Annotated in this window: 54 protein-coding genes and 2 rRNA genes (1 of these 56 running past the window's edge); 27 read left to right on the top strand and 29 right to left on the bottom strand. The window is 48.6% G+C overall.

What is annotated here, in order from left to right:
- Together QNM19_RS11065 and QNM19_RS11060 are read left to right on the top strand one after the other, a co-directional pair.
- Positions 1-1,305, top strand: partial view of a DegQ family serine endoprotease gene (locus QNM19_RS11065; protein WP_010386607.1) — the 3' portion only. It extends 48 nt beyond the left edge of the window; the window shows 1,305 of its 1,353 coding nt (coding positions 49-1,353); its start codon lies beyond the left edge, outside the window; the stop codon is at positions 1,303-1,305.
- Positions 1,306-1,577: 272 nt separating this feature from the next.
- The gene (locus tag QNM19_RS11060) at positions 1,578-2,660 is read left to right on the top strand and encodes a trypsin-like peptidase domain-containing protein (RefSeq protein ID WP_049862866.1); all 1,083 of its coding nucleotides are present in this window, start codon (positions 1,578-1,580) and stop codon (positions 2,658-2,660) included.
- Positions 2,661-2,728: 68 nt separating this feature from the next.
- Here QNM19_RS11060 and murA read toward each other — a convergent pair whose 3' ends face one another.
- Genes murA through QNM19_RS11025 form a run of 7 tightly spaced genes read right to left on the bottom strand, consistent with a single transcriptional unit; the run spans position 2,729 to position 7,387 of the window.
- The gene (gene murA, locus QNM19_RS11055) at positions 2,729-3,994 is read right to left on the bottom strand and encodes a UDP-N-acetylglucosamine 1-carboxyvinyltransferase (RefSeq protein ID WP_049862867.1); all 1,266 of its coding nucleotides are present in this window, start codon (positions 3,992-3,994) and stop codon (positions 2,729-2,731) included.
- A gap of 12 nt (positions 3,995-4,006) precedes the next feature.
- Positions 4,007-4,264 (bottom strand): BolA family protein, encoded by a 258-nt coding sequence (locus QNM19_RS11050; protein WP_010386610.1) that lies wholly within the window; start codon positions 4,262-4,264, stop codon positions 4,007-4,009.
- A 5-nt stretch (positions 4,265-4,269) separates the two neighbouring features.
- A complete protein-coding gene (locus QNM19_RS11045; protein WP_010386611.1) occupies positions 4,270-4,563 on the bottom strand; it encodes an STAS domain-containing protein in 294 nt (97 codons plus the stop codon).
- A complete protein-coding gene (locus QNM19_RS11040) occupies positions 4,556-5,239 on the bottom strand; it encodes an MlaC/ttg2D family ABC transporter substrate-binding protein (RefSeq protein WP_197094208.1) in 684 nt (227 codons plus the stop codon). Before QNM19_RS11040 ends, QNM19_RS11045 begins: the two co-directional genes overlap by 8 nt.
- 5 nt (positions 5,240-5,244) lie before the next feature.
- Entirely contained in the window at positions 5,245-5,790 is a 546-nt protein-coding gene (gene mlaD / locus QNM19_RS11035; protein ID WP_010386613.1) for an outer membrane lipid asymmetry maintenance protein MlaD, read from the bottom strand.
- 14 nt (positions 5,791-5,804) lie between these two features.
- Entirely contained in the window at positions 5,805-6,584 is a 780-nt protein-coding gene (gene mlaE, locus QNM19_RS11030) for a lipid asymmetry maintenance ABC transporter permease subunit MlaE (protein WP_049862868.1), read from the bottom strand.
- Positions 6,581-7,387, bottom strand: a complete 807-nt coding sequence (locus QNM19_RS11025; protein ID WP_081694300.1) for an ATP-binding cassette domain-containing protein — start codon at positions 7,385-7,387, stop codon at positions 6,581-6,583. Before QNM19_RS11025 ends, mlaE begins: the two co-directional genes overlap by 4 nt.
- A 229-nt stretch (positions 7,388-7,616) precedes the next feature.
- Between QNM19_RS11025 and QNM19_RS11020 the strand changes: the two genes are divergently transcribed.
- The 12 genes from QNM19_RS11020 to mgtE all read left to right on the top strand — a co-directional run bounded on the left by QNM19_RS11020 (position 7,617) and on the right by mgtE (position 16,905).
- Positions 7,617-8,576, top strand: a complete 960-nt coding sequence (locus QNM19_RS11020) for a calcium/sodium antiporter (RefSeq protein ID WP_049862869.1) — start codon at positions 7,617-7,619, stop codon at positions 8,574-8,576.
- Positions 8,577-8,585: 9 nt separating this feature from the next.
- Positions 8,586-9,557 carry a KpsF/GutQ family sugar-phosphate isomerase gene (locus QNM19_RS11015; protein ID WP_049862870.1) on the top strand — a complete coding sequence of 324 codons (972 nt, stop codon included), beginning with the start codon at positions 8,586-8,588 and terminating at the stop codon, positions 9,555-9,557.
- Positions 9,558-10,109 (top strand): 3-deoxy-manno-octulosonate-8-phosphatase KdsC, encoded by a 552-nt coding sequence (gene kdsC, locus QNM19_RS11010; RefSeq protein WP_049862871.1) that lies wholly within the window; start codon positions 9,558-9,560, stop codon positions 10,107-10,109.
- Positions 10,106-10,660, top strand: coding sequence for an LPS export ABC transporter periplasmic protein LptC (gene lptC, locus QNM19_RS11005; protein ID WP_049862872.1), 555 nt, complete (start codon positions 10,106-10,108; stop codon positions 10,658-10,660). Before kdsC ends, lptC begins: the two co-directional genes overlap by 4 nt.
- Complete coding sequence (gene lptA / locus QNM19_RS11000; protein WP_049862873.1) at positions 10,650-11,189, top strand: lipopolysaccharide transport periplasmic protein LptA; 540 nt, start codon at positions 10,650-10,652, stop codon at positions 11,187-11,189. Before lptC ends, lptA begins: the two co-directional genes overlap by 11 nt.
- Positions 11,186-11,911 carry an LPS export ABC transporter ATP-binding protein gene (gene lptB, locus QNM19_RS10995; RefSeq protein WP_010386628.1) on the top strand — a complete coding sequence of 242 codons (726 nt, stop codon included), beginning with the start codon at positions 11,186-11,188 and terminating at the stop codon, positions 11,909-11,911. Before lptA ends, lptB begins: the two co-directional genes overlap by 4 nt.
- A gap of 44 nt (positions 11,912-11,955) precedes the next feature.
- A complete protein-coding gene (locus QNM19_RS10990) occupies positions 11,956-13,464 on the top strand; it encodes an RNA polymerase factor sigma-54 (protein WP_049862874.1) in 1,509 nt (502 codons plus the stop codon).
- A gap of 25 nt (positions 13,465-13,489) precedes the next feature.
- Positions 13,490-13,777 (top strand): ribosome hibernation promoting factor, encoded by a 288-nt coding sequence (gene hpf, locus QNM19_RS10985; protein WP_010386630.1) that lies wholly within the window; start codon positions 13,490-13,492, stop codon positions 13,775-13,777.
- A 2-nt stretch (positions 13,778-13,779) separates the two neighbouring features.
- A complete protein-coding gene (locus tag QNM19_RS10980; protein ID WP_010386631.1) occupies positions 13,780-14,235 on the top strand; it encodes a PTS sugar transporter subunit IIA in 456 nt (151 codons plus the stop codon).
- 12 nt (positions 14,236-14,247) lie between these two features.
- Positions 14,248-15,093, top strand: a complete 846-nt coding sequence (rapZ, locus tag QNM19_RS10975; RefSeq protein WP_010386634.1) for an RNase adapter RapZ — start codon at positions 14,248-14,250, stop codon at positions 15,091-15,093.
- Positions 15,090-15,368: an HPr family phosphocarrier protein gene (locus QNM19_RS10970; protein WP_049862875.1), complete on the top strand. Its 279-nt coding sequence runs from the start codon at positions 15,090-15,092 to the stop codon at positions 15,366-15,368. Before rapZ ends, QNM19_RS10970 begins: the two co-directional genes overlap by 4 nt.
- A 178-nt stretch (positions 15,369-15,546) precedes the next feature.
- Positions 15,547-16,905, top strand: coding sequence for a magnesium transporter (gene mgtE / locus QNM19_RS10965; protein ID WP_010386636.1), 1,359 nt, complete (start codon positions 15,547-15,549; stop codon positions 16,903-16,905).
- A gap of 25 nt (positions 16,906-16,930) precedes the next feature.
- Here the strand turns inward: mgtE and pmbA are convergent, their stop codons facing one another.
- On the bottom strand, positions 16,931-18,277 hold the full coding sequence (gene pmbA, locus QNM19_RS10960) for a metalloprotease PmbA (protein WP_284026700.1): 1,347 nt from the start codon (positions 18,275-18,277) through the stop codon (positions 16,931-16,933).
- A 180-nt stretch (positions 18,278-18,457) separates the two neighbouring features.
- On the opposite strand from pmbA, the gene yjgA reads away from it, so the two are divergent.
- Positions 18,458-18,979 (top strand): ribosome biogenesis factor YjgA, encoded by a 522-nt coding sequence (gene yjgA / locus QNM19_RS10955; RefSeq protein ID WP_049862876.1) that lies wholly within the window; start codon positions 18,458-18,460, stop codon positions 18,977-18,979.
- 62 nt (positions 18,980-19,041) lie between these two features.
- Here the strand turns inward: yjgA and tldD are convergent, their stop codons facing one another.
- The 9 genes from tldD to QNM19_RS10910 all read right to left on the bottom strand — a co-directional run bounded on the left by tldD (position 19,042) and on the right by QNM19_RS10910 (position 31,894).
- Positions 19,042-20,496: a metalloprotease TldD gene (gene tldD / locus QNM19_RS10950; protein WP_284026699.1), complete on the bottom strand. Its 1,455-nt coding sequence runs from the start codon at positions 20,494-20,496 to the stop codon at positions 19,042-19,044.
- Positions 20,489-21,313, bottom strand: coding sequence for a carbon-nitrogen hydrolase family protein (locus QNM19_RS10945; protein ID WP_049862877.1), 825 nt, complete (start codon positions 21,311-21,313; stop codon positions 20,489-20,491). Before QNM19_RS10945 ends, tldD begins: the two co-directional genes overlap by 8 nt.
- Positions 21,310-25,317 carry a YhdP family protein gene (locus QNM19_RS10940; RefSeq protein ID WP_082225296.1) on the bottom strand — a complete coding sequence of 1,336 codons (4,008 nt, stop codon included), beginning with the start codon at positions 25,315-25,317 and terminating at the stop codon, positions 21,310-21,312. Before QNM19_RS10940 ends, QNM19_RS10945 begins: the two co-directional genes overlap by 4 nt.
- 7 nt (positions 25,318-25,324) lie before the next feature.
- A complete protein-coding gene (rng, locus tag QNM19_RS10935; RefSeq protein ID WP_010386650.1) occupies positions 25,325-26,797 on the bottom strand; it encodes a ribonuclease G in 1,473 nt (490 codons plus the stop codon).
- Positions 26,790-27,368: a Maf family protein gene (locus QNM19_RS10930; RefSeq protein ID WP_284026698.1), complete on the bottom strand. Its 579-nt coding sequence runs from the start codon at positions 27,366-27,368 to the stop codon at positions 26,790-26,792. Before QNM19_RS10930 ends, rng begins: the two co-directional genes overlap by 8 nt.
- On the bottom strand, positions 27,368-27,844 hold the full coding sequence (gene mreD / locus QNM19_RS10925) for a rod shape-determining protein MreD (RefSeq protein WP_010386653.1): 477 nt from the start codon (positions 27,842-27,844) through the stop codon (positions 27,368-27,370). Before mreD ends, QNM19_RS10930 begins: the two co-directional genes overlap by 1 nt.
- Positions 27,841-28,680, bottom strand: a complete 840-nt coding sequence (gene mreC, locus QNM19_RS10920) for a rod shape-determining protein MreC (RefSeq protein WP_010386655.1) — start codon at positions 28,678-28,680, stop codon at positions 27,841-27,843. The genes mreD and mreC overlap by 4 nt, the downstream gene beginning before the upstream one ends.
- On the bottom strand, positions 28,680-29,723 hold the full coding sequence (locus QNM19_RS10915) for a rod shape-determining protein (RefSeq protein ID WP_010386656.1): 1,044 nt from the start codon (positions 29,721-29,723) through the stop codon (positions 28,680-28,682). Before QNM19_RS10915 ends, mreC begins: the two co-directional genes overlap by 1 nt.
- Before the next feature lie 140 nt (positions 29,724-29,863).
- Positions 29,864-31,894 (bottom strand): SUMF1/EgtB/PvdO family nonheme iron enzyme, encoded by a 2,031-nt coding sequence (locus tag QNM19_RS10910; protein ID WP_049862879.1) that lies wholly within the window; start codon positions 31,892-31,894, stop codon positions 29,864-29,866.
- 211 nt (positions 31,895-32,105) lie between these two features.
- On the opposite strand from QNM19_RS10910, the gene QNM19_RS10905 reads away from it, so the two are divergent.
- Entirely contained in the window at positions 32,106-33,008 is a 903-nt protein-coding gene (locus tag QNM19_RS10905) for a 1-aminocyclopropane-1-carboxylate deaminase/D-cysteine desulfhydrase (protein WP_049862880.1), read from the top strand.
- 22 nt (positions 33,009-33,030) lie between these two features.
- On the opposite strand, the gene QNM19_RS10900 is transcribed toward QNM19_RS10905, so the two are convergent.
- A complete protein-coding gene (locus QNM19_RS10900) occupies positions 33,031-34,668 on the bottom strand; it encodes an EAL domain-containing protein (protein WP_049862881.1) in 1,638 nt (545 codons plus the stop codon).
- Positions 34,669-35,007: 339 nt separating this feature from the next.
- On the opposite strand from QNM19_RS10900, the gene QNM19_RS10895 reads away from it, so the two are divergent.
- The 3 genes from QNM19_RS10895 to QNM19_RS10885 are packed head-to-tail and all read left to right on the top strand — an operon-like array spanning position 35,008 to position 37,350.
- Positions 35,008-35,358, top strand: coding sequence for a PadR family transcriptional regulator (locus tag QNM19_RS10895; RefSeq protein WP_049862882.1), 351 nt, complete (start codon positions 35,008-35,010; stop codon positions 35,356-35,358).
- The gene (locus QNM19_RS10890; RefSeq protein WP_049862883.1) at positions 35,355-36,089 is read left to right on the top strand and encodes a hypothetical protein; all 735 of its coding nucleotides are present in this window, start codon (positions 35,355-35,357) and stop codon (positions 36,087-36,089) included. The genes QNM19_RS10895 and QNM19_RS10890 overlap by 4 nt, the downstream gene beginning before the upstream one ends.
- Before the next feature lie 22 nt (positions 36,090-36,111).
- Positions 36,112-37,350 carry a serine hydrolase domain-containing protein gene (locus tag QNM19_RS10885; RefSeq protein ID WP_049862884.1) on the top strand — a complete coding sequence of 413 codons (1,239 nt, stop codon included), beginning with the start codon at positions 36,112-36,114 and terminating at the stop codon, positions 37,348-37,350.
- 98 nt (positions 37,351-37,448) lie between these two features.
- Here QNM19_RS10885 and ssb read toward each other — a convergent pair whose 3' ends face one another.
- The 3 genes from ssb to QNM19_RS10870 all read right to left on the bottom strand — a co-directional run bounded on the left by ssb (position 37,449) and on the right by QNM19_RS10870 (position 40,389).
- Positions 37,449-38,144, bottom strand: coding sequence for a single-stranded DNA-binding protein (ssb, locus tag QNM19_RS10880; protein ID WP_049862885.1), 696 nt, complete (start codon positions 38,142-38,144; stop codon positions 37,449-37,451).
- A 27-nt stretch (positions 38,145-38,171) separates the two neighbouring features.
- The gene (locus QNM19_RS10875; protein ID WP_284026697.1) at positions 38,172-39,539 is read right to left on the bottom strand and encodes an MFS transporter; all 1,368 of its coding nucleotides are present in this window, start codon (positions 39,537-39,539) and stop codon (positions 38,172-38,174) included.
- Between the two features lie 97 nt (positions 39,540-39,636).
- On the bottom strand, positions 39,637-40,389 hold the full coding sequence (locus QNM19_RS10870) for a substrate-binding periplasmic protein (RefSeq protein ID WP_049862886.1): 753 nt from the start codon (positions 40,387-40,389) through the stop codon (positions 39,637-39,639).
- Between the two features lie 124 nt (positions 40,390-40,513).
- On the opposite strand from QNM19_RS10870, the gene uvrA reads away from it, so the two are divergent.
- Complete coding sequence (gene uvrA / locus QNM19_RS10865) at positions 40,514-43,333, top strand: excinuclease ABC subunit UvrA (protein WP_049862887.1); 2,820 nt, start codon at positions 40,514-40,516, stop codon at positions 43,331-43,333.
- Between the two features lie 64 nt (positions 43,334-43,397).
- Positions 43,398-44,480: a hypothetical protein gene (locus QNM19_RS10860; RefSeq protein ID WP_284026696.1), complete on the top strand. Its 1,083-nt coding sequence runs from the start codon at positions 43,398-43,400 to the stop codon at positions 44,478-44,480.
- A 21-nt stretch (positions 44,481-44,501) separates the two neighbouring features.
- Here the strand turns inward: QNM19_RS10860 and QNM19_RS10855 are convergent, their stop codons facing one another.
- The gene (locus QNM19_RS10855; RefSeq protein WP_049866090.1) at positions 44,502-44,891 is read right to left on the bottom strand and encodes an acyl-CoA thioesterase; all 390 of its coding nucleotides are present in this window, start codon (positions 44,889-44,891) and stop codon (positions 44,502-44,504) included.
- 29 nt (positions 44,892-44,920) lie between these two features.
- Here QNM19_RS10855 and QNM19_RS10850 point away from each other — a divergent pair, with 29 nt between their 5' ends.
- A complete protein-coding gene (locus QNM19_RS10850) occupies positions 44,921-45,625 on the top strand; it encodes a 2OG-Fe(II) oxygenase (RefSeq protein WP_049866089.1) in 705 nt (234 codons plus the stop codon).
- 8 nt (positions 45,626-45,633) lie between these two features.
- On the opposite strand, the gene QNM19_RS10845 is transcribed toward QNM19_RS10850, so the two are convergent.
- A complete protein-coding gene (locus QNM19_RS10845) occupies positions 45,634-46,008 on the bottom strand; it encodes a YacL family protein (RefSeq protein ID WP_049866088.1) in 375 nt (124 codons plus the stop codon).
- 136 nt (positions 46,009-46,144) lie between these two features.
- On the opposite strand from QNM19_RS10845, the gene QNM19_RS10840 reads away from it, so the two are divergent.
- Positions 46,145-47,050, top strand: coding sequence for an AEC family transporter (locus QNM19_RS10840; RefSeq protein WP_284026695.1), 906 nt, complete (start codon positions 46,145-46,147; stop codon positions 47,048-47,050).
- On the opposite strand, the gene QNM19_RS10835 is transcribed toward QNM19_RS10840, so the two are convergent.
- Positions 47,042-47,266: a hypothetical protein gene (locus QNM19_RS10835; protein ID WP_010386680.1), complete on the bottom strand. Its 225-nt coding sequence runs from the start codon at positions 47,264-47,266 to the stop codon at positions 47,042-47,044. The two genes, QNM19_RS10840 and QNM19_RS10835, sit on opposite strands and share 9 nt — an antisense overlap.
- Before the next feature lie 239 nt (positions 47,267-47,505).
- Here QNM19_RS10835 and QNM19_RS10830 point away from each other — a divergent pair, with 239 nt between their 5' ends.
- The gene (locus tag QNM19_RS10830; protein WP_049866087.1) at positions 47,506-48,819 is read left to right on the top strand and encodes a short-chain fatty acid transporter; all 1,314 of its coding nucleotides are present in this window, start codon (positions 47,506-47,508) and stop codon (positions 48,817-48,819) included.
- A 40-nt stretch (positions 48,820-48,859) separates the two neighbouring features.
- On the opposite strand, the gene QNM19_RS10825 is transcribed toward QNM19_RS10830, so the two are convergent.
- Positions 48,860-49,837, bottom strand: a complete 978-nt coding sequence (locus tag QNM19_RS10825; RefSeq protein WP_417712174.1) for a site-2 protease family protein — start codon at positions 49,835-49,837, stop codon at positions 48,860-48,862.
- A 222-nt stretch (positions 49,838-50,059) separates the two neighbouring features.
- On the opposite strand from QNM19_RS10825, the gene QNM19_RS10820 reads away from it, so the two are divergent.
- From QNM19_RS10820 to QNM19_RS10810, 3 genes are all read left to right on the top strand, one after another.
- Entirely contained in the window at positions 50,060-51,268 is a 1,209-nt protein-coding gene (locus QNM19_RS10820; RefSeq protein ID WP_049865668.1) for an EAL domain-containing response regulator, read from the top strand.
- 89 nt (positions 51,269-51,357) lie between these two features.
- Entirely contained in the window at positions 51,358-53,811 is a 2,454-nt protein-coding gene (locus tag QNM19_RS10815) for an alpha/beta hydrolase family protein (protein WP_049865669.1), read from the top strand.
- Between the two features lie 210 nt (positions 53,812-54,021).
- Entirely contained in the window at positions 54,022-54,726 is a 705-nt protein-coding gene (locus tag QNM19_RS10810) for a response regulator transcription factor (RefSeq protein WP_010386686.1), read from the top strand.
- 8 nt (positions 54,727-54,734) lie between these two features.
- On the opposite strand, the gene QNM19_RS10805 is transcribed toward QNM19_RS10810, so the two are convergent.
- The 4 genes from QNM19_RS10805 to rrf (QNM19_RS10790) all read right to left on the bottom strand — a co-directional run bounded on the left by QNM19_RS10805 (position 54,735) and on the right by rrf (QNM19_RS10790) (position 57,484).
- Positions 54,735-56,252, bottom strand: coding sequence for a YifB family Mg chelatase-like AAA ATPase (locus QNM19_RS10805; RefSeq protein ID WP_049865670.1), 1,518 nt, complete (start codon positions 56,250-56,252; stop codon positions 54,735-54,737).
- 14 nt (positions 56,253-56,266) lie between these two features.
- Positions 56,267-56,881, bottom strand: a complete 615-nt coding sequence (locus QNM19_RS10800; protein ID WP_049865671.1) for a trimeric intracellular cation channel family protein — start codon at positions 56,879-56,881, stop codon at positions 56,267-56,269.
- A 333-nt stretch (positions 56,882-57,214) separates the two neighbouring features.
- Positions 57,215-57,329: ribosomal RNA gene (rrf, locus tag QNM19_RS10795) — 5S ribosomal RNA — on the bottom strand.
- A gap of 40 nt (positions 57,330-57,369) precedes the next feature.
- Positions 57,370-57,484, bottom strand: a 5S ribosomal RNA gene (gene rrf / locus QNM19_RS10790).
- Positions 57,485-57,671 lie beyond the last annotated feature (187 nt).

The following is a 57,671-nucleotide window of genomic DNA, read 5'->3' as shown; positions in this document are numbered from 1 at the left end:
TTATTTTTATTACCAGAAACCGGTCATGCGCGCCTGCCGGTCGCCGTTGATGGCCAACAGCTGCCAACGCTGGCTCCAATGCTGGAAAAGGTCACCCCTGGGGTGGTCAGTATCCAGGTCTCTGGTGCCAAAGAAGTACGCCGACGCGTTGATCCATTTGATTTCTTTTTTGGTAACCCTGCCCCGCGCTCTCAAAAACGTCCCTTCAGTGGCCTAGGTTCCGGCGTCATCATAGATGCAGATGAAGGGTATGTGGTTACTAACAACCACGTTATCGACGAAGCAGACAACATCGTGGTCACCCTCAAAGATGGCCGGGAGTTTAAAGCTGAGCTGGTCGGTACAGACAAAGAATCAGATATTGCACTATTACAAATTGAAGGTGAGGATCTCACCGAAGTGAAGCTGGCAGACTCTGACAAACTCAGAGTCGGTGACTTCTCAGTGGCTATCGGTAACCCGTTTGGCCTCAGCCACACTGTGACCTCAGGCATCGTCAGTGCCCTGGGCCGCAGTGGACTAAACATCGAAGGGTACGAAGACTTTATTCAGACCGATGCCGCCATTAACCAAGGCAACTCAGGTGGTGCACTGGTTAATTTGCGCGGAGAACTCATCGGTATTAATACCGCGATCCTGGGTGCCTCAGGCGGGAATGTCGGCATTGGCTTTGCTATCCCCTCAAATATGATGAAAAACCTGGTCGACCAAATTATTGAATATGGCCAGGTACGTCGCGGCTCGCTGGGGATCCGAGGCCGTACATTGGACGCAGGCCTCGCCAAAGCACAGGGCTTTGATGTCAAACAAGGTGCCTTTGTTCAGGAGGTCGTTAAAGACTCCGCCGCAGATGAGGCAGGCATTAAAGCCAATGACGTGATCATCGCCCTTAATGGCGACAAGATTGAGAGCTTTGAAGAGCTGCGCGGTAAAATTGCGACCCTCGGCGAAGGTAAAAAAGTTAAGATTGACGTCTACCGTGATGGCGATACCCGTACGCTTAAGGTTGAATTAAAAGGTCAGAGTGAACAACGCGCCGAAGCCGACCGTATTCACCCGAGCCTGCAAGGCGCCGTACTGGAAAGCGGTGAACGTAACGGTAATCAGGGCATCGTCGTTGTCTCGGTTGAAGAGCGCTCACCTGCCGCCAGAGTGGGCCTGCAAGAAGGCGATGTGATTATGCAGGTCAACCGCCAACGTGTTGCCTCTGTGCGGGACATGAAACGCCTGATAGACGACATTCAGGGCAATATTGTACTGGGTATTAAACGTGGACGCGATTCAGTCTTTTACCTTATTCAGTAATGAACTAACGCCACTCCATTCACTATAGTTACGAAAACACAGCGACACTTGTCGCTGTGTTTTTATTTGTTTAGCGCAGTAAACAAACCACCTTAAGCGAACAAAAAGCGCAGTGAGAGCTTCTGTGAAATTTTCTATTCTTTTGTTCTGATGAGTAATTTTTTATACATCGGATGTTCGGCTTAACGCCCCAATCAGCTATGTATTAATGCAGATTGCTGTTAATTATGCCATTATTACCCTCTACACAGATAACTAGATAACAAATAACCGTGTTCAAATTACTCAAGCTTATTCTGCCTCCAGTCTTTGTCGGATTAGGTCTGGCATTGATCATCATCTGGTTCACGCCCGAATTGCGCCAGAATGCCCTGCGCCTTGACCTCAATGGTCATTACACAGCGCAGCATATGAGCTTTGCATCCGGTGTGAATCGCGCAGCCCCGGCCGTAGTATCGATTTTTTCTGAGAGCTTCAGTAATCAACCGAGATTCAAACGACAAAATACCGTCCAGGAACTCGGTTCTGGTGTGATCATGAGCCGTGAAGGCTATATCCTGACTAACTATCACGTTGTTAATAACGCCGATCAGATCATTGTGTTACTGCCGGATGGTCGTTTATTCAATGAAGTGCAACTGGTGGGGTATGACACCATTACGGATCTCGCGCTGTTAAAAATCAAGGCAGAGCATCTGCCCGTTATCCCGGTTGACGATGCCTTTACCCCGCAAGTCGGGGATGTCGTGCTGGCCATCGGTAACCCGTTAAACCTGGGACAAACCATCACTCAGGGGATCATCAGTGCGACCGGTAAGCAAACTCTGACTGACAGCCAGTACAACAGCCTGCTGCAAATGGATGCAGCGGTAAACATGGGCAACTCAGGTGGCGCGCTGGTCAATTCCAATGGCGATCTGGTCGGGATCACATCTGCACAATTCAGAGCCCGATACAATATCGATATTCAGGGCATTTCGTTTGCCGTGCCTTACTCGCTGGCTAAAGATGTAATGGCTAAATTGATCAAAGATGGCCGGGTGATCCGTGGCTATCTGGGTTTCAGAGGCACACCAGTCGACAATACCGGTCAGGAGGTGACAAATGTCTACACCACCATTGTGGGTTTACGGATCAGCGATTTGGACCCGCTGGGTCCTGCCTGGCAAGCCGGTATGAAAGAAAATGACATAGTCACAAAAGTAGCTGGTGAGCCCGTTAAAAATCCGCAGCAGACTTTGCGTAAGATAGGTAACACAGCACCAGGCACACAACTGGAGTTTGAGGTGTATCGGGGCAATCGTCACCTCACCTTTATGGTAGAAGTAGCAGAACTGGAAACCCCGATTTATTAACGACTTAAATGAATTTAAGGTAACAAAAAAGCGAGCATTGCTCGCTTTTTTGATCATACCTGTTCAGCCTAATTATGGCGTCGCTTTATCTTAGCACCCAGCTGACTAAGTTTATCCTCAATGCGCTGATAACCCCGGTCAACATGATAAATACGGTCAACCACAGTTTCACCTTCGGCCACAATCCCAGTTAAGATCAAACTGGCCGAAGCCCGCAGATCGGTCGCCATCACCTGTGCACCAGACAGAAATGCCGTTTCACCACAATACGCCGTGTTACCTTCAAGGCGAATATTTGCGCCCATACGTTGCAGTTCAGGGACATGCATAAAACGATTTTCAAAGATGGTTTCAGTGATGGTTGCACTGCCATTCGCGACCACATTCAGCGCGGTAAACTGTGCCTGCATATCGGTTGGAAAACCAGGGTGTGGCATCGTTTTGATATTCACCCCCTGCAATTCCCGGTCACGCATACTGACAAAAATGCTGTCTTGCGATACTTCAACCAGTGCATTTGCGTCGCGCAGTTTATCCAGCACAGGTTCCAGGCTGTGGTAATCTGTATTTTTACACAGCACTTCACCTTGACTCATCGCCGCTGCCACCAGGAAGGTGCCAGTCTCGATCCGGTCCGGGAGGATCTTGTGCTCACACCCTTGCAGGGCTTCTACCCCTTCGACTTCGATACGACTTGTACCAGCACCGGATATCTTGGCCCCCATGGCAACCAGGCACTCAGCCAAATTGACAATTTCAGGCTCGCGCGCGGCATTTTCCAGCACCGTTTTGCCCTCGGCCAATGTTGCTGCCATTAAGAGGTTTTCTGTCGCACCAACTGACACGGTTTCCATGAAGACTTCGGCACCATGCAAACGCTCACCTTGTGCGATGTGTGCATTAATATAGCCATTCTCAACACGAATGGTCGCGCCCATTTTTTCCAGGCCGGCAATGTGCAGATCCACAGGTCGTGCCCCAATGGCACAACCACCCGGTAATGATACTTGCGCTTTACCAAACCGAGCAAGAAGTGGCCCTAGCGCCAGCACGGATGCCCGCATCTGCTTAACGAGCTCATAAGGTGCCAGTACTTTATCAACCTTAGCACCATCAATTTCCAACAACTGACCGCGCCAGTTCACCTCAGCCCCTAAAGTGCGCAGTAAGGCTTCTGTAGTCCCTATATCCCTGAGTCTGGGTACATTGCTAAATGTGCTTTTTCCATCGGCCAGAATCGCCGCAAACAGAATTGGCAGGGCTGCATTTTTAGCCCCGGAAATAGTGACTTCACCGTTTAAAGTGGTGCCACCTTGGATAACAAACTGATCCATTGTGGCTCCAGATTATTGAGGTAAGATAAATTTGCGCTCGCGTTGCCACTCAGTTGGCGTAAAGGCTTTGATGCTGACAGCATGAATAGTGCCGTCTTTAATCACTTCCATCAGAGGGGCATAGACCATTTGCTCGCGCTTAACCCGGCGCAAATCTTCAAAGCAACCGCCAACAGCGATAACTTCATAATGACTGCCTTCTGATTTAACTTTGACTTCGTCAAGTTCCAGCGCTTCTTGTAGTAAAGCTTCGACTTGGTTTGTTTCCATTGGACTCACTCAAATAGGTTGCTGACCTGTCCCAGCGCCATCAGATTTTGTAGCTGGTCAGGCACGTTTTTTAACTCAAGACGCACGTCTTGCTGTTTTAATTTGCCTAAAGAGTGAATTAACCAAGCTAAGCCCGCGGTGTCAACCCTGGATACCTCAGAAAGGTCAAAATACAGGACTGACTGCGCATTTTCTAACAACTGGTTAAGAAGCGATTCATTTGTCAGGCTATCTCGAGTGAGTTCACCGACCACCGCGACTGTGTCAGCCGCGGGTTTATTAAATTGCAAATTAGGCATTGCCGTCGTCACCTCTAAACTGCACAGGCAGTTTGCTTTTCTTGTCCAGTAACTCAATCACACGCTCAATGCCCTGCTGGCGTAAAATGCCATGCAGTTCAGATTGCTTTGCATCAAGCAGGCTGATCCCTTCTGCCATCATGTCAAAGGCACGCCACTCACCATTACTGTCGCGACGCACTTTGAAATCAATTTTAATATCCGGTTTACCCGCTTCAATTATCTTGGTTTTAACTATGGCGATTTTATCACCATCAGCATCGCGGGCCGGTTCAAACTCAACTTTCTGATCCGTGTACTGAGTGAATACCCCTGCATAAGTCGCAACCAGATAAGATTTAAACACGTCGATAAACGTACGAATGTGCTCGATTGCCTGACGTTTCTCTTCTTTATCCTCAATGTTGCGGACTTTCTGAATGTGGCTGCCCAGTACGCGATAAGCGGCGTATTTGTAGTCGATATAAGGCAGTAGCTCTTCTTCCACAATCACGCGCAGGTGCTCTTTATCCAGCTCAATCTTATTCTGATCTTTGGTCACACGTTTAAAAGTATTGTCTGCAACTTGTTGCACCATAGTGTAAGGGTTGGTCATATCTACCTCGCTGGCAGATACTGTGGAGGCAAGTCCAATTAGAAAAACACTTGCGAAGAAACCCAAAACTTTCGCCATCATGGTCATTACTCACTACTTTGATTAAACAGGAATTGGCCAATCAGTTCTTCCAGAACCAATGCCGATTTGGTGTCCGTAATCATGTCACCATCTTTCAATGCGGCACTTTCAACGCCAAACAAATCGCCCAGGTCGAGCTCATCATTGCTTACCACTTCTTCACCCAGACAAGTCTGTTTAGCAGATTGAGATGCAATCACCGGAGAAATCCCCAGATACTGCTCACCCAAAATGCCTGACGTCAGGATCGACACTGATGTGGTATCCGAAAACTGACATTCATAATGGCTATCAATGCTCATGTTTACGACCGGTACAAATTCTTGCGGGTGGATGCTGATCCCCTCGACACGACCTATCACCACACCGCCGACTTTGATTGGCGCACGCGTTTTAAGCGAGCCGATGTTGTCAAATTTAGCCTGTAAAGTATAGGTTTCACCATTACCGCTGATCCCTGCATTGGCCACTTTTAGTGCCAGCATAACAAAGGCGGCCACGCCCAAAGCCACAAACAGGCCGACCAGTATTTCTATTTTCCGTGTATTCATGTTTCTACAAACCCTTAACTTGAAAACATCACTGCTGTCAGAACAAAATCGAAGCCCAGAACAGCGAGAGAAGAATGAACCACCGTTTCTGTGGTGGCTTTACTGATCCCCTCGGAAGTTGGGATACAGTCATACCCTTTGTATAGCGCAATCCAGGTCACGATGAGCGCAAATACAAAACTTTTAATCAGACCATTGACAATATCCTGCTCAAAAGACACCTGAGATTGCATAATGGACCAAAAGCTACCTGAATCGACCCCAAGCCAGTCAACACCAACCAGGTGTGCGCCGAGAATCGCAATAGCTGAGAAAATCAAGGCTAACAGCGGCATGCTGATAAAGCCTGCCCAAAAACGGGGAGAAATCACGCGCTTCAGTGGATCAATGGCCATCATCTCCAGACTGGATAGCTGCTCAGTGGCCTTCATCAGACCAATCTCTGCAGTCAATGCACTGCCCGCCCGACCGGCAAACAATAATGCAGTGACCACAGGTCCCAGTTCACGTAACAAACTCAGTGCCACCAGAGGCCCCAGACTGTCTTCTGCCCCATAGTCGACCAGTACTGTGTAGCCCTGTAGCGCCAGTACCATGCCGATAAACAGGCCTGATACCATAATAATAAGCAATGACTGATGGCCAACCATATACAGTTGACGGATCAGTAAAGGGCCACCTTTTCTGAAATTGGGCATGCTGCACAAAGCCCCCAATAACATACGAGTTGCCCGGCCTAACGACGCAAAGCGGCTCAGTGTTTTGTGACCTAACTTCTGCAAAAAATCCATCAATGGCTTCCTCCTGCCAGTAACTCATCCTCATACGGTGCCGCATCGAAATGGAATGGCACCGGCCCGTCGGAGTGGCCTTGCAGGAACTGCTGTACCAGTGGCGAGTCATGCGCCAACATTTGTTCAGGAGTACCACTACCAATCACGCCTTGTTCAGCGATGATAACGACATGATCGGCAATACTGAGTACTTCAGTTACATCGTGGGTGACGATTAAAGATGACAAGCCCAGCACTTCATTGAGTGATTTAATAAGACGGACCAGTACGCCCATCGATATCGGATCTTGCCCTGCAAATGGCTCATCATACATGATCAACTCAGGGTCAAGCGCAATGGCTCTGGCCAAAGCGGCACGCCGTGCCATGCCACCCGATAACTCAGATGGCATAAGATCGCGCGCACCACGCAAACCAACCGCCTGTAATTTCATCAGCACCACAAGACGAATTAATTCTTCACTGAGCTTAGTGTGCTCTCGGAGCGGAAAAGCAATGTTGTCAAATACAGACATGTCCGTAAACAAGGCACCACTTTGAAACAACATGCTCATTCGCTTGCGCGCCTGATACAGTGCCTGGCGGGACATAGATGGAATACTGTCACCAGAAAAGAGGATTTCCCCGCTATCGGGCTTAAGCTGACCACCGATCAGTCTTAGCATAGTGGTTTTACCAATACCACTGGGCCCCATAATGGCCGTAATTTTCCCTTTGGGGACGGAGAAACTCATATTTTTGTAGATTGTCCTTTCACCACGAGAAAAGGTCAAATCCCTGACTTCAACTATTGACTGCGTCAAGTCGCTCTCCACATCATACTTTTTTCAATTGTGGAATAATACGTTGTTTTGCTGTGAGATGGAAAACCCTTAATGGTAAAATTTTGTAATTGATTCGCCATATTTGTTGTGCGAAATAGGCGCCTCTCGGGGTTTTGTCCGCTCGCAAAAGCGATGACTTTATTTATACATTTGATGAGCGATTTGATACTATCTGCGCCATTGAATTTAGTAACTTGGCTTAGACTTCATGGTTTTATCGTTTGTCATACTCATTCTTGGATTCATTGCCCTGGTATGGAGTGCCGATCGCTTCGTATATGGCGCTGCGGCGCTGGCCAAAAACCTCGGGGTACCAACGTTAATTGTGGGTTTGACTATCGTTGCAATGGGCTCCTCAGCACCTGAAATGATGGTCGCTGCGCAAGCTGCGCTGGTTGACAAAACTGACACCGCTGTTGGTAATGCTGTTGGCTCCAACATCGCCAATATCCTCATGGTACTTGGTATCACCGCTTTATTGCGTCCACTGGCGGTTGGCTCCGGCATTTTAAAGCGTGAAATGCCGCTGTTGGTGGTCGTCTCACTGGCCGCGTGGTTGATCATCAGTGATAACCAGTTTAGCGCGCTGGAAGGCTGGCTGCTGTTAATTGGCTTCTTCGTGTTTATTGGTGGCCTAATCTATATCTCAAAAACAGGTAAAACCGACGAGGACGATCCGCTTATTTCAGAAGCATGTGATGAAGTCCCTAGTGATGTGCCCATGAGTAAAGCCATATTCTGGCTGGTTGTGGGGATGATTTTATTGCCCGTGAGTGCTGACTACCTGGTCGACGCAGCCGTCGACATTGCAAAATATTTTGGCATGAGCGACCTGCTGATCGGCCTGACAATTATCGCCATTGGAACCAGTTTGCCAGAGCTGGCCGCCTGTGTGGCCGGCGTGCTCAAAAATGAAGACGACCTGGTACTGGGTAATATTATTGGTTCAAACATCTTTAATATTCTGGCGGTGTTGTCCATTGCGGGGATCCTGAACCCGGCAACACTGGACAGCAATATCGCAAACCGGGATATCTATGTCATGCTCGGTGCAACAGCTGCGCTGGTGCTGATGAGTGTTAGCCTCAAAGGGCGCCGACAAATTAACCGTGTTGAAGGCGGGCTACTCCTTGGTGCATTCTGTGGTTATATGTACTTTATTATTTAAGGATTCAGCATGAGCACGCACAATTTTATTGGTTCTGCCAAACAGGTATTAGAAATCGAACAACAAGCGATTGTCGAAATTGCCCAGTATGTTGATGAACGATTTTCTGCGGCCTGTGAACTCATGTTGCAATGCCGTGGTCGAATCATAGTGATCGGCATGGGCAAGTCAGGTCATATTGGCAATAAAATCGCGGCGACACTGGCCAGCACGGGCACGCCGGCATTTTTTGTTCACCCTGGTGAGGCCAGCCACGGTGATTTAGGTATGATCACGGCTGATGATGTGGTTTTGCTGATCTCTAACTCAGGTGAGACGCACGAAGTATTGGCCATCGTGCCGGTAATCAAGCGCATTGGCGCACAAATCATCAGTATGACGGGTAACCCCGAGTCGAATATGGCCAAGCTGGCGGATATTCATTTGTGCATTAAAGTCTCCAAAGAAGCTTGCCCGTTAGGGCTTGCACCAACGGCCAGCACCACAGCCACTCTGGTCATGGGCGACGCCTTAGCTGTGGCACTGCTCGAAGCCCGCGGCTTCACGGCAGATGATTTTGCCTTGTCCCATCCGGGAGGCAGTCTGGGTAAGCGTCTGTTGTTGACACTGGCAGATGTAATGCATTCGGGCAAAGCGGTGCCCGTTGTCTCGCAAGGCTGCACGGTGACCGATGCCTTGTTTGAGATGTCAGGCAAGGGCCTGGGCATGACCACCATCGTCGATGCACAGGGGCAGTTACAGGGCTTGTTCACAGATGGTGATTTACGCCGTATTATCGAGCAAAGACTGGATTTACACAGCTCCCCGATAGATGCAGTCATGACAAAACACTGTACGACAGTGACACAAGATATGTTGGCTGCTGAAGCGTTGCATATCATGGAGAAGAAACGCATCAATGGCCTGATTGTCATTGATGAGCAAAATTGCCCAATCGGCGCGTTAAATATGCAGGATTTGCTGCGAGCAGGAGTGTTATAAATGCTGTTTTCCGACCTATATCAACCCATCGACGATACCGTTATACAAAAAGCGCAGGCGATTAAGCTGCTGATCTGCGACATCGATGGGGTATTTTCTGATGGCCGCATCTATTTGGGCAATCAGGGAGAGGAGCTAAAAGCATTTAACACCAAAGATGGTTTCGGCATTAAAGCCCTGATCAATGGCGGCGTTGAAGTGGCTGTGATCACGGGACGTCATTCACACATTGTTCAGCAGCGTATGACTAACCTCAACGTTAAGCACATCTATCAGGGTATGGAAGACAAGTTGCAAGGCTATGCTGAATTGAAAGACAAATTACAGCTGGCGGACCACGAGATAGCCTATATTGGCGATGATGCACCCGACTTACCAGTGATGCTCAAAGTCGGTCTGTCTGTGGCCGTGCAAGACGCTCACCCTATGGTGGTCCGCGCAGCCGATTACAAAACGGTGTTACCCGGCGGGTTTGGTGCTGTTCGAGAGCTGACTGACTTACTGTTGCTCTGCCAGGGCAAATCATTGGGTTATGAAGGCAGTAGCGTATGACCGTACTTCGCGCCTTATTGCTCGTTGTATTCAGCCTCACCATGTTATGGCTGTGGTATCCCTATTTAACGCAATCGGGCCAGGTCGCGCCGCGCTCAGAAGAAGTGCTGGCCAAGCCAGATTATGTCGCCATCGATCTGAAGCAAACCAATTACGCCGAAAATGGGCAGCTCAGTTATCAGATTACCGCAGACAAAATGGAGCTCTATCAGGAGCTGGGGTTTAGCCACTTTACTGCGCCTATCTTTACACTGCACAACGATCAACAAAACTGGCAACTCAAGGCCAATGAAGCCACCTTATATGGTAACAATACCCTGATCCTGGAGGGTAAAGTACAAGCAACAAACCTGACGGCCGATGCCATGATAAAGCACATCAACGCCGATCACGTGCAAGTCGATATTAACGAAAAGCACATGCGCTCTGAACACCCGGTAGAAATTACCGGCCCAAACTTAACGATTTCAGGGAAAGGCTTAGTGGCCGATCTCAACACAGAAATCATTGAACTCATCAACCACACTGAAACAATTTATTATGAGCAATAAATTAACCTGTTCCCTGATCTTACTGTGCACTTTAAGTGCATTTCATCCTGCGGCTTATGCAGAAAATACAGCGGCTGATCAGGTCATTATCAGTTCGGGCACACAGCTGGCCCAGTTGCAAACCAATATTGGCGTGTTCGAAGAAAACGTCGAAATCATTCACGGTGACCGAAAAATTCTGGCCGATCGCCTCGAAGTACACCGTAGGGAAGAACTGGGTAAAAATAAGCAACTGCTGGTTGCAACAGGCAGTCCGGCAATATTTCAGGAACGCCAAGCGGATGGTACGTTATTGAAGGCCAGCGCCAAAGAAGTGCGCTATGATGTCGCAAATCGCATGCTCACCATCAAAGGCGGTGCAGAGATCAGTCAGGCAGGACAAAAAATCAGCGCGCAAACTATCGTTTATGATATGGAAAAGAAGCTGATCAGCGCACAGCGCGGGGAGCAAGAACAAAACCGCGTGAGAACCATTCTGTTACCTGAAAAAGAGAACCCCCAACAACCACAAGAGAAGGGGAATCCGTGAGTAAATTAACCGCCACCGCACTGGCCAAAAGTTATAAGGGCAGACAGGTTGTTAAAAACGTTGAGTTAAGCGTTGAAGCTGGCAGTATTGTTGGCCTCCTTGGCCCAAATGGTGCAGGTAAAACCACCACTTTTTATATGATTGTCGGATTGGTGCCCAGTGACAAGGGCAGCATACACATCGACGAACAAGACATTACCTTATTGCCGATGCACAGCCGGGCAAGACTAGGTATTGGTTACCTGCCACAAGAGTCCTCTATTTTTCGCAAGCTGACCGTCTATCAAAACCTGATGGCCATTTTAGAAACCCGTAAAGAGCTGAATAAAGAACAACGAGAAGTCATCCTCAATGAACTGTTAGATGAGTTTAATATCCAGCATATTCGCGATAGCCAGGGTATGGCGCTATCGGGCGGTGAACGACGCCGGGTAGAAATTGCCCGTGCCCTTGCGGCAGATCCAAAATTTATCTTATTAGATGAGCCTTTCGCTGGCGTTGATCCCATTTCAGTGTTAGATATAAAGAAAATTATAGAGCACCTGAAAAACCGTGGGATAGGCGTACTGATCACCGACCACAACGTGCGTGAAACGCTGGACGTCTGTGAGAAAGCTTATATAGTGTCACATGGTGAACTGATAGCAGCAGGCACCCCGGAGCATGTTCTGGCCGATCAAACTGTGCGGGATGTCTACCTAGGTGAGCAATTCAGGCTATAGTTATAAAATTAGAAGTAAATAACAAAAAGGATTGTTAGAGATACATGAGGCAATCGCTACAGCTGCGCATGGGGCAGCAACTGACAATGACACCACAACTGCAGCAGGCTATTCGTCTGTTACAGTTGAGTACGCTAGATCTCCAACAAGAAATCCAAGAAGCGCTTGATAGCAACCCTTTGTTGGAAGTGGAAGAAGGTGAGTCTGAATCACAAGACAATGAAACTCAGTCCAAGTCGGATTCCGATTTGGAACAACCTACAACGAGTGACAACGACAGCTATGAAGAGGCGGCTGTCAGCGACTACGAACAAGACAGCGATGCTGCACTGAACAAAGACACCGTCAGCGACGATTTGGCAATGGACGTAACCTGGGACGAGTACATCAGTGCTGCCCCGGCAAGCAGTTCAGGCCCAATGCCAGAAGACGAAACCATTTACCAGGGTAAAACCACTGAAACATTGCAAGAGTACCTGATGTGGCAGCTGGAACTGACGCCTTTTAGCCCTACAGACAGAGCCATCGCCCTTGCAATTGTAGAAGCAGTTGACGATGCTGGTCTGTTGACCATCAGCTGCGAAGACATCGTCGATAGCATGAATCAGGACAACGATGAAGAGCCGATTGAGCAGGATGAAGTAGAGGCCGTACTGAAACGGATCCAATTATTTGATCCTGTTGGGATTGCGGCACGCAGCCTGCAAGAATGCCTGTGCATTCAGCTCAACCAGTTTGACCCAAACACCCCTTGGCTTGCACAGACCAAAGAAATCCTGACTGAGCACATCGATCTGTTAGCCAGCCGGGATTACCGCACTTTGATGAAAAAAACCAAACTCAAAGAAGCGGATCTGAAAGAAGTAATGACCCTGATCCACGGCCTAAACCCGAAACCCGCCGCGAGCATAGTACAGGAAGAAGCAGACTATGTGATCCCGGATGTGTCGGTTAAAAAAGTGAAAGGTCGCTGGGTTGTTGAACTCAATCCCGATTCAATGCCAAAAATTAGAGTGAATGACCACTACGCTGCTATGTCCCGTTCAGTCAAGTCGAGCACAGACAGTCAGTTTATTCGTTCACACCTGCAAGAGGCAAAATGGTTCATCAAGAGCCTGGAAAGCCGCAATGAAACTTTATTAAAAGTTACTAATTGCATTGTGCAGCAACAACAGGCATTCTTTGAACATGGCCCCGAGGCAATGAAGCCGATGGTACTGAATGATGTGGCCGAAATGGTCGACATGCATGAGTCCACGATTTCACGTGTAACAACGCAAAAGTATATGCACACGCCACGCGGTATCTATGAGTTGAAGTATTTCTTCTCAAGCCATGTCAGCACTGAAAACGGAGGAGAATGCTCTTCGACTGCAATCAGAGCATTGATCAAAAAGCTAATTGCCGCGGAAAACACTGCTAAACCATTGAGTGACAGCAAGATTGCGGATGTATTGGCAGATCAAGGGATCAAAGTGGCTAGACGTACAATTGCCAAATACCGAGAGTCTTTGGCTATCCCACCGTCCAATCAGCGCAAAAGCCTGATTTAGACGTAACTACAGAAGGAAAATGCTTATGCAACTAAATTTAACTGGTCGACATGTAGAAATCACCGATTCGTTAAGAGACTATGTAACAAACAAGTTTGCGAAGCTAGAAAGGCACTTTGATCACATCAATAATGTGCATGTTATCCTAGATGTCGAAAAGCTCATCCAAAAAGCAGAAGCCACATTACATGTGAACGGGGGAGAAATTTTTGCCTCAACCGAACACCGGGATATGTATGCCGCAATAGACGGACTTATCGATAAGCTTGACCGCCAGGTGATCAAGCACAAAGAGAAGCTAACTCGACACTAATCATGAAACTAAGCTCATTGATTTCACAGGACTGCAGCAAAGCTGCGGTCCTTTTTAATAGTAAGAAACGTATTTTAGAGTACATCAGTGAGTTGGCTCAAAGCCAGCTTCCAGACAGTAATGCCCATGATATCCTTGATGCACTGTTGAGCCGCGAAAAACTCGGAAGTACGGGGATAGGAAAAGGGATTGCACTGCCCCATGGCCGCATGCCAGGCATAGATAAAGTGGTTGCTATGCTGCTTGTTAATCAGCAAGGCATTGCCTTTGATGCCATTGACAATCAACCCGTCGACATTTTTGTGGCACTCATCGTACCCGAGGGAGAAAATCAACAACATTTGCAGACCTTAGCAACGATCGCTGATAAACTTAAAAACAAGGTGTTTTGTAAACGTATCAGGCAAGCTCACAATGATCAGGAGTTATTCTCGATAATTGAAGAGTTTGACAACTAACGGAGAGTTTCTGTGCAGTTAATTATTGTCAGTGGTCGTTCTGGCTCAGGAAAATCGGTCGCTCTGCGCGTGCTGGAAGACTTGGGTTATTACTGCGCCGATAATATCCCGGTCAACTTGCTGCCCGCATTAGTGCGCAGTGTGTCAGACAGCTATGATAAAATTGCTGTGAGCGTTGACGTACGTAACCTGCCAAAAGATCAGCAAGAACTCGACGATATTTTGGAATACCTACCCGGATTTGCAGAACCCAATATATTCTATCTGGACAGCGAAGATCAGATCCTGATCCGTCGCTTTTCAGAAACACGCCGCCTACATCCGCTGTCACTGGCAGATCTGTCATTGGACAAAGCGATTAAAAAAGAAAAAGAACTGCTTGACCCACTTATCCGCCGCGCTAATATCACCATTGATACCACAGACATGAGTATCCACCAGCTGGCAGAGCGTATCCGGGAAAAGATCCTCGGTAAAAAAGACAAGCAATTAATCATCACCTTTGAGTCCTTTGGTTTTAAACATGGTATTCCAAAAGAAGCCGATTACGTGTTTGATGCGCGCTTTTTGCCGAACCCACACTGGGAACCAGAACTTAAGCCCTTAACCGGTTTAGATAAGCCTGTTATTGACTACCTGTCTAGCCACAGCTTAGTGCAAAAATTTACCTGGCAGATCCAGACCTTTGTGCAAACCTGGCTGCCACACCTTGAGCGTAATAACCGCAGCTACCTGACCATTTCGATTGGCTGTACTGGTGGACAGCACCGCTCAGTGTATCTTGCTCAGACGTTAGGTGAGCGTTTTGCTCGTACCCACAGTAATGTGAAGATCCATCACCGCGAACAAGAAAAATGACACAACGCTTTGAAGATACCTTTCTGATCCAGAATAAACTGGGTCTACACGCTCGTGCAGCCAGTGTGCTGGCAGAACTCTCCGCACAGTTCGATGCCAACATCACCCTGTTTCAGGGCAGTAAAGAAGCAGAGGGTGACAGTGTGCTGGCTTTATTGCTGCTGGAAAGTAGCCAGGGCAAAGAGATCAAAGTTGTCTGCGAAGGCCCGGATGCAGAGCGTGCGTTACATGCCATTGGTAGCCTTATTGCCGATAAGTTTAACGAATCAGAGTAGCACCTCTTCACTTTTCCCCTATTTTCCAGACACAAAACCACCGCTTCCTGACGGTTACCTTCGCTTTTTTTAGATATACCAATTGATATTAAAACAGCTATAATTATCATAAGCCTATAATCAATGCGCCATATACTCATGACAAGCCTACTTGTCGACTATCCAACCTGGGATGCCTATGCCTGAAGCTTTTGAACAAGACTACACACTGGAGCTATTACAACAAGTTACGAATGCCCTTAACAGTGGTCAGTTTGTTCAAGTCAGGCGCACCTTAGCCGAGATTCCTCCCTGCGACACCGCATTATTGCTTGAGTCTTCCCCACATAAAATCAGAACCCTGCTGTGGCAATTAGTCGACCCGGATATACAGGGTGACGTACTCGAAGAACTGTCTGAAGATGTGAGACTCAGCATCATCGCCAAAATGGAGCCAGAGCTGATCGCTGCGGCAACGGAAGACATGGATGATGATGATCTCGGTGAAGTCCTGAGAAGTTTGCCAGATCCCGTCTATCAGGACGTTATTGGTGCCATGGACTCGCAAGACAGAGCCCGTGCAACCCAGGCTCTGTCTTATGTCGAGCATTCCGCAGGCGCATTGATGAACACAGATACAGTAACGATCCGCCCGGATGTGTCACTGGATGTCGTGTTACGTTATCTGCGCCTCAAAGGGGAACTCCCTGATGGCACCGATGACCTGTACGTAGTAGACAAAGACAATTGCTTTTTGGGCTCTCTGCCGATCAGTGTGCTGTTAACCAGTCAGCCAGACAAACTGGTTAACGAGTTGATGAATGAAGAGCGTGAAACCATTCCCATCTCAATGGACGAAAGCGATGTCGCTCAGTTGTTTGAGCGGCATAACTGGATCTCTGCACCGGTCGTAGACGACAACGCACATTTGCTGGGACGTATCACCATCGATGACATCGTTGATGTTATTCGTGAGGACGCCGAACACAGCCTGATGAGTATGGCCGGTCTCGACGATGAAGAAGATACCTTTGCGCCGGTCTGGAAAAGTAGCCGTCGCCGTTCAATCTGGCTGGGGATCAACCTGCTTACAGCGCTGATGGCCGCTTTCGTTGCCAGCTTTTTCGAAGGCACCTTAGATATTTTACCGATACTCGCAGTATTGAATGGCATAGTCCCCAGCATGGGAGGAGTGGCCGGCAGTCAAACCCTGACTTTGGTGATCCGTGGTATTGCGCTGGGACACGTGAACGCCACTAACCAGCGCTTCTTGCTGGGTAAAGAGCTGGCCATTGGCGCCTTGAATGGGTTGCTCTGGTCGTTGTTGATTGCAGGTGTAATAGCCCTTTGGCAATGGGACTTTGTACTCGGGGGTGTGATTGCCTTCGCGATGTTTATGAACCTGGTTGCAGCGGGTATAGCAGGCGCCAGCATCCCGCTCATACTAAAAAGAATGAATATCGACCCAGCACTGGCAGGCAGTGTTGTACTGACCACAGTCACCGACATCGTAGGCATTTTTGCCTTCCTCGGCACAGCAACCTGGCTGCTTGTCTAAGCAGCCAAACGCATACAACTATGGGTTACTGACCTGCAATTTGCATATTCTCTATCAGTACCGAGCCAGTTTGAACAGCACCGCGGGTTTCAATGTCTCCCCCAATCGCCTGAATTGACTTGAACATATCCTTAAGGTTACCTGCAATGGTGATCTCACTGACCGGATATTGGATCTCGCCATTTTCAACCCAGAAACCGGCAGCGCCGCGTGAGTAGTCACCGGTTACCGTATTAACCCCCTGCCCCATTAGCTCAGTCACTAATAAGCCACGCCCCATGGTCCGCAGCAACGCGGCCAGGTCCGGCTCGGTAGCCTGTACCAGCCAGTTGTGGATCCCACCAGCATGGCCCGTACTGCGCATACCAAGGCGTCTAGCTGCGTAGCTTGGCAACAGATAGGTCTCAAGTACGCCTCCTTTGATGATATCACGCTCAGTGGTCTGTACGCCTTCAGCGTCAAACGGACTCGATGCCAGTGCCTGCAACAAGTGTGGCTGCTCTTTGATCGACACACAAGACGAAAAAACGTCAGTGCCCAAACTATCCAGCAAAAAACTCGACTTGCGATACAAAGCACCACCACCAATGGCGGATACCAGATGCCCAAACAGGCTATTGGCAATATCAGCACGAAATACGACCGGTACCCGCATGGTTTCCAGCTTACGACTGTTTAATTTAGCCAGCGTCGATTCTGCTGCCTCTATGCCCACCGCTTTGGCATCTCTCAACTGTGTATGCACACGTGTAATGGAATAAGCATTATCTCGTTGCATCACCCCATTTTCTTCGCCAATCACCATAGTACTTAAGGTGTGTCGGGTACGCGGAAACCCGGCCAGAAAACCATGGCTGTTGCCGTAAACGCGCAGGCCCTGATGGCTGGCGACGCTGGCCCCATCCGAGTTAACAATGCGCTCGTCGTAATTCAACGCCGCCTGCTCTGCTTCAAGACAGCGTTTCACACCTTCTTCAGGCGTCAGTGACCAGGGATGGAAGAGGTCTAAATCAGGCACCACCTCAGGCATTAATTCAGCATCAGCCACACCATTACAGGGATCATCTGATGTAAACTTGGCTATTTCGACCGCCTTTTCCACCACCGAGCGTAACGCTTTTGGACCGAGATCGGCCGTCGAAGCAGAGCCTTTGTGTTGACCAACGTAAACACTCAGCCCCAGGCCACCATCCTGATTAAATTCAATCGTTTCAACTTCTCCCATGCGGGTGCTGACTGACAAACCAGAAGTACGGCTCATCGATGCCTCAGCAGACGTCGCCCCCAGTTGCTTTGCATAGTCCAAAACATCAGACACGGCTTGTTTTACTTCATCAATTTGCGTCCAAATGGGATCTTGTTGCTGGCTCATGTTTTTATTCCACAAATCATAGTACTGCTATAATCCTAACACAGCCTGCGCCGATGCGCTGTGACTCACGCAAAGATTCTGTATGAGACCCTGGGCAAGTTGCGCATTCATGTATGCATTACTGCTTTTTCTGACTTCTGATATAATCTGATCATCAATAACTGAAGTAAGTGCGGTAACATGGCCAAAAAACCTACCCAAGAGCCAGAAGAAGAGATCATTTACGTCTCAAAAAGCGAGTTAAAGCGTGATGCACAGCAATACCATCAACTAGGCGTTGATATCGCGCAATTAGGTAAAAAACAAAGAGAAAAGCTGCCACTCTCTGCTGAGCTGGTTGCAGCGATGGAACTGGCAGACAAGCTGCGCGGCAAACACGATGCCTACCGCCGTCATCTGAACTTTATTGCCAAACAACTGCGTACCACCAGCAATGTAGAAGACTTACAGCAAGGTCTGGATCTGTTACTTAACAGAAACAACCAGGCAGATGTCCTGCTTAATCAAGTAGAACAGCTCAGAGATGAACTGATAGCCAAGGGGGATGAAAAGATCAATACCCTGCTTGAAGCACACCCGACGCTGGAACGCCAAAAGCTCAGACAACTGGTTCGTCAGGCGAAAAAAGAGCATCAGGCAGAGAAGCCCGGAAAAGGTTCTAAAGAGCTATTTCAATTACTCAAAGAGCTGATCCTGCCATAAGCAGAGTAATAGAGCGCCTCGCAGTATCACGCAATTTGGCTGTGATACTGCGGGATGATGTATTAGGCAGTACCGCCTACGGTGAGTTCATCAATTTTAAGACTGGGCTGACCAACGCCAACAGGCACACTCTGACCATTCTTACCACACACCCCAACACCGGTATCCAGCTCCAGGTCGTTACCAACCATAGACACTTTTTGCATAACATCCGGGCCATTGCCGATCAAGGTGGCTCCTTTAATAGGCTGCGTCACTTTGCCATCTTCTATCAGGTAAGCTTCTGAAGCTGAAAATACAAATTTACCCGACGTAATATCAACCTGACCACCGCCAAAGTTAGGCGCAAAGATCCCTTTCTTTACCGAGGCAATGATCTCATTTTGACTATGCTCACCTGGCAGCATATATGTATTGGTCATTCTTGGCATCGGCAGATGTGCATAGGATTCACGTCTGGCATTGCCAGTGGGTGCAACGCCCATCAATCGGGCATTGAGCTTATCCTGCATATAGCCTTTCAGCACCCCCTTTTCGATTAGCACGTTGTAGCCTGCCGGGGTGCCTTCATCATCAATATTCAGTGAACCACGACGGTTATCCATGGTACCGTCATCCACCACAGTGCATAGGCTGGAAGCCACTTGTTCGCCAACTCGCCCGCTAAATGCAGACGCGCCTTTACGGTTAAAGTCCCCTTCAAGACCATGTCCCACCGCTTCATGGAGTAGTACCCCCGGCCAGCCAGCACCTAGTACAACAGGCATCGCCCCGGCGGGTGCATCAACCGCTTCCAGATTTACGCGGGCCTGGTGAACTGCTTTAGTGACATAATGTTGCCAACGCGGTTTGCCGTCGACCAGCTCTCGGAAGTAATTGTAATCCAGACGGGCTCCCCCACCGGCACTGCCACGCTCACGGCGGCCATTTTTCGCCAGTAATACCGAGCAATTTAAGCGCACCAAAGGACGAATATCCGTTGCAAAAGTGCCATCACTGGCTGCGATTAACACTTCTTCGTATACCGCAGACATAGAGCTGACGACTTGCTCCGCTTCAGGAGCTAATTCCCGGATCGCGGCTTCAACTTCTCTCAATAACGAGACTTTATCGGTGTCACTCATGCTCAATAACGGCTGAGTTGCCTCAAATTGGGTCGCCGCTTTAACATCACTGAACACCTGAACCTGTTTATTCTCACCTTGCTGGGCAATACTTCTGGCAGCCATTGCAGCCTGGTTCAGTGCTTCCATATTAATGGCATCTGAGTAACTAAACCCCGTTTTCTCACCACTTACGGCGCGAACACCAACCCCCCGCTCAATATTATAACTGCCCTCTTTCACGGACCCATCTTCCAGCACCCAGGTTTCATGATAACTGGATTGGAAATACAGATCGGCATAGTCCACTTTGTGCTGATGAATGTATGCCAATGTCTGTTGCAATTGCTCCCGGGTTAAGTCACTGTCCGTCAGTAAATGTTGTTCGACGTGCTCGCTACCAAAATTACTCATAAAAATCGCTCTTAAATCGGTTATGTGCCGCTACAGGCATTTTCTGTCGGATGGCATGCAGGTCAGTCAGATCTAGCCGGGCATGAATCACACCTACCTGAGCTGGCGCTTCGCCAAGGCACACGCCCCAGGGGGAAACCACCAGGCTATGACCATAGGTTTGCCGACCATTCTCATGCTCCCCTACTTGCGCGGCTGCCACCACATAGCATTGTGTTTCTATCGCCCGTGCCTGTAACAAAGGCTTCCAATGTGCAGCCCCGGTGACGGTTGTAAAAGCACTGGGTACCAATAATATCTCTGCGCCCTGTTCACGCATCGCCTGATACAGACCCGGAAAGCGTAAATCATAGCAAACGCTCAAGCCCAAACGGCCAAAGGGGCTATCTACCGTGACAATGTCATCGCCGGGGCGAGTCAGAGTTGATTCCCGATATTGTCCGGCGCTGTCAGCGACATCCGCATCAAACAGATGGATCTTATTATAGCGTGCAACTTCGACCCCTTCATTGTTAAACAGCAGACTGGCAGCATAATAACGACCCTGACCATCTGTGAGGGCGATGGTGCCCGCAGCCAGCCAGATATTAAAGTCCCGGCAAAGCTGCTGAATTTGTCTGATCCAGTCATCATTACTTTGGGCTTGTGCAAGCGTTTGCTGAGGGGTCTGGCAAAACGCCAGCCATGATTCGGGTAAACACACCAGCGCAGGTTGCTTCAGTGTTTGCTGACTGAGTAAAGCTGCTAACTGCTTAAGATTCTCCTCAGGGTGTATTCCTGAACACATCTGCACAACATAGATATGACCGCTTTTCATGGTTGTTCCTCCTGACCTGCCTCTGAGTCCGGATTGCCGGGACCCGCCTCGGCTTCCACAGGCGCTTCGGTCTGTGTATCTGACGCGCCTTGCTGTGGCGTCTGCTCGCCTAGTCTGGATATATCTGCTTGCGTGTCTGAGGCTTCTTCGCCTTGAGGGACAACGGGCTGCCCCGATTTCTCAGGCTGTGACCCCGGCGGCTTAGGTAACTCGACCTCACGGCTCTTACGATCCAATTCGGTCACCACAGGTTCTTCCATCGTGCCAGTCACTTTAAATTTAATCTCAGAGATCACCCGTGCCGAGTGGATCACTTTATCAAGGGCCAGTGCCGCAAGACCCGTTACCGGATTCACCATCCACCCCACAATAACAGGTAAACTCGACGTAACCTGCGGAGCGACTGATAGCTCGTAGTCAATAGCTTTGCTATTGAGATCAGCATATCCTCTGACTGACAAGTCGGCTGGCACCCCATCCAACTGGGTATCCTCAGTATACACAACCCCTTTGTCGAGCTGGAAAGTGCCGTCAATGCGGTTATAGAAAAACCCTTTGGCAAACACATCTCGAAAGTCCAGTTTGAGTTTACGAACCAGTGAATCCAAACTTAGTAAAGAAAACACCCGTGTGCCCTGATCACTGATCTCAGCCAGGTGCCCTTCACCCAATTGCCATTTTACCGTTCCGTCCAGTGTAGCTACATCAAACTCATAAGGTGCATCTGCCCAGCTCAGTTCAAATTCAATGTCTGCACTGGAGTCCTGGACGCTGGAAGTAATATCAAACTCTTCCATTAACTGACCAAAGTCGCTGCTGGTCAGCGTGCCATTAAAGTGCGAGCGGCCATTATGCCAACCACCCGTACCTTGCAGCACATGATCCCCTTTATCCACCTGCAAGCGAGTGATCTGCAGCGCTTCACCGTCGCCTTGTAAAGCCAGATTCACTCTATCCAGCTGATACTGGGTTATACGGCAATCATCGCAGTTAAATTCTATCGCCGGAATGTTCGTTAGCCACTGCAATGATGCCTCAGGGGCAGTGTCTGAATCATCGATGGTAGCCGTTTCTGTTGTGGTGCTCTCGTCCGTCGTCTCAAGCGGGTTGAGCCGTAAATAGTCCGCTTGTATCTGGATTGGTTGCGCTGCATTATCATTGGGAAACTGCACTTGCGCTCTTAATTCCCTGGCATTCAACCGTGCCAAAAGCCCACTGGTTTGCGGACGAAGACTTAACTCAAAGTCATTTACACCGAGGTCAAAGGCATTCAACTGGCCTATCTGTGCACGCAGCGCATCAAAGGCAGGTAATATACCCGGCTGCTCCGACGGCTGATCTACCTGTTCAAGAATGCGGTCAATGAATGGCAGCCAGGGTGCCAGTGTAAGTTGAGGTTGAGTGATAGCCACGTTGAAACCAGGCTGACTTAATGCTCGATTATTCTCAGCAAAAACAAGCTGAGCACGTTCAATCAAACCACTGTTATTATCTAAAATGCCATCAAAATAGAGCTGTTCACCGAGTGTGACACTGATCAAATTAGAGATGTCGTCGCCACGTACCTGTGCCGTTAACTGCATACGCTCGTCTGCCAGCTTGCCAACCGGTGCCGGCAATTCAATACTGGCACCCTGTAAGTCGGATTTAAAGTTTGCCTGATAACTGAAGCCCTGTTCAGTGAAATCCAGCAAGACCTGCCCGGCCAATAAGGCATTGCCGGTAATAAAGTCGTCCATCAAGCCCTGTGTGAGCGGCAGCAACTTATCGCTGGCTGCACTCAAACGCGTCTCAATCCCAAGCTGATAACGGGCACTGTCGCCCTGCCCTGACAAGCTGAAAAGTAACGGCATCCCTCGCCACAACGCCCGGGTATTTTCCAGCTCAATGTTATCATCAATAAACTTCAGCGTGCCGCTTAGCTTGTCAAGCGCCATGCCTGGCTGTTCAAGATAGAGCGCATTGTCCTTGAATTCGACCGCCCCCAGAACATTAACATCCAGCGACGCTAAATCAATCAACAGGTCGACATTGCCTGTAACATCACCCTGAACCTGTGCGACTTGCAGAATATTCGCTAACGGATCGGCGATTGGTGTGGCATTGAAAAACGGTGCCAGCGTACTGGCTTCTGTGGTGTGCAGGATATTGACGGTCAGCAAATTTGTTTGTTCGAGATCAGCCAGACTAACCACTACGCCACGGTTCAATGTCTGGTTCAACAGCTCACCGCTATTAACTGTGATATCCATTCGCTCATCAGCAAAGTGCAATGTCACGTCACCATTGTGTAGAGCAGCCCAATCCGGAGCGAAGGCAAACTTAGCCTGATCAATCCGTGCCAGAACTTCAAAACGACCATGATGTCCGCGGTACGGAAATTCTGTCAACGGCCCTGACAACAAAACCTGAGTGTGTCTGAGTCGGCCACCCTGGATCCCACTATTAAGGTAATTGACCAGGTTTTCATTCATCAGTTGTAGCGGGAAATAGCGGCCCGCAATACTGGCATCGCCGCCAAATACATCGGCATATAAATCCAGCACAGGCTCTTCAAGCAAGCGTAAGTGCATTTCCAACGCAACGCTTAAATCCTCATTACTGAGCCACAGGTTATCCGACTGCACATGCCATTTATGTGCGTCATCCTGGTAAAAATGAATGTCTCCGTTGAGTTCTTTGACGGCGATTGGGGCAATAAACTGTTCTTCTACCAACAAAGCCTGATCTTGTGCACTGAGACTGAGCACACCGCGTTCTGGCGTGAGCATTAACTCGGCATTGAGCCCGGAGAATCCCGGAATCCCTCCGAGTTGTCGCCAGCCAGCTTCCTCTAACGCGAGCCACAACGACATGGGTGTATCACTGCCCATTGTCACTCTGGCGGCGGTTATCTGGCCAGCAGGAGATAACGCTTCTACTTGCTTCGCCCAGTCGAAGTGTGTGAGCGACAGTAACTGAGTGACATACCCCAGATCCAGGCCCTGCATCCACAGCGTGCGTTCACTGTTGCTAAAATGTCCCTCAATACTAAGCGGTGTGGGGCTTTGTTCATTTTGAGATAGCAGCAACTCAGAGCTACTTAAGGTCCAGCCATTTTGCCCCGGTTGCAAATGCACAGCACCACCTTGCACGGCCAGCTGCTTGTGAGTTTGCTCCTGTTGCCAGCTGATACTGCTCGGTAACCAGTTGACCAGAATATCGTTGAACTTGCCCTGTTCCAGTCGCGCCCAGAGTTGCATATTCACACTCGAACTGGCTGTTTGGTATTGCGGGTCAAGATACGTTTGCAGCCAGCTCATCAGCTCAACTTGCTGTGCATCAATGAAAATATCACCGGCCATTGCACTAAGCTGCTGACCATGAAAACGAAAACGCGCGTTTAGCTGGCCTTTGGCAAGACCTGGAAAGGAGATTTGCCCTTCACCATTGTGCACATCGGTACTGTTTTGCCAGATCAGATCCGGCACCAGTAGGGTGTGTGATTTGTCGTCCGCAACCAGTAAAGTCACCTGACTATTCTGAACTGCAAAATGGCCCGTATCGCCCAAAAACAGCTCTTCAATCAGCGCCTGTTGTTCAAACTCACCACTGCCACCTTCCATACTTTGCGCCATGGCCTGAATATCAACGGTGGCGTCAAATCCATCCAGCACAAAATAGTTAGATACCAGTCGCCACTGCCGGACTGACTCGACCAGGTTCAGCTGCAAACTGGTTTGTGCGATATGCAAAGAGATTGGAGAGCGGACGTTGTCTTCAAAACTGACATCACGCAACACCAGCGCCGGGCCATTGCCCTGCCAACTGGCGCTAATGCTGCCAATGTTTAACTCAACCCCGAGCTGCTGGTTAACCAGCGATTCAATATCCTGTTTATATTCATTGGCGTAAGGCAGGCTGTATTTGACCACCGAAACAAGCACGGCAAGCAGCACCAATGTGACAGCAAACACTTGCCACATTTTTCGTACACAAAAAAAACAAACCGCCTTAACTTGCATCGTGTCACTACATCATGACGACATCAAACTGCTCCTGGCTATACAGGCTCTCAGTCTGAATACTGACCTGCTTACCAATAAACAGCTCCAATTCGGCCAGGTTATGGTATTCGTCATTGACCAACGCTTCACTGACCGCCGGTGACGCATAAACCATGAACTTATCGGCATCATAAGCGCGATTTACGCGGACAATTTCGCGTAAAATTTCGTAGCAGACGGTTTCAACGGTTTTAAGAGAACCTCGGCCAGAACAAGCCGGACACACGTCACACAAAATATGTTCCAGACTCTCGCGGGTGCGCTTACGGGTCATCTCAACCAACCCAAGGGCAGATAAGCCATTGATATTGGCCTTGGCGCGATCTTTCGCCAGGGCTGTTTCGAGTGAATGCAATACCCGGCGCTTGTGCTCATCAGAAATCATATCGATGAAATCGATGATGATGATACCGCCCAGGTTGCGTAACCTAAGCTGCCTCGCGATGGCCGATGTAGCTTCAACATTGGTATTAAAAATCGTTTCTTCCAGGTTGCGATGACCGACGAATGCACCCGTATTCACGTCTACCGTGGTCATGGCTTCAGTTTGATCAAAAATCAAATAACCGCCTGATTTCAATTCAACCTTACGATGTAGCGCTTTTTGAATTTCAATTTCAACATCAAACAGGTCAAAGATTGGGCGCTCCCCAGGGTAATATTCCAGCGTTTGTGACAACTGAGGTACAAACTCCTCAGTAAAATCCTTAAGTTGCTGATAGGTCAGTTTGGAATCGACTCGGATGCGCTCCATGTCTTCACCGACATAGTCTCTGAGGGTACGAAACGCCAGAGTGAGGTCTTCATGAAGGATGCTGGCTTTGCTGGTTTTCTGTCGGCGTTTGATGATTTTTTGCCACAGCTTTTTGAGGAATTCAGCATCGTGTTGAAGCTCCGCTTCTGCTGCACCTTCGGCTGCCGTACGGACGATAAAGCCACCATTTTCATCATTGTACTGAGCAACAATTTTTTTCAGACGGCTGCGCTCTTCTTCGGTTTCAATACGCTGACTGACGCCCACATGAGTGGCATCCGGCATAAATACCAGATAACGCGAAGGAATGGTGATGTCTGTGGTCAGTCGGGCACCTTTAGTACCAATGGGATCTTTCACCACCTGCACCATAATAAACTGGCCTTGTTTTACCAGCTCCCGGATATCCTGAACCTTCTTAATTGGCTGATCGTCGACCCCTTCTTCAATCGACGCACTGTTTACAATATCTGAAGCGTGCAAAAATGCGGCTTTCTCAAGGCCTATGTCAACAAACGCAGCCTGCATGCCCGGCAGAACCCGACTGATTTTACCCAGGTATATATTGCCGACAATCCCCAGGTTACCAACCCGCTCAACCTGCACTTCTTGCAGTACACCGTTTTCAATGAGTGCAACCCGGCTTTCGCTGGGGGTCACATTGATCAATAACTCACTACTCATCTACACCCGCCATAAATGCTTTAATCAGTTCATCCGTTTCGTATAAAGGTAAGCCGACAACGGCAAAATAGCTACCAGATAACTGAGTCACGAATCGCCCTCCCAGTCCCTGAATGCCATAGCCCCCCGCCTTATCTTGCGGCTCACCACTGTGCCAGTATTGCTCAATTTCCTGTTCACTCAAGGGTTTAAATGTAACATCTGTTATCACAGTCTGGCTTAGCACACGTTTTGTATCCGCAACGGCAATCGCCGTCATCACCTGATGCGTTTGCCCGGATAACGCCTTCATCATAGCAATAAAGTCGTTTTGATCTGTGGGTTTGCCCAGCGCCTGCTGCTCAAGTACCACGATTGTATCACTGCCCAGTACAGGCGCATCCTGATAACCCATCGCTACACCACTGGTGGCTTTCAGGCGCGCCAGACGTTCAACATAAGCCAGCGGTGCCTCGCCGGGCAAGCGGCTTTCATCCGCATCCACTGCAAATTGTGAAAAGGTATAACCAAGCTGAGTCAACAATTCACGTCTGCGTGGTGATGCTGATGCCAGATAAAGTGTTGGTGTCATTAACGGATCCTAAAATGCCTGCGATATTTACGTAACAACAGGAAAACCCAGGGCCAGCACAGCATACCCACCAAAGCTGGCCATAAATATCTGGGATTAAAATAAATGTCTAGCAGGAAGTGATTCAGCCAAAACTGCAGTAGGTGATACAGCGCTAAAAACAAGCCAATGAGCACCGCCTGCTGCCAAATTGAGAAGTTTCTGATCTTCTGAAAGTTACTGGTCGTAATGTACAAACAGATAGAATAGGTCAGTGAATTCACGCCCAACGGTGATCCTGTTGCCAGATCCATTATCAGCCCGGTACACCAAGCCCAACCAATATTCACACGATGCGGCAAGGCAATAGACCAGTACATCAATACCAGTAAGACCCAATCAGGACGGAATGGTTCAATGGAGAACGGTAGCGGCATCAACGCCATAATTAAGGCAATAAACAGGCTTAGGGCGACCAGGGAGTAACTTCGGTTCATGCCTCAGGCTCCTCTTTGGCCATCTTACCCAGGATCACGAGCAAACGAATACGATCAAGCTGTGCCACGGGCTCAGCATACACTTTAGAGAAAGGCAGACCTTCATCGCGATCAATTTCTGTGACCACAGCAACGGGATATCCCTCTGGAAAGGTGCCGCCTAATCCCGATGTGACCAAAATATCTCCCAGACGAATATCCAGACTGTGTGGCACATGCTGTAACTGCACCAGATTGATCTTGCCAGTACCTTCGACCACAGTGCGCACGTCATTGCGCAGGATGCGTACGGGCGTTGCATGGGTCGTGTCCGTCATAAGTAACACGCGTGATGTGGTACTGCCCACTTGGGTCAGTTGTCCGACGATGCCCATTTCATCAATCACAGGCTGCCCTTCCAGCACCCCATCTATGGCACCTCGATTCACCACCACCTGATGGCTGTATCGACTCGACCGGACCGACAAGACTTCTGCAATCAGACGCTCTCTTTGCTGGCGGGAAGACGCCCCCAGTAATGCACGCAATTGCTGGTTCTCACGTAGTAAAAACTGGTACTGTTGAAGCTGTTCGCTTTGTAACAGCTGCTTTTTTCGTAAGGCTTCATTTTCCTGAAACAACCGGTCACGGGTATCCAGGCTTTTCGCACCCAGTGAAAAGACTTCATAGGGGACATTCGCCACGTAGAGCAGCGGACTTACCAGCGTATTGAGACTAGTCCGAACCAAAGTACCGCCTGAGGTATATCTATCACCAAGGATCAACAGTACGCTTAGCACAACTGCGACAGTAAGTCGCAGTTGTAGAGAAATGGTCCGTCCAAATAACAGGTTCATCAGTCGTAACTAAATACGTCACCACCGTGCATGTCTATCATTTCCAGTGCTTTACCACCACCACGGGCGACACAAGTCAATGGATCTTCTGCAACGACCACCGGGATGCCTGTTTCTTCCATCAACAGACGATCAAGGTCTTTCAGCAGTGCACCACCCCCTGTCAGCACCATACCATGCGCTGAGATATCAGAGGCCAGTTCTGGTGGAGATTGTTCCAATGCAACCATCACGGCACTGACAATACCCATGAGCGGCTCTTGCAGCGCTTCCAGAATTTCGTGTGAGTTCAATGTAAAAGAACGCGGTACACCTTCAGCCAGGTTACGACCACGCACTTCAATCTCAACCGGCACCTCACTCTTAAACGCTGAACCAATTTCGTGTTTGATATGCTCCGCGGTCGCTTCACCAATCAGGCTACCAAAGTTACGACGCACATAGTTGATAATGGCTTCGTCAAACTTGTCACCGCCAATACGAACAGACGATGAATAAACCACACCATTCAAAGAGATGATTGCCACTTCTGTGGTACCGCCACCGATGTCGACGACCATAGAACCCGTTGCCTCAGACACAGGCAGGCCAGCACCAATTGCCGCCGCCATCGGCTCTTCTATGAGATAGACTTCTCTGGCACCGGCCCCCATCGCAGATTCGCGGATGGCACGTTTTTCAACTTGTGTTGCGCCACAAGGCACACAAATCAAAACACGCGGGCTGGGACGCATAAAGTTATTGTTGTGTACCTGTTTGATAAAATGCTGGAGCATTTTTTCGGTGACGTAGAAGTCGGCTATCACACCGTCTTTCATTGGTCTGATGGCCTTAATATTGCCTGGTGTCCGCCCCAACATTTGCTTTGCTGCTGTGCCCACAGAAGCGACGCTCTTAGGTCCACCAGCACGCTCCTGACGGATCGCCACAACAGAAGGCTCGTTCAACACGATCCCTTCTTCTTTCACATAAATCAGGGTATTGGCCGTACCTAAGTCGATCGACAGGTCGTTTGAAAATAGTCCACGTAGTTTTTTAAACATGAGGCTGGGTAACCTTTAAAGAATTCTTTTTGCAAACCATACAGTGGCTCAGGCCACTGCGTTGAAATATTTCACTCTGTGTCTGTAACACAGCTGCACAGGCATGAATAACGCCACCTCATTGGCATCATTAAACAGCCTTAGCGTTCTCTTACTAATCTAAATCCAATGTAGTTGGCCCGGAAATCAGGAGCCAGGGCCAAACGCGTAGAAACACGTGCAAGGCTTGGCGCAAAGTTCCAGGCGCCGCCACGTACCGTTACGTCGTCCTGCGAAGCACGCTTTTGCGTCCACTCCCAGACATTACCCACGGTATCATAGAGCCCATAAGCATTGGCAGAAAACTGACCGACCGGCGCAGGGCTTTTGTTTGACCATTCGCTGCCACACCAGCCACAGTTAGCCTGGTTGCGGCCTATTTCATTGCCCCAGGGGTATTCCGAGGTAGTATCACCGCGCGCGGCATATTCCCATTCAACTTCATTTGGCAAACGGTATTGCATCCCCTGATCGCCAGATAACCAGTTTGCGTAAGCCTTGGCATCTTCATATGAGACACACACGACCGGAAAGTCATCTGCTTGCTCATAACCTGGCGAACGCCAGCTAAAGTCTATTTCCCAGACAGGTTCGCCATTTTTATAATGCGCACACCCCTTGCCTTTCTCAGCTTCAGTAACATACTGAGAGCTATCAATAAAACGTCGGAACTCGGCAACTGTAACTTCTTTGCTCTGCATGACATATGAATGGCTGAGCACTTTTTCTACCACAGGGCGCTCATTCGCCAGGCCATTGCCTGTCAGGTCGCCCATTTTGAAGCTACCAGCCGGAATGATCACGGTTTCGTTAATGATCCTATCCGGATTCACGACTGTAACGGGTTGAGGTTGTGCTATCGCGACTTGTTGTACTGGTTGAGTTTGCTCGCTTTTTGGTGTCGGTGCAGCAATCGACTCAGGCTTTTTTACCAGCCGGGCATTTAAGGTCCGGGCTCGTCGCAAATTCAGGTTAGCCTTGTATGGCTCATACCCCAGTTTGCGTACCTCAATGTCATGCATACCCGCGGGCAGATTCACCACAAGTTTAGTGGAACCATAGCTAACACCGTTAATAAAGACTTCGTCGTCATACACATTAGAGCGTAAGGTCAGCTCTACTTCACGATTTTTGGGTGGTTGAGGTGCGATATCCGCTGTGATATCCGGGGAAGCTGGTCGTGTTGCGACACTGACCACAGGCGTACTTTTTGACAATTCATTTGAAAATGTCAGCTGTTCATCGCTGTACGTAGTCGGATAGCTGGCCTGATAACCCAGCGCCAACGGCGAACCGTATTCGCTGCAGTAGCGATTATCCAGATTGAGCAAACTACACAGACGGCTGTTATTGACATCTCCGCGCATCGTCACGCTCAGGTTAACACTATAATTCCCCTGACCACTGAATGCGCTGCCAACCACGTGGCTACTCACTACCTGCACCTGCGCACCTGCCAGGTGACGCTTTGGCTCTACCACGCGCTGCTCAGTCAAATTTGCAAAGATTTGGTCAATAAAGTGCTTGGTTGCTTTTTGCAGACCCAATTGCTGACCGCGTTGTTCACACGCCGCTAAGGTTTCGGTACGTTTACAGTTGATGGTGTGATCTACTTCAAGAGTGCCTTCGCGGCTAAACTCGTTACGTAAACGTTCAATCCGGGCGGTACTCAACTGGTCATTCAAACCAGCAATGGTGTTCACGAGCGTATGCTTGGTAACGCGGATTTGCTCTATGTCTTTGCGATGTGATGCAATCGCCGCCAACTGCATCACTATGTCTTCTTTATTCTGTTTGTGCTCTGCAACTGCCTGCTGATATCTGCTCTGTGCCGCTGAGATATCCAGTGAGGGGTCATCAATCAGACGTCGATAGATATCATTCATTGCATCAAGTGCCTGATTCTTTTCTTTATCCAGCTCCGCCGAACGCTGTCGCAGCAGGTCGAGCTGTGCTTGTAAGCGCGTTTCTTCACTCAGATGCTTATCGAGTACCTGAGTATAGTTATCTAATTCAGCTTGCTTTTCAGTGCGCTCAGATTCAATGGCAGTCACAGTTGCAGTATCTTGCGCCGACACACTTAAAGATAAAAGGGTCGCAGAGACAAAAAGAGATAAAGGAGCAATTTGCATAAATTCCATTCCCAACAGCGGCAGTTGTTTGGTCTTTGTTATTTTTTATAATTTAGCGCTTAATGCTATGTACTTAAGAAGCAAAACACAAGCCTAGCACAATTAATATCTGAGTTTACAACTATTAGCCACTTCCTTACCAGTGTTCTACCAAGATTTTCATGAAATAATAGCGGCTATTCGACACGAAACGACACAGACAGAACCTGAGATGGATAAGCTTGATTTTCCTGAATCGCCATTACAACAGATCCGCGCGCCAGAACTCGACGCTGCGGGTGTTTCACTGCACATCAAACGCGATGATCTGCTCCATCCAACAATCCAGGGAAACAAGTGGCGTAAGCTCAAATATAACCTCAAAGCAATGAAGCAAGCACAAAAATCAGCCTTGCTCACTTTTGCCGGTCCCTTTTCCAACCATCTTTATGCGACAGCCATGGCCTGTAAGCAATTTGGAGTCCAGGGAAGTGCCATTATCCGAGGCCCACAACTAGACCAGAATAACCCGACTATCCGCTTTGCCAATGCCTGTGGCATAACGCTGCATGCAGTTACTCGCCAGGAATATAGATTACGCAATGACCCCGATTATCTGGCACAGTTGCAACATCAATTTCCAGACACTTTTATCATTCCCGAAGGGGGCAGTAATCAATATGCCCTGCAAGGTTGCAGGGAACTGGCTCAGAGTCTGCCTGAAAGTAATTTTGTTTGCTGCGCGGTCGGAAGCGGCGGCACATTGGCAGGGATGCTTGACGGGCTAAGTAGCGACTGTCAGTTGCTCGGGATCAGTGTGTTAAAAGGGGCTCAGTACCTTAGTGATGAAGTACAGAGGCTAAACCCGCATGCGGCGCAGCGCACTAACTGGCAGATTTTGCATGACTATCATGATGGCGGTTACGGTAAATTTTCAGCCTCGCTGTGGCAATTTTGTCTGCGTATGCGCCAGCAACATGCACTGCCACTGGAACCGATCTACACCGGCAAGCTAATGTATGCCGTGTGGCAACTCATTGAGCAAGGGTATTTTCCACGTGGCAGTCGCGTTACCGCTATCCACAGCGGCGGGCTGCAAGGCTTAGACGGCCTGCGCTACCGCAAACTCATCTAGCCCCTTACTCACAGGGCAGGCATTACAGGCTTTGCTCCAGCTGTAACAATGGCGCGCTAAAGTAATAACCCTGCGCGCCGTCCACACCCAGTTTTGTAATACACTCAAACTCTTCTTTGGTTTCTACGCCCACCGCATAAACCGGCACGCCGAGCTCTTTGGCCTGAGCAACAATTTGGCGCACAACACTGCGCCGCTTCGCTGAATGGTGCACTTCGTGAATGAGCTCAAATGCCAGTTTGAGTGCCGTCACTTGACCAAACCGACGCAGAGCTTCAAGTTTTAATGGCGCGTTGACATGGTCCAGAACAAACCGGCATCCAGCTTCAGACACGCCCGTCAGTACCTGGCAACAATACTCTTCATGCTGGTAAAAATCCTGAAGTGCCAGCTCAAAAGCAATGTCACTTGTCCGGCCTGAGGTCATCACTTGTTCACGCAACCAGTCAATGAACTCCACATTACTCCAGTTAAGGACATGCAGGTTTACACTCACAGAAAAGCCAGCGGGTTCTTTAACGAGCGCGTTGAGTGCATGACGTAAAATGGTCTTATCCAGCAGCATCAGATGCTCTGCCCGATGAATTTTATGAATAAATTGCCCCGCAGACATCAGTCCCAGAGATCGGTGGCGCACCCGTAGCAAGGCTTCGCTTTGGATCACATCTTGTTGCGCAAAGCCAAATAACGGCTGAAAGAACAACATAAACCGTCCAGCTTTAATGTCATCCATAATCTCACTTTCCGCCCGACGCAAACTGGTGCTCAAAGTATGATTCAATGGCATAACATGAACATGTTGCCAGACGTTACTTTGCGCAATACTCAGTGCAGAACGTACGACCTGATATACCATTGCCTGATCTGCGCCTTTGGTATAAAAACACACGCCACATTTCACTGCACTGCGCGACAGATCAGGGCGAAATGTGAGTAACGCCTGGTACACCACTTCATGGATGCGCCTCGCCAGTGCATCAACATCTACTTTATCAACGGGTGCTAATGTCATCACCAACGCACCAGAGGATAAATACTTACATGAACAGCGCTCGTACTTTGAGAAACAGCGGGCCAGCGTCACACTAAAATGACTTTGCGGATCCAACTCTTCTGGCAAGGTTTGACGCCACTTCAGCATTGCGAAAACAGACACCTTACGGCTCGCTTCTACGGCGTTTGCCTGAGTGTCCGGGGATAATTCAGAGGTAATAGCCCGGGCTTGTGCGGCAGACAGCTCTGCGCGCGGGAGACTGCCCATCCACCTGGAGAGTAAATATCCCGCGACCAACATCAAACAGTTCATAAACAAGACAACTGGTAAACAGTCTTGCAAAATAGGTGCGGGAGAAAGGTATAGCGCTGTATCAGCAAACTGAAATTTGACGCTTTCTGTCGCCCAAAGCCAGAGACTGGATGTCTGTCCTTCATCTGCAAACCCATAATGATGTACCAGGGTAGAAAACTCACTGACCCGATCACTACTCACGGTGGCGTCTAATTGCGCGAAGTGGCTTTGTAACTGGCCCGCTTGCTGAACTATCTGTGCATGGGTAAATTGCCATAATGCGCCGTTGACCAGTAGCCAGACAACCACAATCACCGCGCGTACACCCCACCCGGTAAAGACTTCTTTGTCAGCTTTTATTAATCGACGCATGCTGCTACACAAGCCAGTAAACCCTGTATCAAGTTTTGTTCAAGACAGGCTAAAACTCAAGTTGCCTGGAGCAGATTCCTCAGCGAGTGAATAAACACTGCCAGACCTGCGTTATAGCGATATTGCCTTCATCCACTAACCTGCGCTTCAAAACCCGACTTCTGCTGACTAATCCCCACTCCCTCCTCTCCGTGCTATCTCTTTGTTCCTGACACACCTCAGTTACGGCATGAGTAACCATGAGTTCCAATATAAAACTACATTGTAGTAATAATAACTTGCAGGAAATTACTATTTTGTAGTAAAAATAAGAAAAATAAATTTTAAAGACTTCCTGTTATGTCTGAAAAAGATAAATTCTTAGGTGAATTCGAACAAATGACGATGCTTGCATTACTGCAACTTGACGATGAAGCGTATGGTGCAGCGATTAGACAACTATTGGCAGAACAAGTGAATCGCAATGTCGCCATTGGCGCACTTTATTCAACACTAGAGCGATTAGAGCGTAAAGGAATGGTGGAATCACGGCTGGGTGAAGCCACAGCGCAGCGAGGTGGACGAGCAAAACGCTATTTCAAAGTGACAGCACAAGGCCACAGTGCACTTAAACGTGCCAGGCAGGCCATGGACACTTTATGGCAAGGACTCTCTCTTCGACATGCTTTATGCCAGGAGGGGGAGCTATGAGCCTCTACTCTGACAAAGAACCTGATATCAAACCGCCAGCATTGGCAAATAAAGTCCTCTCTGTGTTGCTTCCTAATCGGCTACTAGAAAGCGTTCTGGGCGATCTCGAAGAAGAGTTTAATATATTGGCAAAGCAGAATATTAAGCGCGCAAATCAGTGGTATTGGCAACAGACTCTTGAAACAAGCATGATTTATCTACAGAAGAAATTGGCTTCTATTGAATTGTTGGGGCGATTAAATTTTTACTTACCACTTATCATGTTCATTATGGCTGCAGGTTTAATTGTTTTGCTGTCCATATTGAGCGACCCTACCTCTATTTCTGACACATTTTGGGATGAATTATTACAAGGGAAAATTCATACAGCACTATTTAGTGCGCACTTTTGGCAAAATTTTTGGGACATTTTACTGCTGGCTGAATGGGGGATGTTTATACATTTCGAGTCTTTACTCATCTCATTCTTCAGTATCGCAATGCTCCTCTATTTATATAAGAAACAACACGCTTCCATCATAAAACTTGCTGTATGTGGTTATTCACTTGCTTTCATTCCTTACATATGGAGCATCATGCATATCGCAAATCATCACTTTGAAGCAAACCAAATAGGACCCATTGTCGCGACGGGTGTGCTTTGCCTTTTATATCTGCTGCCCCCAGTAAGCTACATGATCCATCGCAAATTAAAGCAGTTACAAGCAGATCATCTTGAATTTGGTCAATAAAATAGAACTATAGGGAGAAGTTATGGCTCGCGTGAAATACACTCTGCTGCTGCCTTTGATTGTCTGTAGCTTTGCAAGCATCAGTAATGAAGTACAGTTAAAGCCAATAAATAAAACGGCACCCACAGCCAGCGCTGAGGAAGCAATCATACAACACTGGAGACAACCTGAAATAAATCGTGAATTTTGGGACATCTCGGTACTGCCACAAGCGTTCATTGATGTTAAGCCTGCCCCAAGAAAAGATGGCTTAGCCGTTGGTGAGCTGGGCATTGATGGCGGTAAAAAAGCCACTATTCTTACACTGGCTGATGAACTTGCCAAAGGACAGCACGGTAATTATGACAGCCTCTTAATTCACCACAAAGGCAAGCTAGTATTTGAGTCATATTACCTCAGGGGACGCGTAGATTTATCTCACCCCCAATCATCCGTTACTAAAGCTTACACAGGCATGCTGCTTGGTCGTGCCATTCAACTGGGCTACCTCAGCATGGATGATTTAGACAAACCCGTGGCAGGTTTCCTGGACAAACTGGACGCTACAAAATTTGTTGATGGTGCAAGCCATATTACATTACACCAGGCTTTAACCATGACAACAGGTCTTAGGATCAGCGATGCAACCCGTAAGTCTTTGCTGGAACGCCCTGAATTAGTCACAGGTCAAAAAGAAATTCAATTTCTTTTCGAACACAGCGCCCCCATAACACCCGAGTCAAAAGGCTTTTATTACGATATTGGTCCTCAGCTTATTATGCAGGTACTTGCGGCTGTAGTCCCCGGCAATATTGAAACATTCATTAAGACAGAGTTATTGGGGCAACTAAACATCACAAATTTTGCCTGGAAAACTGCACCGAGCGGCTTGCCTGAATCGATATGGCGGTCGAGTTTAACATCCAGAGACATGATCAAAATGGGTATACTCGCAGCAAATAAAGGCAAATGGCAAGGCAAGCAAATAATCAACCGTGATTTTATGACCAGATCCACCAGTAAACTTTTCACCACGGGAGATGATGAGATTTTCGGAGATGGCAAAGACGTCTCTAATCAGGGTTATGGCTATTATTGGTGGAGTTCTGATCTTCAGTACAAGGATAAAAAATATTCGAGTGTCTCTGCACAAGGCGGAGGAGGCATATACATCATTTTAATAGAAGAATTAGACCTAATTATTGCCATAACGGCGCATCACGTGGACCATGCCACACAACAAATTGTCGCTGAACAGATTTTGCCTGCCTTTATCGAATAGCGTCACAGATAACGGATCATTGATATTTCAATAAACCAAAAAAGCCGCTGACTAGCGGCTTTTTTAGTTGTACTTCAACACGATATTTCAGTCTTTGACTAGAATGGAATATCGTCATCAAAGTCAATGGGCGGTTCCATTGGGTTGCTGGCGCTGCCACTTGCATTGCTGCTGGCACTGCCACCTGCATTGCCTTGCTGAGGCGCAAACCCACCTTGAGCAGGCGCATTATGCTGCGGTTGCTGTCCCATTGACTGACCACCGCCAAAACCACCGCTTTGCTGTTGGTTATGTTGAGGCTGTTGAGACTGCTGAGGCGCGAATCCACCTTGCTGCTGTTGTCCGTACTGAGACTGACCACCCTGATTCGCATTATTGCCATAGTTGGACTGACCATAGTTTTGGCCGCCCTGTTGACCACCCTGGTACTGGCCGCCACCTTGTTCACCACGGCCGCCCAGCATTTGCATCTGACCACCCATATCAACAACGATCTCTGTGGTGTAACGTTCCTGACCACCTTGATCTGTCCACTTACGCGTCTGTAAGCGACCTTCGATATAGACTTGTGAGCCTTTACGCAGGTACTCACCTGCTACCTCTGCCAGCTTACCGAATAGCACAACACGATGCCATTCAGTGCGCTCTTGCATCTGACCTGTGTTTTTGTCTTTCCAACTGTCGGTCGTTGCAATACTGATGTTCGCTACGCCGTTTCCGTTAGGCATATAACGTACTTCAGGATCTTGGCCTAAATTACCAACCAAAATAACTTTGTTTACACCGCGTGCCATGGCACCCTCTCCTCACACTATTGCAAGCTAGCGCAAGCCCAGGGCTTGCTTTGCTTGGTTTAAATCAAATTCTTTATCGTTTACTTTCAAGTAGGTACGATTTTCTTCACTGACAACGGTCGCTTCGATGACCCCGGGTAATGCGACCAGCTGATCCGCCAAAGCATCGGCTTTTTCAGGCTCATCAACCTCAGTAACAAAACTGAGTGTTTTACTTCGCACCGGGATTTGCATACGCCACGCAATAAATAGCCATATTACCCCAATTGCCGCAGCCGCAGCAAACACAGTTTGAGGATTAAAATGCTGGGCCAGGTAGCCGCCCATCACGCCACCCGCAAATGCGCCAAAAAACTGCGAGGAGGAAAAGACCCCCATCGCCGAGCCTTTTTGAGTGGCAGGTGCAATACGCGATACCAACGCAGGCATCGTTGCTTCCAAAAAGTTAAAAGCAATAAAATACACTGTCATTGCTACTGCAATGCCGATCAACGAGTTTGCCGCGGGAATCAACGCCAGTGTGCTCACCACCAGCAGCGCAATCGACGCTAAAAATACCTGCTTCTCTTTTTGTTTGCGGATCGCCACTATCATCAGTGGGGCCATCAAAACAAACGCGAGTAATAAAACCGGAATATACAATTGCCAATGATCTTGCGCGGCTAAGCCGTCGGCAATAAGCTGGCCCGGAAGCGCAACAAACAAGGTGGTCAATGTTAAGTGTAGCAGCAACACCCCAAGGTCCAGTCTGACCAGCTGCGGATGGCGCACCAGTTTACGAATATCCGTCATGCTGGCGACGGTATCTCCTTTTGGTGCGCGATTTACAGCGCCAGGCACTATAAACAACACGATCCCGATCCCCAGCAATGCCAACGCGGCGGTCAGCCAGAAGATCCCCGCAATGCCAAACGCCGCGGCAACCATTGGGCCTAAAAGCATTGCCACAGCAAAGCTCATGCCGATACACATGCCAATCACAGCCATGACTTTTGGCCTTTGCTCATCGCGACTCAGATCAGAAGCCAGGGCCAGCAAAGCACTTGCAATAGCGCCCATCCCCTGCAGGGCCCGGCCTGCGGTTACCCAATAAATTGACTCAGCCAGCGCCGCAATCACAGATCCGATGGCAAACATGATTAAGCCGGCAACAATAATAGGTTTACGGCCAAATTTATCAGACAGCCAGCCCATAGGTATTTGCAGCAGCGCCTGTGTCAGCCCGTAAGCACCAATTGCCAGGCCAATCCACAGTGGCGACACATCGGTGAGCGACTGACCGTAGATTGCCAGCACAGGCATCAACATAAACAGCCCCAGCATCCGAAAGGCAAAGACACTTGCCAGTGAAATGGCTGCACGTTTTTCAAGAGAGTTAAGTGATTGTTTCGACATGACACTTATTTGGCTAAGACAAAAACAGGCGCTAGTCTAGCAAAAAAGTGACCAAGTGTTGACGACCAGATCAGATTTTAGTGAGAAAAGCCGGCGTTTAGTCTAATCCATACTTTGCCAGGATCCGCGTTAGCCGACCTGAGTGTTGTAGTCGTTCGAATGCACTTGTCAGCTGCCGTAAGTCCTGAGCCGACACCGACTGCCTGCTCAGCGCATAATAAACGGGCTCACGGTTAACCACCAGCGAACTCATCGTGATGTGGGCAAAGTCGGGGTTATGTTGCGACTGATACAGCACATTGAATTTTTCTTCCAGAAAGCCCGCGATCCTGCCATGTTTAAGTAAGCTGAGTTTGCGTTGATTATCAGCCACATAAATAAAGCGTTGCGACTCGTCTTTTGTCTGCTCTCGCAACAGTAACTCGTTAAATACATGACCATAAAATGCCCCCTTCTGAATGGCGACGGGCACCGGGAGCTTAAACAGATCGGACAACGTTTGCACTGGATAAGGGCGTAACTGATTCATTGCAAACACGATGGTTTCCATTCTTTGCGGGCCAATAAAATAGGCAAACAGTTCCCGCTCAGGTGTACGAGTGACACTGAGCATCATATCAAGCTCGCCTTCAGCCAGCATTTTCAGCGCCCGACCCCAGGGGACATTAATGAACTGATAACCGCAGCCAGCCTCATCAAGCAGTGCCTTGGCAAAATCCACATCCAGACCATGCCACTTCAACTTGGTGTCTAAACGCGATTGTGCTGCGTAATTTTCAAACCGGACAATCAGCTCACACCCAACCACGAACGGCGTAAACAGCACCCAGATTAGAGCGAACCAGTACAAATGTGATCCCCGGTTTCAAGGTTTATCGTAAGTTTAGCCAAGATAGCTTAATTTTACAGGCTGGATAGGGTACTCTTGGACTCTGAGAAAAACACTGTAAGTTTGTACAGCAAATAAGGCCACCATGGATAAAATAGAAGTTAGAGGTGCACGCACGCACAACCTCAAAGACATCTCTCTTACAATACCGCGCGACAAGCTCATCGTGATCACAGGCCTGTCGGGGTCTGGCAAATCATCATTGGCATTCGATACCTTGTATGCTGAAGGGCAACGCCGTTATGTCGAATCCCTGTCGGCTTACGCCAGACAGTTCTTGTCACTGATGGAAAAACCCGATGTCGATCACATCGAAGGACTTTCGCCGGCCATTTCTATTGAGCAGAAGTCTACTTCTCACAATCCTCGTTCAACAGTAGGTACCATCACCGAAATTTACGATTACCTGCGCTTGTTGTTCGCACGTGTTGGTGAACCTCGCTGCCCAACTCATGATTTGCCACTGAAAGCGCAGACCATCAGTCAAATGGTAGATACCGTGCTGGGTCACCCTGAAGGCAGCAAATTGATGCTGCTGGCCCCGGTGGTCAAAAATCGTAAAGGGGAGCATGTTAAACTCCTTGAACAACTTGCCAGCCAGGGCTTTATTCGTGCCCGCATTGATGGCGAGGTGTGCGACTTATCCGATCCACCGACCCTGGAACTACACAAAAAGCATACCATCGAGGTGGTCGTTGACCGCTTCAAGGTCAAAGAGGGACTGGAGCAAAGGCTGGCCGAATCCTTTGAAACGGCGCTGGAACTGGCGGATGGCATTGCTGTGGTGGCTGCCATGGACGACAGCCTGGATGAAGAACTGGTGTTTTCCGCCAACTTTGCCTGCCCAACGTGTGGCTATGCCATGACCGAACTGGAACCTCGTTTGTTCTCTTTCAATAACCCTGCCGGCGCTTGTCAAAGCTGTGACGGACTGGGTGTCAGACAGTTTTTTGACCCCAGCCGGGTAGTGCAAAACCCTGAGCTAAGTCTGTCCGGTGGCGCCATTAAAGGCTGGGATAAACGCAGCTTTTACTATTATCAGATGCTCAGTTCAGTCGCTGAACACTATGACTTTGACCTCGAAACGCCGTTTCAGGACTTATCAAGCGACGCACAAAAGGTGGTGCTCGAAGGCTCGGGACGCACCAAGATAGCCTTTAACTACCGCAATGACCGCGGGGACTTAATAACCCGAAACCATGAGTTTGAAGGCGTATTAAACAATATGAACCGCCGTTACCGGGAAACGGAATCGGCCTCGGTTCGTGAAGAGCTGGCTAAGTACCAAACCAGTCAAGCCTGTCCTAAGTGTAATGGCTCCCGGTTAAGAGAAGAAGCTCGCCACGTCTTCATTGGTGCTACCAATCTGCCGACGGTCACGACCATGAGTATTGGTGAAGCCTGTGACTTTTTTGATGCACTGACCCTCAGTGGCCAAAGGGCAAAGATCGCAGAAAAAGTACTCAAGGAGATCCGTGATCGCCTGTCCTTTTTAATTAATGTCGGCCTGAACTATCTGTCACTGGAACGCAGTGCCGATACGCTCTCCGGTGGTGAAGCCCAAAGGATCCGACTGGCAAGTCAGATAGGTGCGGGCCTGGTAGGCGTCATGTACGTACTTGACGAGCCATCTATCGGACTGCACCAAAGAGACAATGATCGGTTGCTGAGCACCCTCACCCACCTGCGCGATCTGGGTAATACCGTCATTGTGGTTGAACATGATGAAGATGCTATTCGTGCTGCCGACCACATTATCGATATCGGCCCTGGTGCTGGTGTGCACGGTGGTTATGTGGTTGCAGAGGGCAGCCGCGAAGACATCATGGCAAACCCGAAATCACTGACTGGCCAATATCTCAGTGGTAAGCAAGCCATTGCCGTGCCAGCTGAGCGCCACCAGACTGGTGAGCAATGGCTGGCACTCAATGGCGCCAGCGGGAATAACCTCAAAAACGTGAACCTCAGGATCCCATTTGGCCTGATGACCTGTGTTACCGGCGTATCAGGCTCTGGCAAGTCCACCCTGATCAACGATACCCTGTTCAAGCTGGCACACAGAGAACTTAACGGGGCAACGGTTGCTGAACCTTCGCCTTACCAGTCCATTGAAGGCCTGGAGCATTTCGACAAGGTGATCGACATAGATCAGAGCCCGATCGGACGCACACCACGCTCCAATCCGGCCACCTACACCGGGATCTTTACGGCGATCCGGGAGTTATTCGCAGGTACTCAGGAAGCGCGCTCGCGGGGTTACAAGGTTGGCCGCTTTAGTTTCAATGTGAAAGGCGGCCGTTGTGAAGCCTGTCAGGGTGACGGTGTGATCAAAGTCGAAATGCACTTTTTACCCGATGTCTATGTACCCTGTGATGTCTGTACAGGCAAACGCTACAACCGGGAAACCTTAGAAGTCCTGTATAAAGGTAAGAACATCCATGAAGTACTGGAAATGACAGTAGAAGATGCCCGAGAGTTCTTTGATAAAATCCCGGCAATCAAACGTAAATTACAAACATTGATGGATGTGGGACTGTCCTACATTCGACTCGGCCAGGCAGCGACCACGCTTTCTGGCGGTGAGGCACAACGGGTCAAGCTTGCCCGTGAACTGTCCAAGCGAGATACCGGTAAAACCCTGTATATCCTTGACGAACCGACCACAGGTCTGCACTTCCATGATATTCAGCAGCTGCTGGTCGTACTGCACCGTTTACGTGACCATGGTAATACAGTGGTGGTGATAGAGCACAATCTGGATGTGATTAAAACTGCCGACTGGATCGTCGATCTTGGCCCGGAAGGCGGCGCTGGCGGTGGTCAGATCCTGGTTGCCGGTACCCCGGAAGAGGTTGCTGACTGTGCAGCCTCTCACACTGGTCGATACCTCAAGCCTATGCTATAACGGAGCGAACAAGGGGAGCCACGCTCCCCACTCACTTTCACGGTCAGGGAATGGAATAATAACAATGAAACTGGCACTTCCCAGCGCAATAAAACCTGTTGTAGGCCCTTTTTCGGCACTGCAAAAAAAATGGCTGGTATTCTGGCACACCCTGAATGTGGCACAACGCTGTTACTTTTCAGCAACCGTGCTGTGTTTGCTTGCCATCTTCAATGAACTGCCCGAAGACAGTTCGCTTTATCTGGGTGCATCAATCCTCGCACTGGTAGCCATGACCAGAGAGTTCTGGCCCAGATTTATCCACTTATGGGAAAGCCTGCCAGGCAAAGCCGTGATTTTGCTGTTCTACGCGTTTATTGCCAACTATGCACTGGCTCAGGCGGCAGGGATGGTGAATGACATCACCGGTGTGAATGCGGATCACCTGCCCTACTCGCACAACTTTAGCATGCTGTTGTCCGTCCCGACCTGGTTTGTAACCACCAGCATTTTACTGTTGATCCTGCTGCAGCTCATTCAACCTGTTTATTTATTTGTACTTATGTTACTGCGCCCGTTTGGGCTCCATAAATGGTGGCATAGCCCAGACTACCAGTACCCTGTCACCACCGGACTCGTGCGCTTTTTCTTTGGGTTATTTTTACTCTACCAAATGGCGGTGTTTATTTCTTCAACGGGTATGTCCCGAGGCGTGAATAGCTTTTTACGCCATATCGTAGAAGGCTTTACCGGTCAGTCAATCCAGCTCAATATTGCGATGCAAGATGACGCCGACAATGCGCATAAATACACCGAAATTGACGCCGTAGCAGGCTCAGCAGTCGATGACACAGAACAAGCGAAACTGGCGGAGCAACAGGCGGAGCAACAGGCGGAGCTGAACGAACTCAAAGTCCAGTTGTCAGCATTTGAGCAGAATGCTGACAAGTATGAACGCCATCTGCAAAACGCACTGACTTACTTTATCTACGAGTATGAATCGGACAGCCGTTCTCGGTGTGAAATTACACCAGGTACGCGGATCATTGAGTTAAACGACTACGAACTGCTGGAAATTACTAAACTTGAGGGCGATCCTGCCCGCTATGAATTTGTTGTTAAACCCTGCATTTCAGCGGCCATCGGGCATCAGTTCCGAAGCCGCTAAGCGAATATCCGACCGGGCGCGCTATAACGCATACTTGCTTAGCGCAGCCTGCTCTTCATCACTAAGTGACTGAGATGTTTTACCTGCAAAGTCATAACGCACCATCACAGTGCGCCCTTCGGCACAACATTCATCATGCTGCCAGGCCTGCTGAAGGATCACAAAGGAGCTATTACCAACCTTTTCAATCGCCGTTTTGACTTCAACAGGCTGACCGTAAAACAGCTCGCCTTTAAAAGTTACTTCTACCTTGGCAACAATTAGCTTCCATTGATGTGGATTAAGATCCGGTGTAAAAATTTTGAAAATAGGCGTGCGCGCCGCTTCAAACCATACCGGGAGTGCGGTATTGTTGATGTGTCCGAGGACATCCGTTTCACTGAAACGCGGCATAATAGTTTCTGACAACATAATAATTCTAACCAATTTTGGATATCAACATGACTGATTTTATTCGCATTTATGAGAATGCACTGAGTCCTGAGTTTTGCCAGCAGTTTATTCAGACCTTTGATAACAGCCCTCATCTGGCGCAAGGGACCACCTCTGGAGGCGTCGATCTCAGTAAAAAAATCAGTCAGGATCTGTATTTAAATCAATACCCGGATTATGCTCAGCAATTAACACATATTCAACAAACCACGTCGAAATACCTGTTCGATTATATTGAAGAGCACTTTTTCATGATGATTGGCGCCTTCGGGCTCAGTGTGTATCATCCAAAGACTGGCCAGCCAGTCAATTTAACCGTTGATAACTTTGAGGAAGTAGGTAAACCTCAGCTCCCCATATTAACCCAACAACTATTTCGTTTGGGCTCTATCCAGGCACAACGCTACCCGACAAATGAAGGCGGTTATCCCTACTGGCACAGCGAAGTTTACCCGCAATTGCAGCACAACGAAGCACTACACCGGGTGCTGCTATTTATGTTTTATCTCAATGACGTGGAAGAAGGCGGAGAAACCGAGTTTCATTATCAGGACAAATGCATCAAGCCAAAACAGGGCTCAATGGTGATTGCACCCGCCTACTTTACACATACGCACCGGGGCAATATGCCACGCTCTAACGACAAATATATTCTCACATCCTGGGTATTATTTAATCGTGCGGAGCAACTATATGGTGCACCGCCTCAATAAGCCACGGGCTAACGGCGGCGACGAATAAAATCCTGCCAATCCAGTAACAGGGCTTCGAAATCTTCGAAGCCACACCCTGCGCTCAGGCCATGCTCTTCCAAAGCGAGCGCATCATCGCTGAATGCAGACAAAGCATCGGTTTGCTCGTGATATAAGTCATGGGCTTCAAACAGCGCTTCCTGATGGGAGACTATCAGGCGCACCTCGCGTCCTTCCAGGCAAAACTCATCCCGGGTTGCTTTGATTTCTTTCAGGCGAGCCAGCAAGACCGGTAATGCGTCGTGTGCAAGTTCATCATTTAACCAGCGTCCTACCAGCTCATGTTCCGCTGACATTTTGACACGAAATCCGGCTATCGGATCGCGAATAAACTGATACTCCATAGTCACTTCAAGGTCATTTAATACAACACTATTAGTATACCTGAACCACACGACGCTGCATTGTTTAGTGCCGATAAACCCGTATAATATGATTCTGCATTACCAAATAACGCCCTTCACAACCAACGAGTACACTGTGACTTTCATTGATATCCTGTTTCCATTGATTTTCGTCGTCAGCTGTGGGTTTGTGGCGGCGCGGATCCGATTTATCTCGGCTGCACAATTGGATGGGATCCGCGTCTATATTTTTAATCTCGCCATCCCTATGCTGCTGTTCTTGAGTATGTATCGCGCCGACCTGTCACAGGTTGCCTCTGCAAAGTTACTGCTGGCGTTTTATCTGCCCGTCATTGTGTTGTACTGCTTAGTGCTACTCGTGATGCGGCAACGTTTTAACCTCGCGACCGAAGAAGCCGCATTAAGTGCATTAAACGGCACCTACTCAAATACGGTGGTGGTGGGTCTGCCTGTTATTCTGGCAGCACTGGGTGAACAGGCTGCGGCCATGGTATTTATGATCATCCCACTACACAGTGCCGTGTTATTTTCTCTTACTTTCATTTTGGCCGGCAAAGGGAGAGGCGGCATAGACTGGCTAAAGCCCCTGTTTTTGAACCCTGTTGTACTGAGTATCAGTCTCGGACTGCTCGCCAATTTACTGCCAGTGACTATCCCGACTCTGCTCCTGTCAGGCATGGACTGGTTTGCCCAACCAGCCATTGCAGGCGCACTGTTTGTGCTGGGTGCCAGTCTGGTCCAGTATGGGTTTCGCTCGGTGTGGTATCCGGCACTCATGGTCAGTATCGTCAAACTGCTGATACTGCCTCTTTGCGTTTATCTGACAGCAACACTACTGGCACTAGAGCCATTACAACGCCAGGTCGTCACGCTGATGAGTGCCGCACCACTGGGTGTCAACGCGTACCTGGTTGCCCGCCAGCTATCCGTTCAACAAGCAGTCAGTGCTGGCGGCGTGGTGCTATCTACCCTGCTCAGTGTGATCTCACTCAGCCTGTGGCTAGCTGTTTTATCAATCTGATGAGCGGTACTTGGCCGCATCAATGATCGACCACAAATGGAAAATGGCGGCCACTACTGCAGGCACTACCAGCCACCATAGTGCATATCCACCAACACAGACGACTGCGAAGATAAGTGCAGCAAGTAAACGTCCCTGCACTAATTGTCCTAAACCTGGAAAAAAGACATTACATATTGCGGCAATTACATTGCCTCCTGAACCCTGTCCTGCCATAAATACCTCTCTTTTTTAGTTTTAACTGCGCATTTGTATGGTGACGCGCAGACAATTCAATCGTATGATTTAACTGTTACATGTTTTGTGCCAATATTATAAACACTTATAAATCAATAAAATAAAAAAATCACGCGACGCTCACAGCTATTAGCATAGCTTAATTGACTAACTTTTAGTGAATTAAGTCACTTTTTATAGGAATGCTGTTTGTTGCGCACATTCAATGGGAACCTGTCATGCTAAACCATATCACGCAGCCACTCAGTCGACTGGTTGAACGATATTTACCCGACCCCTATATCTTCGTTTGCCTGCTGACCCTGCTGGTGCTCACCCTTGCCAGCATGTTTACACCTACGACCCCACTGGAGGCTATCACCATTTGGGGGCAAGGGTTTTGGAACCTGCTGCAATTTGCCATGCAGATGCTGCTCATTTTAGTGTGCGGATATATGTTAGCCAGCACACGCCCCTGTATCATAGCGCTCAACAAACTGGCCACGTTCGCACGCACGCCTGCACAGGCCATTATGCTGGTCACCTTAGTTGCGATGCTGGCAAGCTGGTTAAACTGGGGTTTTGGTCTGGTGGTAGGTGCCTTATTTGCTAAAGCGCTTGCTCGCCAGATTGCTGTAGATTATCGCTTATTGGTGGCCAGTGCCTACTCTGGATTTATCGTCTGGCATGGCGGACTGGCCGGTTCAGTACCACTTACCATTGCCACACCGGGCCATTTTGCCGAAGCTCAGATAGGCGTTCTGGGCACCAGCCAAACGCTGTTCGCACCATTCAACCTGCTTATTTTGGGTGTGTTATTGGTGATCATGCCCCTGCTTAATCGCTTTATGCTCCCACCGGCTCAGTCTCAGGTCGTGGTGGAACCCAGCAAACTGACACAACCGGAACCACCTAGCCCACCCGCCTCAATGACTCCGGCAGAGCGCCTTGAACACAGCGCGGTGATCGGCACGACAATAGGCCTACTCGGGTGTGGCTACCTGTTTTATTATTTTTTGGCCGCCGATGGTACGCTCAACCTTAATAGTGTCATTGCATTATTCCTGTTTCTGGCCATCTTGTTGCATCGCACTCCAGCTAACCTGCTAAACAGCTTACAAGAGGCGATTAGGGGAGGTGCAGGTATAGTTATCCAGTTTCCTTTCTATGCAGGGATCATGGCTGTGATGGTCAAAACCGGACTCGCACAGCAGATCTCTGGTGGCTTTGTCGAGATCAGTACCAGCACAACACTACCCTTATGGAGCTTTCTCAGTGCTGGACTTGTGAACATTTTTGTTCCTTCAGGAGGTGGGCAATGGGCTGTGCAGGCGCCTATCGTGATCCCGGCTGCACAAGCGCTTGGGACCGACATTGCTCGTGTTGCTATGGCCGTTGCCTGGGGCGATGCCTGGACCAACCTTATTCAGCCCTTTTGGGCGCTGCCGGTACTGGCCATTGCCGGCTTGAAAGCCAAAGATATTATGGGATTTTGTTTGATTCAATTGCTGGTCAGTGGCGTGGTGATTGCACTGTTACTGACCCTGGCCTAGCCCGCCATGCATGCCGGTCAGTAACCTGACCGGCTAAAGCTTAATTGGATAGTACTTTAATGGGCAGACTCAGCAATACACTATCCGCGTCAGCAAAGTGCCACATCACGCCAATTAAGCCGGCGCAGACAACAACATACAGCGCCGTTGAAACTATCTGACCATAGCGATCTAGCGGGATGAGATGAGCCTGATGGCGGCCCCGCCACTCCAGTAAAATATCGAGTGTGCCTATCAGCAGGAAAAACACCAGTAGCATCAAACCAAAGGTATAGCTGATCACCACACCCAGCAAAATCCCAGCCAGACAGATCAGCAGGCCAACCCAGGAGCGCATAGAAAAGCTGATACTCTTCAGTACATGTCCCCCATCGAGCGGTAAAATGGGCAACATATTAAAGAGGTTAAGCAATGCACTCAGGACCGCCACACCAGCAAATATCTCCAGCTCGGTCACATAATACAGAACCACAGCTAGCAGCGAGGCAAGTAAGCCAAAAGCAGGTCCCATCAAGGAGATAATGACATTTTGCCAACGGGTAGTCAGTTTGTCTTCACTAACAGCCAGCCCCCCTACAAACGGGATAAGGTAAATCCCTTTGGTTTTCAATCCAAAGTAGCGCATTGCCCGAATATGGCCGTACTCATGGATCACCAAACACGCTAATAACATCACCGCAAACTGCCAGGAAAACAGCCAGGCATACCCAGCCAATGAGGCCCCTGCCAGTGCTGCTTTAACTACATTGGCACTCTTTAGCAACTTAAACCCTAAAGCCGCCAGCCCAAGCCAGCTTCCTTTATTGTCATTATGCTGGATTGGCACCTCCAGCCACTGCCAGGGTTCGTCGTTGACTGCCACCGCCAGCAACCCCTCAGCTAGTCGACTGCGATCCAGTTGAAGTGTGTGTCCCGCAACATTGACCTGGACCAATTGTGCGTCGATAGGTTCATGTGCCAGCCGCTGCTGATCCTGATATACCTGAAGGATCTCCTGGCGATTTACTAGTACAGACATCCGATAGCCTGCTAAGGGAAACTCAATGCGGGTCATATTGACTCGTCGTTAAAACATAAAGTGTGCCCATTATACGCACTTTTCATCGACAAGTACCTAGCCCTGTGAGCATACGCTGGGCGCCAACAGCACAATTATTTTTTCCAAGCCACACCTCTGTCATGTGCGTTCTATATCCCATGTACTAAACTGACAATTAGGTTCCAAACTAAGGATAGCGTCATGCAACATCAGGCTAAACACATTCTTGTCGTTGACGATTCACAGGCGATATTGATAGTCATGAAAGCCATACTGGCTGAGTTGGAAGTAGACTATGTGACCACCGTAGACAGTGCACCCCAAGCGCTGGAGCTGGTTCGGCAAACCCCTTTGCACTATGATGCGGTTTTTACCGATCTCAACATGCCTGATATGGATGGTATGGAACTGATCCGCAAGCTCGGTGAGCTGAGATATCCCGGCGGGATTGTCATTATTTCAGAGATGGAAACCCGGGTGATGGATCTAGCTGCAAACCTGGCAAGACAACATAATACCCACCTGATAGGCAATATCTCTAAACCTGTACAACTCAATGACGTCGACAGACTGCTTAAGAAGCTGGATAGTTTTATTGGTAACGATGAGTCAGAAGAGTCTTGTGTCACAGAAGATCAACTGCTGTATGCGATCAGTAATAACGAAATCACGCCCTTTTATCAGCCCAAAGTCCATCGTGGCAGCAAGAAGATCAAAAGTGTCGAAGTGTTAGCGCGTATTGTTTCTCAGCAGTATGGTGAAACCCTTCTTCCTCATCGATTTATCGGGGTGGCTCAGGATCTGGACTTGATAAACCTGGTTACTTTTCAATTGTTTGAGAAAGCCACTAAAGAGTTCCAAAAACTCAGAGCCGAACTCAATTACCCCTTTAAACTCGCTTTTAACTTGTCGCCTGTACAACTCAATGACAGTGGCTGTCCGGACAAGCTGGCTCTGATCCTCGAACTCAACCGTCTGGAACCCAAGGAAGTGATCATAGAGATCACCGAAAACCAACCCATTGTTAGCAGCTTGCAACTGGAAACCATCAACAGATTAAGGTTAAGAGGCTTCGACCTCTCACTGGATGACTTCGGAACCGGGTTTACTAACCTGCAGCAGTTAAAAAGCCTGCCCTTTACTGAAATCAAACTGGACCGCTCGCTCATCACCTATATAGAGTGTGACCGTTTTTCCCAGGTACTGGTCGACAGCCTGATTGATATTGCACAAAATCAACAAATGGACATTGTTGCTGAAGGCATAGAGCGCATTGAAGAGTTACAATATCTGGAAAAATATAAATACAGTTTGCTGATGCAAGGCTATCTGATCAGTCGGCCTAAAGCCCTACCCGAGTTTATTCGCTGGATCCACTCATGGCAGAGAATGATAAATTCAAACCCATAAGGAGATTGTGAGTTAGTCTCAGGTGTGGATGAGAAGCGAACAGTATATGTTATAGTATGCGTCTAATTTACCCACAATAGGCGCAAACTATGAAGTTAAAATCGGTCGCTTTACTGCTGTTGTCTGCATTGAGTACATCACTCAGTGCTGCTCCAATCAACAAGCAGGATATTCAATTTATTGGCCCTCTGGGTCAGGCCAGCACAATTAAGCCCTATAATACGGCACATCAACAAACCATAATCGCTAACCTGGTCCCGAGCTTGTCGGGTTCAGAGAAAGCCGTGTCTATGCTGGGTGTTGACGCCAAGTGGCAGCCACTGTCTCAGTTAAATGCACTGACTATGGGCGGGCTGCAGGCAATGAAAATGGAATTTTCGGTCAACCGTTTCGTGCAGGGTGAACTGGTGCTGGACGGCATAGAGAAGGCACATATTTTCGTCAATGGTGAACGCCATTCTGACAAGATGTCCTCAACTCTCAATTTACCCACCGGCGATCATCAGGTCATCATTATTGCTGAACAAGTCGCTGACTGGAAAAAAGTCTCTGTGGCGTTCAATGGCAAAACAGACCACGATCGCCTGTTGTTTACTGACAAAACAACCAAAGCGCTGTCTGCTAAACAGTTATTCGATGCCCCAGTCGTCAGTGCCGTTTCCGTCTCACCGGATGCTGAGCATTATGTCACGACACAAAAGCACTATCAGGCGAATCGCGGTAATCAGGCACTGACTCAAACCACGGTATTCAATGACGATGATAAAGTCATCTTCACGCTTGAAGGGGTTAACGCCGGTTCTTTAGCCTGGCGTCAGGATGGCGAGCAGCTGGTTTTCAGCCAGCACGGCCAGCTAAAAACGCTCGATCTCGCGACCCTGACATCCCGGGTGATCGCAGAGGATCTTAAAGGCGCCAGTGAGTTTGCCTATTTTAATGATACCAGCCTGATATTTAGCTGGTCTAAATCGCCTGCTAAAGACACCTCTTTGGTGAAGCATTATCAGGGCCTGGAAGATCGCTGGTCCTATGCACGTACCAATACACAAATCTATTTGCTGGATATTAAAAGCGGTATGATCCAGGCACTCACTGAAGGCAAACAAAGCCATACGCTTGAAGATCACGATGCTAAAAGCAATCGCATTCTTACCAGCCGTGCAGTGCAGGATTATGCAGCTCCCCCGCATATGTTAACCGAGCTGGTTGAATTCAATCTGACACAGGGCACCGAAACTGTGCTGGGTCAGTACCGCACATTCAATGAAGCAAAATATGGAGCCAAGGGGATCTATGCTGTAGCTGGTCCAGATTTCAAAAATGGCCTCGGCAGAGCGGTTGAAAAAGATCAACTCACCAATAACTACGACGGCCAGTTGTACTGGTTAGATCAGCAAGGCGCCCAGGCAAAAGCGCTAAGTAAAGCCTTTAACCCCGCGATCGGCAGTATAAACGTACTCAGTAACGGCGACGTCATAGCGAAGGTGACAGATGAAGATCGTCAGCAACTGTATCTCTACGATGTCAGCAAAGATCGCTACACGCGTTTGAAAACTGGCTTAGACGTGGTAGAGCGCTTCAGTATTGCTGATAACCGTAAACCAGCATTACTCGTCACCGGTACACAAGCTTCAGCACCACAACAACTCAAACAGGTTAACATCTATAAGAATCGCGCTCGTACTTTGTGGGACTCAGCGCCACTTGCTTATCGCAACAGCGAGATTGCAAAACTGGAAGAGTTTAACTTCACCAACAGTCAGGGCACGGAAATCAAAGGCCGGGTATACCTGCCTCACAACCTGGATAAATCCAAACAGTATCCAGCCTTAATCTACTATTATGGCGGCACTTCACCGGTCTCCAGAGCCTTTACAGGGCGTTACCCATTTAATCTGTGGGCTGCAAACGGCTATGTGGTTTATGTCTTGCAACCAACAGGGGCGACTGGTTTTGGCCAACGCTTCTCAGCTCAGCATGTCAATGCCTGGGGTGAGCAAACTGCCGATGACATTATCAAAGGCACCAAAGCCTTCCTGACCGAATATTCCTATGTTGATAAAAATCGTTTGGGTAACCTGGGCGCTTCTTATGGCGGCTTTATGACCATGTTACTGACCACGAAAACAGATATGTTCAGTGCATCGATTTCGCATGCTGGTATCTCTAATATTACGTCATACTGGGGACAAGGGTGGTGGGGTTACCTCTATTCGGGTGAAGCGTCAAAGCACAGCTTCCCCTGGAATAATGCCAAATTATACTCGCAGCACAGCCCAGTCTTTAATGCCGATAAAGTAACAACGCCACTGCTGCTGTTACACGGTGATGCCGATGTCAATGTACCTGTCGGGGAAAGCCACACTATGTATACCGCACTGAAGCTACTCGGCCAGGATGTTGAACTGATTGAAATTAAGGGCGCGGACCATCAGATATTTGCTCGCGACCGACGTTTTCAGTGGTGGGACACTATGCTCGCCTACTTTGACAAACACCTGAAAGATCAACCTCAATGGTGGCAACACCTATACGGTAAATAAAATCATGGGCAGCACTTAGGTGCTGCCTTTTTTTTAAAAAGCCATTCAACTGTATGATATTTCAGAATTAGCACATTTTTATTCACTTCTCAGGTTCATACTAAAGTTTTATTTGCATTGTTTTTTATTTGAAAATAATCAACTTACCCTTCTCAGCCCAGTTTTCTCAGTGCTAATATATAAGTGATTTATTGATAAAGTTACGGTGCTATGAACATTAACGTGCTTCTGGTGGAAGATGACGATCTACTGGCAAAAAGGATCGCAAACCATTTTGCAAATACTGAATTTCAGCTCACGCTGGATAACACCGGTGCACAAGCATTGCAGCTCGTTCATAATCAAATCAATGAAGGCAATCCCTTCGACATGGCCATTGTAGATGTTGTATTACCCGCAACGGATGGCCTCAACCTTGCCAAAGAACTCAATACGCTTACCGATATCGGCGTGATCATGCTCTCTAGTCGCGATACACAAGCAGATCGCATTGCTGGTTTAGCTCAGGGCGCGGATGACTACGTCTGTAAGCCTGTTGATCTGCTCGAGCTGGAACTTCGAATGCGTGCCCTGTATAAACGTATTGCAGGCAGCAAAGGGGAAGACGAATCTGAAGAATTTATCGAATATGCAGATTTTAAACTTCACCCGGATAACCGTACGCTCATTAATCCACATGGCGACGAAGCCAGACTCACAGAAGCCGAGCACAAGGTGCTTATTTGCCTCATTGCGAACGCCGGTAAAGCCACTTCCAGAGCCAAAATTTCAGAAGAAATCGGCCAGCCAGACTGGAGCCCGAGTGACCGAACTGTTGATGTACTTATCGGTAGGTTGCGCAAAAAGCTCGGTGATGAAAAAGAGCAGAAACGCATTGTGACGGTTCGTGGCAAAGGCTACATGCTATCCACCTAATCACACACTCAACTGTACGTCAGCTGCCCCAATAAACGCTCAAATGCCCGATAACTGAGTGCCTCTTTAAGGTCAGGAACCGTTATTTCCGGGCGATGTGACAAGTCTGCTATCGTTCTGGCTACCTTGATGATGCGATGATAAGAACGTGGCGAGAGGTTCAACTTCTCTGTTGCTCTGGCAAGCAGCTGGGCAACATCAGGTACCAGCGTACAATACTGCTCAATTTCCCGGGTTGTTAGCCTGGCGTTTGCTTTGCCCTGTCGGCTCAAAGCCAGGCTAAACGCCGCCTCAACTCTGCTACGTATCTCCTCACTGCTCACTTCCGGTTTAGAGGATTGCAGTTCCTGCGTACTGAGTCTGGGCAATTCTATCTGCAAATCTATCCGGTCGACAAAAGGGCCTGATATTTTACTTAAATATCTCAATACCTGCTCTGGCGATGCGCGTTTATCAGTATGGCAGCCAGTAGGGCTCGGATTAAGTGCAGCGATGAGCTGAAAACAGGCGGGAAAGTCAACTTGCTGTGCAGCACGCGAAATGGTCACCTGCCCCGTTTCCATCGGCTCTCTGAGAGAGTCCAGCACCTTACGTTCATATTCAGGCAATTCGTCTAAGAAGAGCACCCCATTATGCGCCAAAGATATTTCACCCGGACGGGGGTTGGATGAGCCACCCACCAGGGCAACCGCAGAGCAGGTATGATGAGGCGCGCGGAATGGCCTGCTACGCCAATTTTCCAGGCTAAGCTGCTTTCCCGTTAAAGAATAGACAGCAGCCGTTTGTAACGCTTGTTCTATGCTCATATTCGGCATAATCCCCGGCATGCGCTGTGCTAGCATGGATTTACCTGTGCCCGGAGGGCCAAGAAACAAAATATTATGACCTCCGGCGGCGGCAATTTCGAGTGCACGCTTGGCCATCACTTGCCCTTTAACATCACTCATATCCATCTGAGCGTAGCTGACCGTATTAGCAGGAGAAATAGGTGCATGGGTTGTCAAAGGTAACGATGATTGGCCACTCAGGTCTAGCCACAGGGCATGCAGTGTTTTCGCAGCAACACACTGCTGATACTCAACAAGCTGCGCCATGCCCAAGTTTTCTTCCGGGATATAACAGGTGTGGTGTTCATGTTTGGCAGCCATTACAACCGGGATAATGGCCGTCACAGCTCTTATCTCCCCATTGAGGGCAAGCTCACCATAAAATTCGCACCCTTGTGTTGCCTGTTCGTTCAGCTGCCCTGATGCAACCAGGATGCCCACTGCGATTGCGAGGTCATAGCGGCCGCCTTGCTTAGGCAGATCAGCCGGTGCTAAATTCACTGTGATACGTTGTTCTGGAAAGACAAAATTTGAGTTATGCAATGCTGAGCGCACACGCTCTTTAGATTCTTTGACCGACGTTTCCGGCAGACCCACTATGTTAAAGCTAGGTAAGCCGTTACTCAGGTGAACTTCTACCGTGACAACAGGGGACTCAATGCCGACCTGAGCACGCGTGAGTATTCTTGCTAATGACATTCCTTGTCCTATGGTTAATCTTTGTAATTAAAGACGTGCAACACAATGCCCCAACGCATAGCTGCCAGCCGGGCAAACAACGTGGTGGCCATCGCCAGCAACATGACAACTTCTGTTGATAAATTAAAGTCTATGAGTTGAGTATAAACCATCCCGCCCAAAATACAGGTGATTGCGTATAACTCACCCTTGAGTAAAAGCGGAATTTCTCTCGCCAGTACATCCCGGATCACACCACCAAAGCACCCTGTCAAAACGCCCATAATCACAGCGGTTGTGTCTGGCATACCGATATCCAGCGCTTTTTGGACCCCCATAACAGCAAAGAAGGCCAATCCAAATGCATCAGCAACTTGCAGATACAATGTGGGGATCTTCTTTTGCCGGTTCAGCGTCCAGATACTAACTGCTATCGCTGAAAAGATAGCGATAAAATAGCTTGAATCATGCAACCAAAAGACCGGAACATCGAGGATCACATCTCTTATAGTCCCGCCTCCTATACCGGTTACAGTTGCCAACACAACCACACCAAACCCATCCATATGCTTACTATAAGCAATTAAGGTACCTGATATGGCAAACACCATTACACCTAACAAATCAAACCAGTGATAAAGCTCAGACATTATTTTCTAGTAAATGAGTGACATGCTTGGATACTAGCTCAGTTTTGACCAATTAAGTAGCTCAAACCAATCTGAAATATAGCGAAAAGTCGTGCTTTAACGCACCTTTATGCAAGAGCGATAAGAAACCGTAGTAATGCTTCGTAGTTCAAAGAGATGAGCGCAAAGAGCCACATAGATGTGGGGAAGTAGAATAATGCAGGAGCAATTATAGAGAAGCGCGATGGAATCCAGCTTCATGGATGAATAGACAACACGGTTCTGTCTACTGTTTTTTAAATTACACATAGCAAAAAACCCGTTGCATTGCTGCAACGGGTTCATTTAATTGGGCCCTGGCGATGTCCTACTTTCACATGGGAAACCCCACACTATCATCGGCGCTGTTTCGTTTCACTACTGAGTTCGGCATGGGGTCAGGTGGTTCCAAAACGCTATTTTCACCAGGAAAATCTTTTCAATTTTTGTTCTAGTTTTTTAAATTAGGAGCTTGGCAATGTCCTACTTTCACATGGGAAACCCCACACTATCATCGGCGCTATTTCGTTTCACTACTGAGTTCGGCATGGGGTCAGGTGGTTCCAAAATGCTATGGTTACCAAGCATAAACTGTTGTGCAAGATGTTTATCAACACCTCACTAAAATCTGGAAAAGCGTATTAAATTCTTTCGTCTACTTTATTTCTTAACTTCTAACAAACAAAACCACTTTGGCGTTGTATGGTTAAGCCTCACGGGTAATTAGTACGAGTTAGCTCAATGGCTCACACCACTTCCACATCTCGCCTAT

This window comes from Pseudoalteromonas ardens, assembly GCF_030125445.1.
GTDB classification, from domain to species: domain Bacteria; phylum Pseudomonadota; class Gammaproteobacteria; order Enterobacterales; family Alteromonadaceae; genus Pseudoalteromonas; species Pseudoalteromonas ardens.
Note: the sequence above shows the minus strand (reverse complement) of the source record. Positions and strands in the feature narration are given on the sequence as shown.

Excerpts from the sequence above, each read along its gene's own strand:
- QNM19_RS10810 (WP_010386686.1), top strand. The coding sequence starts at position 54,022 with ATGAACATTAACGTGCTTCTGGTGGAAGATGACGATCTACTGGCAAAA.
- mreC (WP_010386655.1), bottom strand. The coding sequence starts at position 28,680 with ATGAACCTGTTATTTGGACGGACCATTTCTCTACAACTGCGACTTACT.
- mreD (WP_010386653.1), bottom strand. The coding sequence starts at position 27,844 with ATGAACCGAAGTTACTCCCTGGTCGCCCTAAGCCTGTTTATTGCCTTA.
- QNM19_RS10820 (WP_049865668.1), top strand. The coding sequence starts at position 50,060 with ATGCAACATCAGGCTAAACACATTCTTGTCGTTGACGATTCACAGGCG.
- murA (WP_049862867.1), bottom strand. The coding sequence starts at position 3,994 with ATGGATCAGTTTGTTATCCAAGGTGGCACCACTTTAAACGGTGAAGTC.
- QNM19_RS10980 (WP_010386631.1), top strand. The coding sequence starts at position 13,780 with ATGAAACTAAGCTCATTGATTTCACAGGACTGCAGCAAAGCTGCGGTC.
- QNM19_RS10915 (WP_010386656.1), bottom strand. The coding sequence starts at position 29,723 with ATGTTTAAAAAACTACGTGGACTATTTTCAAACGACCTGTCGATCGAC.
- QNM19_RS10885 (WP_049862884.1), top strand. The coding sequence starts at position 36,112 with ATGGCTCGCGTGAAATACACTCTGCTGCTGCCTTTGATTGTCTGTAGC.
- hpf (WP_010386630.1), top strand. The coding sequence starts at position 13,490 with ATGCAACTAAATTTAACTGGTCGACATGTAGAAATCACCGATTCGTTA.
- QNM19_RS10905 (WP_049862880.1), top strand. The coding sequence starts at position 32,106 with ATGGATAAGCTTGATTTTCCTGAATCGCCATTACAACAGATCCGCGCG.
- mlaD (WP_010386613.1), bottom strand. The coding sequence starts at position 5,790 with ATGAATACACGGAAAATAGAAATACTGGTCGGCCTGTTTGTGGCTTTG.
- QNM19_RS11050 (WP_010386610.1), bottom strand. The coding sequence starts at position 4,264 with ATGGAAACAAACCAAGTCGAAGCTTTACTACAAGAAGCGCTGGAACTT.
- QNM19_RS10860 (WP_284026696.1), top strand. The coding sequence starts at position 43,398 with ATGAAACTGGCACTTCCCAGCGCAATAAAACCTGTTGTAGGCCCTTTT.
- QNM19_RS10900 (WP_049862881.1), bottom strand. The coding sequence starts at position 34,668 with ATGCGTCGATTAATAAAAGCTGACAAAGAAGTCTTTACCGGGTGGGGT.
- QNM19_RS10910 (WP_049862879.1), bottom strand. The coding sequence starts at position 31,894 with ATGCAAATTGCTCCTTTATCTCTTTTTGTCTCTGCGACCCTTTTATCT.
- QNM19_RS10830 (WP_049866087.1), top strand. The coding sequence starts at position 47,506 with ATGCTAAACCATATCACGCAGCCACTCAGTCGACTGGTTGAACGATAT.
- uvrA (WP_049862887.1), top strand. The coding sequence starts at position 40,514 with ATGGATAAAATAGAAGTTAGAGGTGCACGCACGCACAACCTCAAAGAC.
- QNM19_RS10945 (WP_049862877.1), bottom strand. The coding sequence starts at position 21,313 with ATGAAAAGCGGTCATATCTATGTTGTGCAGATGTGTTCAGGAATACAC.
- QNM19_RS10895 (WP_049862882.1), top strand. The coding sequence starts at position 35,008 with ATGTCTGAAAAAGATAAATTCTTAGGTGAATTCGAACAAATGACGATG.
- QNM19_RS10835 (WP_010386680.1), bottom strand. The coding sequence starts at position 47,266 with ATGGCAGGACAGGGTTCAGGAGGCAATGTAATTGCCGCAATATGTAAT.
- QNM19_RS10815 (WP_049865669.1), top strand. The coding sequence starts at position 51,358 with ATGAAGTTAAAATCGGTCGCTTTACTGCTGTTGTCTGCATTGAGTACA.
- QNM19_RS11015 (WP_049862870.1), top strand. The coding sequence starts at position 8,586 with ATGAGCACGCACAATTTTATTGGTTCTGCCAAACAGGTATTAGAAATC.
- QNM19_RS11040 (WP_197094208.1), bottom strand. The coding sequence starts at position 5,239 with ATGATGGCGAAAGTTTTGGGTTTCTTCGCAAGTGTTTTTCTAATTGGA.
- QNM19_RS10850 (WP_049866089.1), top strand. The coding sequence starts at position 44,921 with ATGACTGATTTTATTCGCATTTATGAGAATGCACTGAGTCCTGAGTTT.
- QNM19_RS10855 (WP_049866090.1), bottom strand. The coding sequence starts at position 44,891 with ATGTTGTCAGAAACTATTATGCCGCGTTTCAGTGAAACGGATGTCCTC.
- QNM19_RS10845 (WP_049866088.1), bottom strand. The coding sequence starts at position 46,008 with ATGGAGTATCAGTTTATTCGCGATCCGATAGCCGGATTTCGTGTCAAA.
- pmbA (WP_284026700.1), bottom strand. The coding sequence starts at position 18,277 with ATGAGCCAGCAACAAGATCCCATTTGGACGCAAATTGATGAAGTAAAA.
- QNM19_RS10805 (WP_049865670.1), bottom strand. The coding sequence starts at position 56,252 with ATGTCATTAGCAAGAATACTCACGCGTGCTCAGGTCGGCATTGAGTCC.
- lptC (WP_049862872.1), top strand. The coding sequence starts at position 10,106 with ATGACCGTACTTCGCGCCTTATTGCTCGTTGTATTCAGCCTCACCATG.
- QNM19_RS10800 (WP_049865671.1), bottom strand. The coding sequence starts at position 56,881 with ATGTCTGAGCTTTATCACTGGTTTGATTTGTTAGGTGTAATGGTGTTT.
- QNM19_RS10990 (WP_049862874.1), top strand. The coding sequence starts at position 11,956 with ATGAGGCAATCGCTACAGCTGCGCATGGGGCAGCAACTGACAATGACA.
- mgtE (WP_010386636.1), top strand. The coding sequence starts at position 15,547 with ATGCCTGAAGCTTTTGAACAAGACTACACACTGGAGCTATTACAACAA.
- tldD (WP_284026699.1), bottom strand. The coding sequence starts at position 20,496 with ATGAGTAATTTTGGTAGCGAGCACGTCGAACAACATTTACTGACGGAC.
- QNM19_RS11045 (WP_010386611.1), bottom strand. The coding sequence starts at position 4,563 with ATGCCTAATTTGCAATTTAATAAACCCGCGGCTGACACAGTCGCGGTG.
- ssb (WP_049862885.1), bottom strand. The coding sequence starts at position 38,144 with ATGGCACGCGGTGTAAACAAAGTTATTTTGGTTGGTAATTTAGGCCAA.
- QNM19_RS10970 (WP_049862875.1), top strand. The coding sequence starts at position 15,090 with ATGACACAACGCTTTGAAGATACCTTTCTGATCCAGAATAAACTGGGT.
- QNM19_RS10930 (WP_284026698.1), bottom strand. The coding sequence starts at position 27,368 with ATGACACCAACACTTTATCTGGCATCAGCATCACCACGCAGACGTGAA.
- QNM19_RS10890 (WP_049862883.1), top strand. The coding sequence starts at position 35,355 with ATGAGCCTCTACTCTGACAAAGAACCTGATATCAAACCGCCAGCATTG.
- rng (WP_010386650.1), bottom strand. The coding sequence starts at position 26,797 with ATGAGTAGTGAGTTATTGATCAATGTGACCCCCAGCGAAAGCCGGGTT.
- lptA (WP_049862873.1), top strand. The coding sequence starts at position 10,650 with ATGAGCAATAAATTAACCTGTTCCCTGATCTTACTGTGCACTTTAAGT.
- QNM19_RS10825 (WP_417712174.1), bottom strand. The coding sequence starts at position 49,837 with ATGTCTGTACTAGTAAATCGCCAGGAGATCCTTCAGGTATATCAGGAT.
- yjgA (WP_049862876.1), top strand. The coding sequence starts at position 18,458 with ATGGCCAAAAAACCTACCCAAGAGCCAGAAGAAGAGATCATTTACGTC.
- kdsC (WP_049862871.1), top strand. The coding sequence starts at position 9,558 with ATGCTGTTTTCCGACCTATATCAACCCATCGACGATACCGTTATACAA.
- QNM19_RS10875 (WP_284026697.1), bottom strand. The coding sequence starts at position 39,539 with ATGTCGAAACAATCACTTAACTCTCTTGAAAAACGTGCAGCCATTTCA.
- QNM19_RS10940 (WP_082225296.1), bottom strand. The coding sequence starts at position 25,317 with ATGCAAGTTAAGGCGGTTTGTTTTTTTTGTGTACGAAAAATGTGGCAA.
- QNM19_RS11020 (WP_049862869.1), top strand. The coding sequence starts at position 7,617 with ATGGTTTTATCGTTTGTCATACTCATTCTTGGATTCATTGCCCTGGTA.